Source organism: Meridianimarinicoccus zhengii (assembly GCF_003254465.1).
GTDB lineage: Bacteria > Pseudomonadota > Alphaproteobacteria > Rhodobacterales > Rhodobacteraceae > Meridianimarinicoccus > Meridianimarinicoccus zhengii.
The window spans coordinates 1-44,666 of the sequence record NZ_QDFI01000033.1; the positions used below are offsets into that span (position 1 = coordinate 1).

Sequence of the window (44,666 nt, forward strand, 5' to 3'; positions counted from 1 at the left end):
TCGGCCCGCGCCCGAAGGTGTCGGCGCCACCGCCTGGCGCCGGCGCCGCTGCGGGCGCCGCCGCTTCCGGCCTGGACATCGATGCCGCAACCGCCGTCCGCCCATTCCCGGCCGGGGCGGGCCCGGCAGGCGCGTCAGGCCCGAGCATCACGGTCTCTGCCGAGTTTACGATCCCGCCCGCCGCATTCTGCGTCACGAGCCATAGAACCCGCGGCTCGGCACTCGCATCGAGGGTCAGGAAGGCCACGAACTGGCCGGACCCGTCGCTCGTCGTCTCTGCCATCGTCACACCGTCCACGACCAGCCCGACCGGCGCCCCCGGAAAGGCACGTCCGGCGACGATCACCCGCCCGTCGGCATCGTTGCGCACGAGATCGAAGCGCGGCGCGCGCGGGTCGGGTTCCGGCGCCGGTGTGGCGGTTGGGGTGGCTGTCTCCGGCGACGGGGCGGACAGGTCGGGGGCCTGCTGCACCCGCGCCACGGGATCGAGCCGCAGCATCGGCAGCACCACCGCCCCGGCCCCGAGCGCGCCGAGGCACAGCGCGACACCGACCCAGAGCGGGAGGCGGCGGCGGATGTCTGGCGGCGGATCGGACTGCATCGGGCGCGGTTCCTCGGGCAAGCCCGGCGCGATGGCCCAGCGGCTTGCAATTCTGCCTTTATAGCAAAGGGCTTACCTCTGGTCAAAGGCCGAGCGTGCGGGCCTCTTGCCGCAGGCGCCGCGCGTGGCGCAACCCGTCATGGCTGTAGATCGCCAGCCCCAGCCAGATCACCGGAAAGGCCAGCGCGTGCCAGACCGTGACCGGCTCGGCGAAGACGAGCGTGGCGCACAGGAATTGCAGCGTGGGGTTCATGTACTGGATCAGGCCAAGTGTCGGCAGAACGACCCGCTGCGCCGCATACGAAAACAGCCACAAGGGCACCGCCGTCACCGGCCCTGCCATCACGAGCAGCACGGTCGAGAACAGGTCGGCGGCGAAGACCGCGCCGGGCCGCCCTGTCATGTCGGTCCAGCCGCCACCGTGGACAAGTGCCAGCCAGACCAATGCCGCCGGCGCCAGCAATGCGACCTCTGCCGCAACGGAAGCCACGGGATCGGTTCTCAACCGCCGCTTCAGCGCGCCATACATGGCGAAAGTCACCGCAAGAAACAGCGATATAACCGGCAGCACGCCCAGACCCAAGGTCAGCACGGTAACGGCCGTCGCGGCCAGCGCCACGGCGACGCCCTGCAACGGGCGCAGCCGGTCCCCGAAGAAGGCGACGCCGAAAAGCACCGCGACCAGCGGAAAGATGTAATAGCCCAAGGACGCCTCGAGCGCCCTGCCAACCTGCACCGAATGGATGAAGGCAAACCAGTTGGTCGAGATCACGAGGGCGGCCAAAAGCGTCATGACGGCCGCACCGGGCTTGGCCAGGCCGTCGCGGATACGACCCAGATGCCCCCGCACCGCGAGGATCACTGAAAGTGCCGCCAGCGACCAGATCGTGCGATGGGCCAGCACCTCGAGCGGGGGCACATGGGCGATGAGCTTGAAGAACAGCGGCGACAGGCCCCAGATCGTGCAGGCGCCGACCATGGCGAGCACGCCCTTGATGCCTTCGGTCATGGTGACGTTCCCAATTGTGTGCGCGCAGGTCAGACCAGAACCGCGCCGCCGCCGCAAGCCCTGCGCAGCGATGCCCTTGGCAAGGGCCGCCGGCACCGGCTAGGACGCGGCATGGAGCAGATATCGCAGTCCCCGCACGATCCGGAATTCGTGGCCGATCCCTATGCGTTCTACGATCGCGCCCGCGCCCTGGGGCCCGCGGTGTGGTGGACCGATTACGGGATGCCGGCGCTGACCACCCATGCGGAGGTTCTGGCCACCCTGCGCGACCGGCGGTTCGGCCGCGTGCCGCCGGGGGGGCTGCCGCCCTTCCCGCCCAACACCGCGCATTTCGCGCGGCTGGAACGCCTATCGCTCCTCAGCCTCGAAGGCGACACCCACGCGCGGCTCAGGGGGCACGTCCTGCGGGCCTTCACGGGGCGGCGGGTGGTGGGGCTTACCCCGGACATCGCCGATCTGTGTCACGGATTGATCGACCGCTTCCCCGACACGCCGTTCGACCTGATTGCGGCCTATGCCGAACAGGTGCCGATCGTGGTGATCGCGCGGCTTCTTGGCGTCCCGGAGACCCTTGGCGCGGACCTGCGCGCATGGTCGCAGGCCATGGTCGCCATGTATCGCCCCGGTATCGGACGGGCCGAACATGCCGCCGCCGACGCGGCCGCGCGCGATTTCGCGGCATGGCTCGGGCAGGTGATGGACGACCGGCGCAAGCGCCCCGGCACCGACCTGCTGTCCGCGCTCCTTGCGGCGGAGGACGATGGCGCGATCAGCCGCGACGAGAGCCTCGCCACCTGCGTGCTACTGCTCAATGCGGGGCACGAAGCGACGGTCCACGCGCTCGGCAATGCCGTGGTGCGGTTGCTGCGCGACGGCGACGCCCCGGCGCGCTGCACGCAGGGCCGTATCGCCGCGACGGTCGACGAATGCCTGCGCATCGACCCGCCCCTGCACCTGTTCACCCGCTATGCGCTGGAACCCGTCACGATCGCGGGCCACGCGCTCGCACCGGGCGAAGAGATCGCCTGCCTGCTCGGTGCGGCGAACCGCGATCCGGCAGCCTATGACGCGCCGCACGCGTTCCGGCCCGACCGCCCTGGCCCGATGTCGGCCAGCTTCGGCGCGGGGGTTCATTTCTGTCTTGGGGCACAGCTCGCCCGCCTGGAATTGCAAGTGGCGCTGACCACTCTCTTCGCCCGCTGCCCGGACCTGCGCCTGACCGAACCGCCCGCCATCGCTCCCATCTACCATTTCCACGGGCACGCCCGAATCATGGTCAGCGCGCGGGCGGAATCGGCAGCGCCGTCGTCGCCTTGATCCGTTCCATCGACAGCAGCGCGGTAACGTTGAAGATCCGCACCTCGGATATGAGCGCCTGGTAGAAATCGTCATAGGCCCGCGCATTGGGCACCTGCACCTTCAGGATATAGTCGATCTCCCCCGCCAGTCTGTGCGCTTCGAGCACCTCGGGGCGCGCGCGCAGGGTTTCGAGGAACTTGCGCTGCCAGTCGGTCTCGTGTTCCGACGTGCGGATCAGCACGAAGAAACACGCCTCCAGCCCCAGCGCCTCGGGGTCGAGGATCACGGTCGTCTGGCCGATCACGCCGGCCTCGCGCATCTTGCGAATCCGGTTCCAGACTGGGGTCTTCGACGACCCCACCTTGCCCGCGATCTCGTCGAGCGTCTGGCTTGCATCCGCCTGCAGTTCACCAAGGATTTTCCGGTCAAGCTCGTCCAGTCGCACCGTCATTCCACACGCCTTCCAGTTTCGGGGCCAGTATTCGCTGCACGCCGGAAATCGGAACGTACGTCCTTTTCAACGCGGGCAGCTAGGCCAATACCGGGAAGTTATTCTATATGTAAGCCGAAGCCCAGCCCTTGCGGAGTCTCGAGCCATGCAACATTTCCCGATCTTCGTCGCCGTCGCGGGCCGCCGTGTCGTCGTGTCGGGCGGTGGCGACGCGGCACTGGCCAAGCTGCGGCTTCTGATGCGGACGGAAGCGCACCTGACCGTGCTGTCCGCCGACCCGGCGCCCGAAATCGAAGGCTGGGCCGCCGAGGGGCGCCTTCGCCTGATCCGCCGCGCCGCGGAGCCCGGCGATGCGCTTTGCGCCGTGCTGGCCTACGGCGCCAACGAGGACGCGGCCGAGGATGCGCGTGTCGCGGCCCTCGCCCGCGCGGACGGCGCGATGGTCAACATCGTCGACAACCTGGACGACAGCCAGTTCATCACCCCCGCCATCGTGGACCGCGACCCGGTGACTGTGGCCATCGGCACCGAGGGTGCGGCCCCGGTGCTGGCCCGCCGCATCAAGGCCGATCTGGAGGCCGCGCTGCCCATCGGGCTCGGAACGCTCGCACGCATTGGCAAGGGCTTCCGGCGCGCCGCCGACGCGCTGCCCATGGGGCGCAAGCGCCGCGCATTCTGGTCGGACTTCTATTTCGGTGAAGGCCCCCGCGCGCTGGAACAGGCGGGTGCCCCTGGCGTACAGCGGCTGCTGGACCGGCTGCTGGCGCGGCACCTCGATGCGGCCCCGGAACCGGGGCGCGTGGTCTTCGTGGGCGCGGGTCCGGGTGATCCGGAGCTTCTGACGCTGAAGGCACGCCGCGCGCTCGATACCGCCGATGTGGTGATCCACGACCGGCTCGTGCCCGCCGCGATCCTCGAACTCGCGCGGCGCGAGGCGACGATCATCGACGCGGGCAAGGAAGGGTTCGGCCCGTCCACCCCGCAGGACCGCATCAACGCGCTGATGGTCGATCACGCCCGGCAAGGCGCCCATGTGGTGCGGCTGAAATCGGGCGACCCGGCGGTGTTCGGGCGACTCGACGAGGAGACCGAGGCCGTGGCGGCCGCGGGCATCGACTGGTCCGTGGTGCCCGGCATCACCGCGGCGTCGGCCGCCGCCGCGAGCCTGGGGACAAGCCTGACCCGGCGCGGGCGCAATTCCGACCTGCGCGTGCTGACCGGCCATGACGTGGCGGGCTTCACCGAACACGACTGGCAGGCGCTGGCCCGCCCCGGCAGTGTCGCCGCGATCTACATGGCCAAGCGGGGCGCGCGTTTCCTGCAAGGGCGGCTGATGATGCACGGCGCCGATCCGGCGACGCCCGTGACCGTGGTGGAAAACGCGGCACGCCCGGACGAACGCATCGTCACCGCGCGGTTGGGCAGCCTGTCCGACGACATCGCCCGCGCCGCGCTGACCGGGCCTGCCGTGCTGCTTTACGGCCTCGCCCCCCACGCGGCCGCCGCCGCCCTGCCCCAACCGACAGCCAAGGAGCTTGCCCTGTGAGCCGCCGTTTCACCCCGAAGATCGTGACCGCCAACGACCTGCACAAGGGCGATGTCGTCTATCTGACTGCCGACGACCGCTGGTCGCGCCACCACTTTGAGGCCGAACTGATCGAGGACGAGGCCATCGCCGATATCCGCCGGATCGAGGCCAGCCGGCAGACCGGCACCGTGGTCGGCGTCTACCTCGCCGATGCGCGCCCCGGCCCGCGCGGCCCCGAACCCGTGCATTTCCGCGAAGTGTTCCGCGCCCACGGCCCGTCCAACTATCCCCATGGCAAGCAGACGGAAACCGCAGCGCCCCGGCCCTGAGCCGGGGCCTCCCCCGCGCCTGCCCCCGAAAGGACCCCTCGCATGTATACCTATACCGAGTTCGATGACGCCTTCGTGCGCAACCGCGTGGCCCAGTTCCGCGCGCAGGTGGAACGCCGCCTCGACGGGTCGCTGACCGAGGACGAGTTCAAGCCGCTGCGCCTGATGAACGGGCTGTACCTGCAACTGCATGCCTACATGCTGCGGGTGGCGATCCCGTATGGCACGCTGAACAGCCGCCAGATGCGGCAGCTCGCCCTGATCGCGGACCGCTGGGACAAGGGCTATGGCCATTTCACCACGCGCCAGAACATCCAGTTCAACTGGCCGGTGCTGGCGGATGTGCCCGACATGCTCGACGCGCTCGCCGATGTGGGGATGCACGCGATCCAGACCTCCGGCAACACGATCCGCAACGTGACCGCCGACCATTTCGCAGGCGCCGCCGCGGATGAAATCGCCGATCCCCGCCCGGTGGCGGAACTGATCCGGCAGTGGTCCACGGACCATCCGGAATTCCAGTTCCTGCCACGCAAGTTCAAGATCGCCGTCACCGGCAGCCCCAACGACCGCGCCGTGACCCGCGCGCATGATATCGGGCTGCGCATGGTGCGCGACGCCAGCGGCGCGCCGGGCTTCGAGGTGATCGTGGGCGGCGGGCTTGGCCGCACGCCGATGATTGGCAAGGTGATCCGCGATTTCCTGCCGCGCGCAGACCTTCTGCCCTATCTCGAAGCGATCGTGGCGACCTACAACCTGCTGGGGCGGCGCGACAACAAGTACAAGGCACGCATCAAGATCACGGTGCACGAGAACGGTCTTGACGCTTTCCGCGACGCGGTCGAGGCGCGGTTCGCAGAATTGCGCCCCGCGTTCAGCGGTATCGACCAGGAAGTGCTGGCCGGAATCGAAGCGCAATTCGCCCCGCCCGCGTTCCGGCAGGCCGACACCGCGATCTTTGACGCCCGCTACGCCACGGACCCGGTGTTCCGGTCCTGGGCCGACACGAACCTGACCGCGCACCGTGACGCGGGGCACGCCATCGTGACCATTTCGCTGAAGACACCCGGCCAGACGCCGGGCGATGCCACTTCCGACCAAATGCGCGTCATGGCCGACCTGGCCGAACGGTTCGGCCATGACGAGTTGCGCATCAGCCACGAACAGAACGTCATCCTGCCTTACGTGCATCGCGCCGACCTGCCGGCCGTCTTCGACGCGCTCCGCGCGGCGGGGCTGGCGGCGGCCAATATGGGGCTGGTGTCCGACATCATCGCCTGCCCCGGCATGGATTACTGCGCGCTGGCGACGGCACGGTCGATCCCGGTGGCACAAGCCATCGCGACCCGGTTCGAGGAGCTGAAGCTCGAACACGAGATCGGGCCGCTGAAGATCAAGATTTCCGGCTGCATCAACGCCTGCGGGCATCACCATGTGGGCCATATCGGGATCCTCGGCCTCGATCGTGCGGGGGTGGAGAACTACCAGATCACGCTGGGCGGCGACGGCACCGAGGACGCGGCCCTTGGCGACAGGACCGGGCCGGGCTTTGCCTATGACGAGATCGTGCCCGCCATCGAACGGATCGTCGGCGCCTACCTGGACCACCGCGACAGCCCCGCCGAGACGTTCCTTATGGCCTATCGCCGGCTCGGGCTCGGGCCGTTCAAGGCCGCACTTTACGGCAGCGGCGAAGGGGCGCGTGATCGTGCCGCGTGACCTGTCCCCCATCGCGGAACGCGCGGCGGCGCTGAACACGCGCTACCGCCACCATTCGGCCACCGCCGTGCTGGAACGCGCGCTGTCCGATCCAGCGGTGGGGCGCATTGCGATGGTGTCGTCCTTCGGGGCGGAATCCGTGGCGCTGCTGCACATGGTGGCGGTCATCGATCCCGCGACCCCGGTGCTGTTCATCGATACTCAGATGCTGTTTCCGGAAACGCTGACCTACCAGCGGCAGGTCGCCGAACGGCTCGGCCTGCGCGACCTGCGCCGGATCACGTCCCGCGCGCTGGACGTGGCGATCGAGGATCGGGACGGCACGCTGCACACGCGCGACACCGATGCCTGTTGCGACCTGCGCAAGACGCGCCCCCTTGAGCGCGCGCTGCACGGGTTCGACGCGTGGATCACAGGGCGAAAGCGGTACCAGTCCGGCACCCGCGCCGCGCTGGATTTCTTCGAAACCGACGGGGCGCACCGGCTCAAGATCAACCCGCTGGCCCATTGGGACCCTGCGGATGTGCAGGACTACATGGTCAATAACCGTTTGCCCCGGCACCCGCTGGTGGCACGCGGATACCCGTCCATCGGCTGCGCGCCCTGCACGTCACCGGTGGCGGCGGGGGAAGATCCGCGCGCCGGGCGATGGCGCGGACAGGCCAAGGAGGAATGCGGCATCCATATCGTGGACGGCCGGATCGTCCGCGGCCCCATCAGGGAAGGAAAGGTGGCATGACCGACAGCACAGGACACAGCGTGATCGTCCGGGACTCTGGCTTTCTGGCCGAGGATTGGGACGGCGACATCGCGCCGCTCGATGCCGTAGTAGCGGGCAATGCCACGGCGCTCGATCTGCCGGCGGATGCCGACCCGGCGGTTCTGGCCCCGTATCTAGACCGGATCGCGCTGATCCGGGTGGGCTTCGGCAGCTTCGCCGACGGGCGCGGTTTCACGCTGGCCGCAAGGCTGCGGCGGATGGGATACACGGGCCGCCTGCGCGCGGCGGGGCATGTCATCGCCGACCAGTATGCAATGGCGCGTCGATCCGGGTTCGACGAGGTGGAGATCTCCGCAGACGTGGCCGCGCGCCAGCCCGAGGACCAGTGGCGCGCCCGCGCGGATTGGCGCGCGCACGACTATCAGTCGCGGCTGCGCGCCTGATTGCAGGCTGGGACCCATCCCGAATTCACGATATGAAAGGCGGTGCGGCGCTGACCGTGCCGAGTACTGACAGATGAACGAACGGACCAAAGTGACCGACGCCACACCGATCAAGACCCTGCCCGACGCCCAGACCGTGACCGAGGTACAGCACTATACCGACCGGCTGTTCCGGTTCCGCTGCACGCGCCCGCCGACGCTGCGCTTCCGGTCGGGCGAGTTCGTGATGATCGGCCTGATGGGCGACCCGGACCCGAAGACCGGCAAGCAGAAACCGCTCTTGCGCGCCTACTCCATCGCCTCGCCGTCGTGGGACGACGAGCTGGAATTCTACTCGATCAAGGTGCAGGATGGGCCGCTGACCTCGAAGCTGCAGCACATCGCGCCTGGCGACCAGATCATCCTGCGCCCCAAGCCCGTTGGCACGCTGGTGCATGACGCACTGCTGCCCGGCAAGCGGCTGTGGCTGTTTTCCACCGGCACGGGATTCGCGCCCTTCGCGTCGCTCCTGCGCGATCCGCAGACCTATGAGGATTACGAGCAGGTCATCGTCACGCATACCTGCCGCGACGTGGCGGAGCTGACGTATTCGCGCGACCTGATCGCCCATCTGCACGAGGACGCGATGATGCAGGAACTGCTGGGCGACGGGCTGGCCAAGCTGACCTATGTCCCGACCACGACGCGCGAAACGTCGGCGAAGATGGGCCGCATCACCACGCTGCTGGAGGACGGAACGCTCCTGCGCGAGCTTGGCATCGACAGCATCGGCCCCGAGACTGACCGCGCGATGGTCTGTGGGTCGATGGGTCTGAACCACGATCTGAAGCGTATCCTCGAAGGGTTCGGTCTGCGCGAGGGCGCGAATTCCGACCCGGCAGAATACGTGGTCGAAAAGGCGTTCGTGGGCTGATCCGGCGCCGCGGAAAATCAGCGGAGAAATCACCGAATCAGGCCCCATGGCCTGATTTTGTGGTATTGTCTCATGCCACACCCGATTGCCAATCATGGGTCGGTCGGGTTAAGTATCGCCACCCTGACGCAATTATCGAAGGAAGCTTGCAATAGCCCGCCGACCGCACAACGCCCCGCCCCCCCGTGATACGGGACCCCGCGTGAACGAAAAGATCCGCGTGCCGGAAATCCGCCTGATCGGCGCCGAGGGGGAAAATATCGGCCTCACGACACCCGCACGCGGCATGGAACTGGCCGAACGCGCCGGTCTCGATCTCGTGGAAATCTCGCCGAACGCGACCCCGCCGGTCTGCAAGATCATGGATTTCGGCAAGTTCAAGTACGAAACCCAGAAGCGCGAAAGCGAGGCCCGCAAGAAGCAGAAGATCATCGAGGTCAAGGAGGTCAAGTTCCGCCCGAACACCGACACCCATGACTACGATGTGAAGATGCGCAACGTCTTCAAGTTCCTGGAAAACGGGGACAAGGTGAAGGTCACGCTGCGCTTCCGCGGACGGGAAATGGCGCACCAGAACCTTGGGCGCGAGCTGCTGGAGAAGGTTGCCGAGGACGTAAAGGAAATCGGCAAGGTCGAGAACATGCCGAAGATGGAAGGCCGCCAGATGGTCATGATGATCGGCCCGTCCGCCCGGTAGTCCGGCCCATCCTGCACGCGATCACAAGGCCCGGTCAGACCGGGCCTTTTTCGCGCGCGGGCACAAGCCCGCCGATCTCTTCCAGGAACGCCACGATCTCGGGCACGCCGCGGCCCTGCCGCAACCCGGCCATCACGAAGGGCCGCGCACCGCGTGCCGCCCGCGCGTCGCTTTCCAGCAGGTCCACCGACACGCCGACATGTGGGGCAAGGTCAGTCTTGTTGATGATCAGAAGGTCCGACCGGGTCACGCCCGGCCCCTTCTTGCGCGGGATGTCTTGCCCCGCCGCCGTGTCGATCACATAGAGCGTCACGTCGGCGAGTTCCGGACTGAAGGTCGCGGCCAGATTGTCGCCGCCGGATTCGATTAGCACGAGGTCGAGATCTGGAAACGTCTCCGTCAGCTCGGCAAGAGCCGCAAGGTTGATCGACGCGTCCTCGCGGATGGCCGTATGCGGGCAGCCGCCGGTTTCCACCCCGCGGATGCGCGAAGCGGGCAGGACCTGCGCGCGCACCAGCGCATCGGCATCCTCGCGCGTATAGATGTCGTTGGTGATGACGGCCATGGAATAGCGCCCCGCCATCGCCCGGCAAAGCTGTTCGGTCAGCGTGGTCTTTCCCGCGCCGACCGGCCCGCCAATGCCTACCCGCAAGGGTCCGTTGCCTGCCATGGCATCCTCCTGTCCGTGGGGCGGCGTCACGACTGGAAAAGCCGCACGTCTTGCGTTTCGTGCAGCATCGCTGCGAGATCTGCGCCGAGTGCACCGCTGGCAAGGTCATCCTCGGTCGCCACGACGGCGTCGGCGGCGATACTGGCGATGGTCGCGGCCAGCTCGGCCAGCACGCCCTGAGCCGCCGTCTGGCCCAGCGGCACGACGCGGGTGGCAATGCTGGTGAGGTTGCTGGCAAAGGCCTGCAGGTACAAGCCCGCGATCGTTTCGGTCGAGAGAGACAACCGCCGGGCCTGAACCCCGACCACCACCGGCAACGCCGCAGGGTCCAGCGCCGTCCCAAGAATCGCGTTCGTCGTCACGGCAAAGGCGCGCCCCTGCGCCCATGTCTCGTTCCAACGCTCCCGCGATGGTGCCATCGCCTGCGCGAGCGCGGCAAGATCGTCGGCATCGCCGCCGCGATGGGCCAGCGCCAGCAGGATCGCATCCGACCGCCCTGCCCCGTGCAGCAGCACCGCGCGCAGCCAGCCGTCGAAGCCGGCCGCGCTGTCCACGTCGCCCGCCGCCACCGCCTGCTCAAGCCCATGGGAATAAGCGTAGCCCCCCAACGGAAAGGCGGGGGACAGCCATTGCGACAGTGCCAGAAGATCGCGCGCGGCGGCCATCCGGTCAGTGGTCATGGGTGTGGCCGTGGTCATGCCCGAAGGTGCGCCCATGGCCATAGGCGCCGCCCTCGGGCGCGAACGGCGCCAGCACCGGCACCACCTGCCCCCCGAGACGCGCCAGCATGTCGGCCAGCACCGGGTCCGCACGGATCAGCAGCCGGTCCGATTCGATCCGGCAGGGCGTGTGGCGGTTGCCGATATGCCACGCGAGCCGGGCGAGATCGCCGCGCACTTCCAGCAGCGGTTCATCCGCCGCGCGCACCGTCACGTGGCGGCCATCGGACAGGTGCAGCACCTCGCCCTCCGCCAGTGCACGGGCTTGCGGCAGGTCGATCCGGAAAGCCAACCCGCCATCGCCGACAAGCCGCTTGCGGCGCAGGAACCGCGCTTCGTAGTCCAGTGTCAGCGTATCGTCCGGGATGCCGTCGCCCGGCGGCGCGATGCCGGTCACGACGGGCAGGCCCGTGGGTTTATCGGGTACTTTCATGGCCGCAGGTTTACCCGGTGGTGCCGCACGCGCAAGGGCCACGCGCTGTCAGAGCGGGATGATCCCCAAATCCTGCCCCTTCACGGTCAGCGCGATCTCACCGTTGCACAGGCGCAGGGCATCCTGCCCGAAAACTTCGGCCCGCCAGCCCCGCAGCGCGGGCAGGTCGCGTTCCCCCGCCGCGATCAGGTCGAGGTCCGCTGCACTCGCCACCAGTTTCTGCGCCACGCCCGCCGTTTCCGATTTCGCCTTCAGAAGCACACGCAGCAGGTCGGCCAGCGCCGGGTTCACGTCGAGTTTTTCGCGGCTGCGGTCGGGACGTGGTGCATCGTCCGGGTTCATGGCGCAGCCTTCGGCCACCGCCTTCAGGATCCCGTCGGCGATGTCGCCCTTGCGCGCGTCGCGCAGAAGCAGCCGCAGCTTGCCGAGATCGCCGTGGTCGGCCGGCCGGGCCGACGCGACCTCGATCAGCGCATCATCCTTGCAGACGCGGCTGCGCGGCACGTTACGCGCCTGGGCATACGCCTCGCGGAACTCGGCAAGCTTGGCCATCACCGCCATGAAGCGCGCCGAACTGGTGCGCGTCTTGATCCGTTTCCACGCGTCTTCGGGACGGATGACATAGGTGTCCGGGTTGGTCAGCACCTCGATCTCTTCCTCGACCCATTTGCGCCGCCCCTGTTTGTCGAGGCTCGCGGCAAGGAATTCGTAGATCTGGCGCAGGTATGTCACATCGGCCAACGCATACGTCTTTTGTGCGTCGGAAAGCGGGCGCCGCGACCAGTCGGTGAAGCGCGAGGACTTGTCCAGCGGCGCGCGCGCGATCCGTTTCACCAGCGTCTCGTATCCCACCTGTTCGCCAAATCCGCAGACCATCGCCGCGACCTGCGTGTCGAAGAGCGGTTCGGGGAAGCACTTGCCATCGAAATAGAAGATCTCGAGATCCTGCCGCGCGGCGTGGAAAACCTTGACCACCGACGTGTCGCGAAACAGAGCATAAAGCGGTTCGAGCGACAGCCCCTCGGCCAGCGGATCGACCAGCACCGCGCTGTCATCGCTGTCTTCGGGGATCGCCATCTGCAGAAGGCACAGCTTGGAGTAATATGTCCGCTCGCGCAGGAACTCCGTGTCGATGGTGACGTAAGGGTGTGCGCGCGCGCGGTCGCAGAAAGCCGCCAGCGCGTCGGTCGTGGTGAGGGTGATGATGCTCAATTCCGAAATCTTTCCGCTTGCGATTGGGTCAGGTATGACGCCCGCGCGGTGAATACAAGCCGCGCATAGGCTGCTGGCATGCCGCGTTCAGGCGGCAGCGATTGTCACGGGTTCGCGCATGCCTTCGGCGAAGCGGCGCAACACCAGCGGATACAGCGCGTGTTCATACGGCAGCAGCCGCGCGGCCAGCAGGCCAGGCGTGTCGCCCGGCAGGACCGGGATGCGCGCCTGGCCGAGGATCGGCCCTCCATCCAGCTCTGCCGTGACTTCGTGCACCGTGCAGCCATGTTCCCGGTCTCCCGCCGCGAGTGCCCGTGCGTGGGTATCGAGCCCGCGATATTTCGGCAGGAGCGAGGGATGGATATTCAGCATCCGCCCCGCCCAGCGGTCGGTGAACGCCGGTGTCAGGACCCGCATGAAACCCGCAAGGCACAGAATGTCAGGCCGGGCAGCATCCAGAGCCGCGTTCAGCGCCGCCTCGAATCCCGGCCGGTCGCCCTTGTGCGCACGGTGATCCACCACGGCCGTGGGAATTCCCATGCGATCCGCACGGGCCAGCCCCCCGGCCTTCGGATCGTTGGACAGCACCAGCACTGGCCGCCCCGGGTGGTCGCCCGCCATGGACCGGACTAACGCCACCATGTTCGACCCGCCACCGGAGATCAAGATGGCAACCCGGCTGGTCACGCAAGCGTCCCGCTGTAATCCACGCCAGCGCCCGCGGTCACATGGCCCAGCCTGTGCACGGTCTCGCCCGCGCCGGACAGCAGGGCGGCCAGCGCATCAGCCCGGTCGGGAGCCACGACCAGCACCATGCCGATACCCGCGTTGAAGGTCTTGAGCATCTCCGCCGGGGCGATCCCGCCGGTTTCGGCCAGCCAGCGGAACACCGGCGGCAACCGCCATGCCCCCAGATCGATGGCCGCGCCGCACCCATCGGGCAGGATGCGCGGCAAGTTCTCTGTCAGCCCGCCCCCGGTGACATGCGCCAGCCCATGCACGCCGCCCGCCCGGATCGCCGCCAGTGCGGGCCTGACGTAAAGCCGCGTCGGCATCAGAAGCGCCGCGCCCAGCGTCATCGCCGAACCGGCAAAGGGCGCAGGCACGTCCCAACCCAGACCCGAGACGTCCACCACGCGGCGCACCAGCGAATAACCGTTGGAATGCACCCCGTCGGATGCAAGGCCCAGCAACACGTCGCCCACGGCCACGCCGGCGGGCAACGCCTGCCCCCGTTCCATCGCCCCCACGGCGAACCCGGCAAGGTCGAAATCCCCGGCCTGATACATGCCCGGCATTTCCGCCGTCTCGCCGCCGATCAGCGCGCAACCCGACAGTCTGCACCCTTCGGCGATGCCTTCGACGATCCGCGCGGCGCTGTCGGTGTCCAGCTTGCCCGTGGCGAAATAGTCCAGGAAGAACAGCGGCTCTGCCCCCTGGCAGATCAGGTCGTTCACGCACATCGCAACAAGATCGATCCCGATCGTGTCCAACTGGCCGGTGTCGATGGCGATGCGCAGTTTGGTGCCCACGCCGTCCGTGGCGGCCACGAGGATCGGATCGTTGTATCCGGCGGCCTTCAGATCGAACAGCGCGCCGAACCCCCCCAGCCCCGACATCACGCCGGGCCGCGCCGTGGCAGCCGCGGCGGGCTTGATGCGGTCCACCAAGGCGTTGCCAGCGTCGATATTCACTCCGGCCTGCGCATAGGTCAGCCCGTTCTTGCCGTCGCTCATGCAGTTCACCCCGCCGCTGTTCCGTGGCCGAAGGCCGTAGCGCAGCAACCGCGAAAAGAAAAGCGTCAAGACCGGGGTCCCGCCGATCTTGACCTGCCGGACCGGTCTGCTAACGCTCTGGATGGTAGGGGCCTGTAGCTCAATGGTCAGAGCAGAGCGCTCATAACGCTTTGGTTGCAGGTTCGAGTCCTGCCGGGCCTACCACCAACACTGAACATGCAAGGGAAATCAGACCCTTTGTCCCGCGCCGGTGTGACGTGGGACAGGTTGCCGACGCGGGCCGCGGCCAAGGGGGTGCGGTGTGACGCGCGCTACCCCTCAAGACATCATCTCCAATGCCTGGATCGAGCGCGCCCACGCCAACGCCACGTTCGGAAGCCAGCCCAAGCGTGACGTCGTGAAAGCGGGCGTCCTGAAATACGCGACGGCCTACTCCAAGGGCGCGACTGCTCGGGCGATCCTGCGAAGCACCGGCTTGTCATCCGTTGCAAGGGCATCACGGACAATGCGGAACCGACCAAGAAAGGAAAGGAGTACCTGCGGGCAATGGTCGGGACAGTGCCGGGCGGCTTCCGCTCGCTGGTTCTGATCATGACGGGGCTTGACTGTGCCCCCGCCCGCGCCGCCGCCAACGAGGTGCGGCCATGACCCGCGCCATACTGCTTGGCGTGCCGCTGGATGGCGACGTGATTGACGGCGTGGCCCGCGAGATCGCCGCACAGGCCGCAGACCGCATCGAGAGCATGTACCCCGACGTTGCCCGCGCTGTCGCGTGAAACTCGTGCAAGCGCAGCCTGCAAGGTGTGATCCGCAACGGCATGGCCGAGGCTGGTGAAGCCGCGAAAAGCGGGACGCTGGACCAGTGGATTTCCCGCCATCGTCAGAGCCGCAACAAACGGCGCGCCATGCGCATGGCAGGTGGGTGGGGGTACCGCAGGTCCGCCTGACCGGCGTCATGTCCCGGGGATACGCGCGACACCATCCGCGCAACGGCTCTTCGTGATCGTCCCCACGAACGGCACCCGGCGCCTGCGCAGGTTGCGACGGCAGCACAGTCTCCACCGGTCGAGGCAGGCCGTCGGTGGATGCCGGCCACTGCGCTGCGGGGACCGTTGGGCGGCACGTTTCACATGATCGCGTTGCGACGCACTGGGCGGCGTCACCGCGATGGCAGCAGCGACTTGGCAAGCCAATCGCGCTTCGTGATCTCTTCATCGATCACGTCATGAATCATGCGTGTCACTTCGCGGCAGGCGCGGGACCGCTTGTGCGCCGTCGACACGGCGGTGTTCACGACGCGCGAAATCGTCGGCCGAACCACGCGCGCGCCCACCAGGCCGAAGGCCGCCCCGTCACGCAGCGCGGCGGACGACATGACCGTAACGCCGTAGCCATGCGACACGAGCCGCATGATCTCTCCGAAGGCGTCGATTTCCACCACCGCGTTGATGCGCACGCCTTGCTGGCGCGCCAGCGTTTCGATGAGCGCGCGCAAGCCGTGTTCCGGCCCGGGCAGGACAACTCCGAGTTCGTGCAATGCGGGAAACGGCACGTTGCCCTCCGCATCGCACAGGGGCGCGAGGATCGCTTCGCTCTGCGCGACGAGCAGCAGATCCTCGCGCGCCACGTGGGTGATGTCGATCCCGGCCGGGGCGTTGGTGCCGAAGGTCACGCCGAGATCGAGGACATCATCCTTCAGCCACTGGACGATGTAGCCGGACATGCTTTCGACGATCCGCACCTTCACGTTCGGCAACTGCGACATGCACTTGTCGAGGATCGGCGCCGCAAGCCGCGACGTGAGCGATGTCGGGAGGCCCAGCCGGACGAGCCCGACCGGGTTGCTGCGGTGGAACTGCATTTCCGCTTCGGCGTCTTCGAACTGGCGCACGATGATGCGGGCGTGCCGCAAGAGGTCCCTGCCCTCGTCGGTGATCGTCACACCCTTGTTGCTGCGCAGGAAAAGCGCGACCCCGAAATGGTCCTCCAGCGCCCTGATCCGCACGCTGAGCGATGGCTGGGACATGTTCTCGGCCTCGGCCGCACGGCCCAGCGACCCGTGCTCCGAGATCGCGATGAGACACTTCAGGTCCTTCAGGTCCACGGCAAACACCTTCCACGCGCACCCGCCCCCTGCACGCGTGGCGCGGATCGGCTAGCGCGTCTGCCGCGCCGCGATCGCATCACGCTGGGACAGAACGGCGCGCGCCTGTTCCACCACCGGCAGATCAACCATTTTCCCTTCGAATGCAAACGCCCCGTGCCCCTCTGCGATGGACTGCTCGAACGCGGCGACGAGCGCTTCGGCCCGCTCGATTTCCGCGACGCCCGGAGAGAATTCGGTGTTCAGGATCGGCACCTGCGCCGGGTGGATCGCGAAGGCACCGACGAAGCCCAGTTCGCGGGCCTCGCGGATCTTCTCGCGGAAATCGTCGAGATCGGAAAAATCCGCCAGCGACCCGACGAAGCCCAGCGGTGCGCAGCCCGCCGCCCGCGCCGCCTGGAGTGTCTGAAGGTTCGCCAGCCGCAGCGCCGCCGGTGTCGGGCGCATGCCCATGGACACGGCAAGATCCTCCGCCCCCACGATGACCCCGCACACGCGCGGATCGGCGGCGGCGATGGCCTGCACGTTGTTCAGCCCCTCGGCCGTTTCGATCATCGCCACGAAGCGCGTGCTACCGGGTGTCATACCCCGTTCGCGTTCCAGTTCATCGACCACCTCGGCCACGGACCGGACATGCTGGGCGTGCGGCACCTTCGGCAGGGTCAGGGCTAGGACCGCCGGGCAGACCGCCGCCTCGATATCCGGCAGGGCCATCCGCCAGGGCCGGTTGATCCGCACGATCACGTCGCAGCCGCGCGCTGCGAGGGTGTCTGCGACCTGCGCCACGCGGGCGCGGGCGGCGTCCTTCTGGTCGGGCGGAATGGCGTCTTCGAGATCGAGCTGGATCACGTCGGCCCCCCGGCCGGGCGCACCGTCGATGAAGCGGTCGTTCAGGACCGGGACGAAGAGAAAGGACCGCCATGGCGGAACACGGGTTGCATCCGGCGTCATGCGCGGCCCTCCGACTTGCGCTGCGCCAGTTCGACGCGAATCTCGTCCGTATGTTCCCCCAGCCGCGGGGCGGGGCGCCGGAACGTGCCGGGGGTCGCGGACATGCGCGGCACGATATTGTGCATCTTGGCGGTGCCCATCTCGTCGTCGGGCAGGTCGATCAGCGCCATCCTGCCGGTGACATAGGGATGGTCCACCAGATCGGCGACGGAGCAGACGGGTCCGACCGTCACGCCACGGCTTTCGAACAGGTCGAGATTGTCTACCTGGCTGCGCTGCGCGATGAAGGCCCCGATGATCTCGTCCAGCGCATCGCGATTGGCGACCCGCGCGTCGTTCGTGGCGAACCGGGGGTCGTCCTTCAGGTCCGGGCGTCCGATCGTGTCGAAGATCTTCATCGCCATCGACTGCATCGATCCCGACATGGCCACATAGGCCCCGTCCGCGCAGGCATAGACGTTCCGCGGGGCGGTGTGGCTGGACTGGTTGCCGCTGCGCATCGACGGGGCACCGGTCAGTTCGTACTGCATGGCTTCGGCGCCGATCAGCGACAGGATAGGCTCGAACAGCGAAAGGTCGATCACCTGTCCCCCTGCCCCGTTGCGTTCGGCGGCGCGCAGGGCCGTAAGCACGGAAGCGGCGCCGTAGAGCCCCGCGACCGTGTCGGCCATCGCCAGCGGCGGCAAGGTCGGCGGCTTGTCGGCATGACCGTTCAGATACGCCCAGCCCGACATCGCCTCGACCAGCGTGCCGAAGCCCGGCTTGTGCCGGTACGGGCCTGTCTGTCCCCAGCCCGAAATACGCAGGACGATCAGATCGGGATTGCGTTCCAGCAGCGTATCCGGGCCGAGGCCCCATTCCTCCAGCTTGCCGGGCAGGAAATTCTCGACCAGCACATGCGCCGTTTCGACCAGCGCCAGCAACTCGGCCTTGCCCGCGTCGGTGCCGATATCCAGCGCGAAGCTGCGCTTGTTGCGGGAATAGGCCTTCCAGTAGACCTCCTTGCCCATGCAGCGCCAGTTGCGCAGGTCGTCGCCCTTGCCGGGGCGTTCGATCTTGATGACATCCGCGCCGTAATCGGCCAGCACATGGGTGGCCATGTTGCCCGCGACGAGCCGGGACATGTCGATGACGCGGACATCCTTGAGCGGCCCGTCGGTGGTCGGATCGAATTCCAGCATCTCGACTCCTCAGTTCGAAAACGTGATGACGGGCTTGATTTCTTCCTGCCGGCGCATCCGCTCCAGCGCGACGTTCACGTCATCAAGCGCATAGCGGCCCGTCAGGATCCTCGAGATCGGCAATTGCGCCTGGTGCTGCGCGGCGAACTGCAACGCCTGCCAGTAGCTTTTCGCATCGCCGGAAAAAGCGCCGATCACGTTGATGTTCTTCTTGACGATGGTGGACGGCTTGATTGTCACCTCGCCCTCGCCAAGCTGCCCGACGATGCAATAACGTGCCCCCTTGCGCGCGATATCGAGACCCTCGTTGAACGCGGGCGGATACCCCGTGAATTCCATCACGATGTCGGCGCCGCGCCCGTCCGTCAGCCTGCGGACCTCGTCCAGCCGTTCCGCGGGCGTGGTGCGGTCGATGGAGATGACGTGGTCGGCCCCCAGTTCCCCCGCCAGATCGAGCCGCCCGTCCGGCGCGCCGATCGCGACGACACTGCGCGCACCGCGCACCCGCGCCACCGCGATGGCCAGAAGCCCGAGCGGCCCGACCCCCTGGATCACGACCGTCTCGTGCGCGTCGATCTCGCCAAGGTTGTTGAACGCGTTCATCACCGACCGGAAGGCGCAGGAACACAGGCTCGCGGTTTCCTCGTGCACGTTGTCGGGGACCTTGATGCGCCCGGACTCGGGCAGCACGTAGCCGTATTCTGAAAACCCGCCGAGAAGGTAGGGATACTCGGCCATGGTTTCGTACATGTAGGCGCGGCGGTTGTCGCAAAGCGTCGGGGTCCGCGCGACGGTGCAGTAGAAACAATGACCGCAAGCGGTGTGGGTCCACAGCAGCCGGTCGCCCGTCTTCAGGTGCTGCCCGATGCTGTCGCGGTTGGCGCCTTCGCCGAACGCCACGATGCGGCCCGTCATCTCGTGCCCGATGATCACCGGCAGGTTCACCTTCAGCGCCAGCGACCCGGCGGCCAGATGCACGTCCGTCCCGCAGATCGAACAGGCGTCCGTCTTCACGAGGATGGCGCCGGGTTCGATCCGGTCCGGGATCGGCACGTCCTCGATGACAAGCGGTGCGCCGAATTCGCGCAGCACGGCGGCACGGGAAACCGATGGTTGTTTGGTCATGGGTCTTTCCAGTTCAAAGGAAGGCTTGGTACCAGAGCGACAGCGCGGGCACGAAGACCAGCACCATCACGACGGCGATGGCGGCAGCGAGGAACCATCCGAAATATCGCAGCATCTCGAACAGCTGGACGTTGTTCGTGCGCGCAGCGACGAACAGATTTGCGGCAAGAGGCGGCGTGATCAGGCCGATCTCGATATTGGTCACGACGATGATCGCGAAATGGACCCGATCGATGCCGAACTCCATCGCCGCGGGGGCGAGCAATGGCCCCATCAGCAGCACGGCCGCATTGGTTTCCATGAACATCCCGACCACGAACAACAACGCGCAGACGCTGAGCAGGAACAGGACCGGCGAGTCGAACACGCCGACCATGAAGGCCGCCATGTCCTGCGGAACCTGGTTGAGCACGAGCGCACGGTTGAGAATCCCGGTCATCGCGATGATGAGCATGATGGCGGCCGCGGGGACCGCCACGACACCCAGCGCCCCGTAAATGTCGCGCAAGGTCATCGTGCGCAGCAACAGGACCGCGCCCACGGCATACAGGCACGCGACGGCAGCGGCCTCCGTCGGGGTGAAGATGCCGCCGTAGATCCCGCCGAGGACGATCACCGGCATGAGCAGCGCGGTGACGGCTTGGGTGCGCCCGCTGCGCAACGCCAGCACGGGGGCCGCGCCGTGCTGCGCGGCCGGAGCGACCGCCGCATCCGGCGCCGCGGCCTCTCGCCCACCGGGCAGGATTCGTGCCGAAAGGGCGAAATGCGTGGCGGCGAAGGCGAGCGTCATCAGAAGGCCCGGCACGATGGTCGCCAGGAACAGGTCCGAGATCGACACCCCGACCGTGGCACCGTAGACGATCAGCGGGATCGACGGCGGGATCAGCACGCCAAGCAGCCCGGACGCCGCGTTCAGCGACGCGACATACCCGCCGGGATAACCCCGTCGGCGCATCTCGCCGCCAAGGGTCGATCCGATGGCGGCCACGGTCGCCACCGAGGACCCGGTGATCGCCCCCATGATCGCGCTGGCCACGATCATGATGTAGCCGAAGGCCGCCCGCACGCGCCCAAGAAGCCGGTCGGCACTGCGCGCGATGGCGTTTGTAAGCTGCCCCCGGTTCATCAGATCGCCCACGAGCATGAACAGCGGGATCGCGATGAGCGCGAAGCTGGACACGCTGTCGTAGGGGATCCCAACAAGGCTGTCCGGCCAGACCCGCAGCCGGTCGGCATTGAGAAACACGATCAGCGCACAGGCCACCGCGATGGGCGTGCCGAGAACGAGTAACGCGAGAAGGCCGATGACGACGACGCTCATGCCGTGAGCTCCACATCCATGTCCTGCCGCGGGTCGCTGTCATGGCCCAAAAGCGTACGGACAAGATCGAAGCCCGCATGCAGGCACATCAGCGCCATGCCGATCACGAGAAAGAGGACGGGGATCCAGACCGGCGTGCCGAGATCGATCAGCGTCTCGCCGCTGTCGCGCATGTAGCGGAACAGACCGTAGGACAGCACCGTGAAATAGGCGGAAAAGCACAGCGTCGCGAAGGTCGCCACCCCGTGCACCACGCGCCGGAGCCACGGGACCGGCACGAGGTCGATGACATCGATGGAGATATGCCGCCTGAGCGCAGTGCATCTTGCTGCCCCCACGAAGGTGAGCGGCGACATGGCGACCATGGCGATCTCTCCGAAGTTCGGCAGGTTCAGGTCGAAGAACCGGACGACGACACCGGCGAGGATGCCCAGCACGGCCGCAAGAAGCGCAAGCGCCGTCACGTGCCGCTCGACGGCGCCCAGCCGCCTCTCGATCCCGTTCATCGCGCGCACGAGAACGGGCAATTGCCTGTCATACCCCGTCGCCATACCGGCTGCGCCCCCCGTTCATGTCGTGCCACGGCATTCCGGGCAAAGGTCGAAACCCACGCCCGGAAGCCGACGTTTGCGAAGCCAACTTACGTGGCCCGCATGGGTGCAGCTTACTGGCCGACTTCGGCGCGCAGGGCTTCGATCCGCTCGGCGCCGTAAACGTCTTCGAGCTCGCTCCAGAGCGACCGGCCGACCTCGACGAAGCGGGCCATTTCCGCATCGGACAAGGTCACGACCGCGGTCCCGCCTTCTTCGATATTCGCCAGGAACTCGCCGTTCAGCGCGCGGTTGTCCTTGATCTGCTGGGCCGTCGCCTCGTCGCTGCACTGCTGGATCGCGGTCTTCTGCGCCTCGGGCAGCCCGTCCCAGAACCGCTGGCCCGCCGTGACCGCACCCATCGCATAGACATGGTTCGTCAGCGTCATGTGGGGCTGTGCCTCGAACAGCCGCGAGTTGTAGGTGATCGACGCGCCGTTGTCCTGCCCGTCGACGGTGCCCTGCTGGAGCGCCACGAACAGTTCCGGGAAGGGCATCGTCACGGTCTGCGCGCCCGTGGCGTCGAAGAACCCGCGGATCGACGCCGAACCGGGCACCCGCAGCTTCAGGCCCTGCATGTCGTCAAGCGTTTCGACCGGGCGGACCGAGTTCGTGACCGCGCGAAATTCCAGTTCGAAGAACCCGAAGGCATGCATGCCGCGGTCGGCCATCGTTTCGCGCAGGGTCGTCTGAAGGATGCCGTCGGGATTGTAGAACACCTTGTCGGCTTCTTCGAAGCTGCTGACGATATATGGCAGATAGTGAATATCCATCAGCGGATCGAGACCCGTCAGCGACCCGGGGTTGAGGAACGCGAATTCCAGCCCGCCGCGGGACAGGTCACGCCCCAGTGCCTCGTCGCCGCCAAGCTGGCTGTTGGGGAAAACTGTGATCTCGATGGCGCCGTCGGTGCGCTCACCGACGCAGGTCGCGAAATTCTCGCTCGCACGATCCACGGGGCTGCCGATGGCGAAGACGTGGCCGAGACGCGCGCGCACCTCCTGCGCCTGTGCGGGTACGGCCGCCAGTACGGCGCCGAGTGCAAGGATCGACACCGACGTGTTGCGAATGATGGTCATGGACTTCCTCCCTTGAGTGCCGCGGCATTTCTCCGCGGTCGATTGACCCGTCCCGCACCGGGGACGGGGCCGTCAGGCCGATGGCTCAGCCGTGATTGAAGACGACGGTCTTGGCCACGGTGAACTCGCGCAGGGCTTCGAACCCTTTTTCACGCCCGTGGCCGCTTTTCTTGAAACCGCCGAAAGGCAGCTCTATCCCGCCTCCGGCACCGTAGCCGTTGACATAGACCTGCCCCGCCCGGATCGCCTTGGCGAGGCGCATCTGCCGCGCGCCCGAGTCGGTCCAGACCCCGGCGATCAGGCCATAATCGGTGCCGTTCGCAAGTGCGATGGCGTCCGCTTCGTCATCGAAGGGGATAGCCACCAGAACGGGCCCGAAGACCTCCTCTCGGGCAAGCTCGTGGTCGCGCGGCACCAGGCGGAACAGCGTGGGCGGCACGAAGAAGCCGCCGTCATGACCGTCGTCGTCGATCGTCCCCTCGGCCGCGGCCTCGATGCCATCTGCGCGGGCACGGTCGAGAAACCCGAGAACACGCTCCTGCTGGACCTTCGAGATGACGGGGCCGCAATTCACGTCCTTCCAGTGGGGACCGGCACGCAAGGTCTTGAACCGCTTGGTCAGGGCCTTGAGAAAATCGTCATAGATCGCGCGTTCGACCAGCACCCGGCTGCCCGCGGAACAGGTCTGCCCGGTGTTCTGCACGATGGCGCCGACAATTGATTCGATCGCCTTGTCCTGGTCGGCATCGGCGAACACGATCTGCGGCGACTTCCCGCCCAGTTCCAGAACGCAAGGCACATGGTTGCGCGCAGCGGCGGTCTGGATCAGCACGCCGACCTCGGGCGAGCCGGTGAACGAGATCAGGTCGATGTCGGGATGGGAACTGAGCGCGGCACCCGCCTCTTCGCCAAGGCCGGTGACAAGGTTGAGCACGCCCGCGGGAAAGCCGACCTCCTCGGCCAGTTCGGTAAGCCGGACGCAGGACAGGCAGGCTTCCTCGGCGGGTTTCAGCACGGCGGTGTTTCCCGCCGCAAGCGTCGGCGCAATCGTGCGTCCGAACATCTGCGCGGGATAGTTCCACGGGATGATATGGCCGGTGACGCCGCGCGGCTCGCGCAGGATCATCACCTGGTAGCCGTTGAGGAACGGGATGGTTTCGCCGTGCAGCTTGTCGGCAGCACCGCCGTAGAATTCGAAATAGCGCGCGGCGGCCCGCACATCGTTGCGCGCCAGCGTCAGCACCTTGCCCGTGTCGCGCGCCTCCAGTTCGGTCAACTCGTCCTCGTGTTCGAGGATCTTCTGGCCCAGCCGGCTCAGCAGCCGGCCACGGTCCACGGCGGCCGTCTGGCCCCACGCGCCCTCGAACGCGAACCGCGCGGCGCGCACGGCGGCGTCGATATCCTTGGGTGTTCCGCGCGCGATGCTGCCGATCACCTCGCCCGTGGACGGCGCCAGCATCTCGATCGTTCCCGCGCCTTCGGGAGTCTTCCAGACGCCGCCGATAAAGACCTTAGTGTTCTGCATTCTGTTCCTCCCGCGACTTTCGTGCAGAAGGTCGAACATCCGACGTGCATCCACAATAACGATGTCTTTGCTGTCGCCATAGCTTCTGCCTATGACAGGCGCGCATCAGACTCCTCGCGCACACGGCGCTGCGAGCCAAGGCACCACGCAGGCGCTGGCTCGGCGAACGCCTAGCCTGCGGATCGATGACAGTCGGCGCGCACGGACAACGCAGCCCACGCATGACGGTCCGGCAGTGCCGGCCACCGATCCGACATGTCAGGGAAGTTCCGGTGTCAAGCCGACGACAGCCTCGGCACAGAAAGGACGACGCGATCCCGCCCCGTCGCCCATGCGCGCATGTCTGCGCGGCAGTCCGTCCCCGCCGCCCGATCAGAGCGAGAAGCCGCCATCGGCTGTCAGTTCCGTCCCGGTCATGAATCCGACCCGGTCGCTCGCCACAAACAGCACCAGCTGCGCGATTTCCTCTGGCGTGCCCATGCGTCCGATGGGCTGGCGGTTGTTGAACACCTCCAGCGCGCGGGTCTCGCCGCCCAGTGCCTCGCTGCGCGTGGCGATCCGTTCACGGAGTGCGGCGGTGTCGATGGTCCCAGGGCAGACCGCGTTGCACCGAATGCCGTCCTTGATGAAATCGAGCGCGACCGACTTGGTCATGCCGATGATCGCGGCCTTGCTGGTCGCATAGGCCAGCCGGTCCGGCGCCGTGGCGATGGACGAGATCACCGAAGCGATATTCACGATCGACAAGGGCCGACCCGCGGCAAGCGCCTCGCGCACCGCAGCGCGGGTAACGAGGAAAGTACCCGTCACGTTGACATCGAGAGCGGACCTGAAATCCGCGGTGCTGCAATCGGCGATGGACCCACCGGGCACGATACCGGCGCAATTGACCAGGATGTCCACCGGACCGTGTTGGGCGAAATGTGCCTGCACCGCCGTCTCGTCGGTGATGTCCACGATATGCGCGGTGCTGCGCAGCTTGTCGGCGGCAGGTTGATCGATATCGAGCAGCCGGACTGATGCGCCGGCGGCGTGCAGGGCGCCCGCGCAGGCCGCGCCAATTCCGTTCGCGGCACCTGTGACAAGGGCAGTCGCGCCTTCCAGATCGGTCAATTCCTGTCTCCATCGAGTGTTGGTGTGGGCCGCGGTTTCGCCGCAGCGTCGTCGGCCAGCCAGTCGTCGACACGGGCGACGAAGCTGTCGGGGCGGGATGCCGGGAAGAAATGCCCCCCGTCGGGCAGCATGTGCAATGCGCTGCCGGGCAACGCGGCGTGCAGCGCCCTTTGGCGGGACGGCGGCACGATCCGGTCGTCCTGCGCACCGATCACAAGCGTGGGGGCGCGAATCCGGTCCGCCAAATCCGTGCCATCGAAAGCCAGAAGCGCATCGATCCGCGCAAGGGTCGTGGAGGTTGCCGTGGCTGTCTGCGGCGGCAGGGCCAGATCGTCGGCGCCGATGTCCCCCGGATCGCGCGTCAGCAACGCGGTCAGACCAGCCGCCAGGCCCGGCGCCTGCCGCAGCAATGCCGCCCGATAGCCGAATAGCGCGACCATGTAAGGATCGGCGGTCTGCCACGTCCCGCTGAGCACGAGCTTCGCGACAAGGTCGGGCCGGGTGGCTGCCAGCATCTGTGCGATGGCGCCGCCCGTGGAATGACCGATGACGGTCACGGCACGATCACCGAAGACCGACCGGCTGACAGCGGCCGCATCCCGTGCAAGGCTCGCGATGGTCACCGCGTCATCCTGCGGCGGGTAAGCCCCGCAGCCGGGCTGGTCATAGCTGGCCACCCGGAAGCGCGCCGCAAGACGGGTCTGCACCGGGTCCCAGAAGCCCGCCGTCCCGCTAAGCCCAGACACCAGCAGCACTGGCGGCGCCGACCGCTGTCCCGCGATCCGCACCCGACCGGACCCGGCCTGCGTCACGTCATCGTCAACCATACCGACCTGCCACTTCCTCGCATTGGGACGGGCAAGGATCACCCCTGCCCGTCCGCGCGTCTCACATCGCGCCGCCGGACAGGCGGTCCACCATGTCCATGCCGCCGGGGATATCCTCGATCAGGCCGGGCCATGCCGTGCGAGCCTGCTCGATGAAGGGCGCAAGATCGGGTTCATGGATCGCGATGCCCTGCTCGGTCATGGTCTCGACCGCCGCTTCGGTCGCGTCGTCATGGGCCGCGATGCCGTCGGCCAGCGCCTCCGCCGCGGCATCACGCACGATGGCCAACTGTTCGTCGGTCAGCTTGTTGGACAGCATCGCCGACCCCAGCATCAGCGACGGCAACTGGTGGATGCGGGTGAACGTGTAGTCGGTGATGACTTCGGCGAACCCGTCGCCCACGGTCTGGTCGGGGGCCAGTTCGGCGGCATCGACGATGCCGTTCTGCAAGGCAAGGAACAGTTCGCCATAGGCGAGCGGGGTGGCCTGCGCCCCGAGCGCTTCGTAGGTCTGAACCCAGCCGGGTGCCTGGATCACGCGGATCTTCGTGCCATCGAAGTCTTCCACGGTCGTGATCGGCGATGTCGACGGGGTCGAGCGTTCATAGATCGCGCCCCAGCCCAGCCCGAGTATCCCGTAATTCTCGAAGACCTCCAGAAGCGCCTGCCCTTCAGCACCGGCGAGCGCATCATAGGCCTCGGCCTTCGAGGTGAAGAGATACGGAAGGGAGAAGACCTTCATCTCGGGGATCGTGTTTTCGAGAGAGGCGGTGGAAATGAATGCAAGATCCACCGTCCCGGTGCGAAGCCCCTGCGTCAGCTTCAATTCGCCACCAAGCGCGCCCTGGTTGAACACGTTTATGACGACCTCGCCATCGGTCCGCTCCGCGACCAGTTCCGCCAGTCTTTCGGACGCGATCTGGTAGCTCGAGGTGTCCCCGAGGACGTGGGCAATGTTGAGTTCCGTCTGTGCGGCGGCCGTGCCGGCCGCAAGGGCGAGTGCCGCGCTGGCCGCGGCCTGGTTCAGCATTTTCATGGTTTTCCCTGTCGTTTCTGGTTCAAAGGACCAGCGGCAGATAGGTGATCGCCGCCAGGTTGATCAGCAAAACCGCGAGGAAGATCAGCAGCGGTTTCACTATTTCCTCGACCCGGATGCCCGCGACCGAGCAGGTCACGAACAGGTTCACCCCGACCGGGGGTGTCACCATGCCCACCGCAAGATTGGTGATCATGACGATCCCGAAATGGACGGGGTTGATACCGAGCGTCAGCGCCACGGGCGCAAGCACGGGGCCGAGAATGATGATGGCGGCGAATGTTTCCATGAACATTCCCACCACGAGCAGAAGAAGATTGGCGAGCAGAAGGAAGACGACCGGGTCGTCCGAGATCGACAGCATGAGCGCCGCGACCTTCTGCGGTGCCTGGAACAGCGCCAGCGCATAGGCGAGCACCGCCGCGAAGCCCACGATGGCAAGGATCACCGCCGAGGACAGCGCCGCTGAGGACAGGATCTGCGGCAGGTCGCGCCACGCGATGGTGCGGTAGACGAACTTGCCCACGACGAAGGCGAAGACCACGGCGACCACCGCCGCTTCCGTCGCGGTGAAGACACCGAGGTAAATACCGCCAAGGATGATGACGGGCATGCACAGCGACAGCATGGCGCGGCGGAAGGTGCGCCAGACCTCGCGCCGCCACGGGCCGAAGGAAAACGGCACGGCATCTCCGTAGTCGTGCAGCCATGTCAGGACCGTGATGGTGAGGATGAGCGAGATGCCGATCATCAGCCCCGGCACGATCCCGGCAAGGAACAGGTCGGTGATCGACACACCTGTGACCACGCCGTAGATGATCATCGGGACCGACGGGGGCAGGATCACGCCCAGTTCAGCCGAGGACGCGATGATCGCCGCGCCGAAGGGCCGGGGGTAGCGTGCCTTTTCCATCTTGGGGATCAGCGTCGATCCGATGGCTGCCGCCGTGGCCGAGGACGAGCCCGACACGGTCGAGAAGAACATCGTCGACAGGACGGCCGCGGCACCCAGCCCGCCCCGGAACCAGTTCACCAGCGCATGGGCGAAGGCCACCAGACGGTCGGCGATGCTGGCGCGGTCCATCAACGTGCCCGCAAGGATGAAGAACGGCAGCGCCATGAGCGCGAAACTGTCCAGCGCCTCGAACACGGTCTGCGGCACGACGATCAGCGACATGCCGCGATCCATCAGCGCGGGGATCGGGGCAAGGCCCAGCCCGATGGCGATCGGCACGCTGGCGCCGAACAAGAGCAGCAGAAGGATCAGCGTGATGCCCATGGTCAGTCCTCCCGCCGGTCGGGAAGGCTCGTGGTGCGGATGTCCGCGCCGTGCAGCCATGTATCGGTGACAAGGGCGACGATGTTCGCGCAGCCGAGAACGGCACCGACCGGCAGCGCCCAGTAGACCCAGGTCTTGGGCAGCGACAGCGCGGGGGACCGTTCGATGCGCCCGAATTCCACGAAGTCGAGGCCGAAATGACAGATCGTCAGCAGGAAACCGAAGGACACGGCCAGCGCGGCATAGCGCAAGACCTGGCCCAGCCGGTCACCGACACCGTCCACGATGAAGGTCAGCGACAGCAGCAGCCCGCGCCGGAACCCGACGCCGAGTCCGATGAACACGATCCAGATCATCGCGTAGCGGGCGGTTTCTTCGGTCCAGGGTGCCGAAACCGACAGCCCGAAATTGGTGAAGACGAACCGCACCAGCACCTGCGTGAAGGTGGCGATGGTCATCCAGAGCAGAAGAAGACCCAGAACACCCTTGGCGACGATGTTCACACCGTCGATGGCGGTCACGTAGAGACCCGCAACACCCCGCATCATGATGCTACCCCGGCGCGCCAGTCCCGCAGGCCGACCAGCGCGTCGTCACGCCACGCGCGCCTTGCGGCGATATCCTCCAGCGGCACCCGCGCCGTGGCATGCGCCTGCAAGGCGTCCAGCGTATCCGGTGGCAGCCTGTCGGCCAAAGTCTCTCCGTCGGCGCAGAACCCGTCGAACATCGGGGCATAGCGCGCGAAATAATCGGCGATACCGCCCGGCGCGTTCAGATGGACACCGGCGAACGGGCCCATGATCGCCCATCGCATGCCGAAGCTGTCGCGCATCAGGGCATCCACGCCCTCGGCGCTGACGATGCCGTCTCGTACGAGGCCGATCATTTCCATGAGCATGGCCGCCTGAAGCCGGTTGAGCACGAAACCCCGCACCTCGCGGTTCAGGCGCACGGGAGTCTGCCCGATGGCACACAGAATATCCTCTGCCCTTGCGACACTGTCAGGCGCAGTGAAGGGGGCCGGCACGATCTCGACAGCCGGCAGGGCATGGGGCGGCGACGCGGGATGCGCCACGAGGAACCGGGCCCGGCCCGCAAGATCGGGCACGAGGTCGGACATGCACAGCGCCGAGGTCGAACTGGCAACCACCGTCTCTGCCGGAAGGATCGCGTCCAGCGTTTCGAACAGCGCCCGCTTGGCCGCCGCGTCCTCGACGATCGACTCCTGCACGTAGACACAGCAGGCGAGACTCTCTATCCGGTCCGCATGGGTCAACCGCCCGGCATCCCACGCCTCGGCCACCGCTTCGCGCAGCGCGGCGAGATCGGCGGAAGGGTCATGGACCACGACCGGATGACCGGCGCGCAGGAATGCCCGCGCCCAGGATGCCCCGATGATGCCGCAGCCGACGATGCCGATGGGTTGGCGCTGGTTGCTCATGCGCAGCTCACTGGATCGGGGAGAATGCAGTCGGGCGCAGGAAGCGATTCTGCTGCTGGTCCAGAAGCGGCAACACCATGTCGAGATATGTGGACCAGCGCGGATCGGCCATCATCGCATCGCGCCGGGCAAGCCGGTCATCCATGCTGTCGAAGGCCCAAAGGGCGACGACCCGGTTCAACTCACCCACATCGCTGATGAAGTAGCCAAGGAACTCGCCCAGCAGCTCCTTCTGGATCGGCAGGCCGTGTTCCTCGTAGATGCGCACGAACTCTGCGGCCTTGCCGGGTTTCGTGCGATAATCGCGTTCCTCGATGATACGCATGGTCACTTCCTTTCCGGCAGCGGGGGTGCGGCGAAGACGGTTTCCGCCTCGATCTGGGCGACGTTCTCAGGGCGCGGGAACGGCTCCGGCGCGGGATCGCCCGGCTTCCTTTGCCGCCCGATCCGTTCGAAGAACCGTTCGATTCCCGCGGGCATCAGCAACCACAGGAACGTCAGCGGCACGTCGCGGTCGTTGATGAAAGAGTGGCGGCGGTTGCGTCCCAGAAACACGATCGTACCCGGCGCGGCCTGCGCGACCGTTTCGCCATCGTCGATCTCGATCCGGCCCGCGCCTTCGAGGAAATAGATCACCTCTTCGTGGCGGTCATGGGCATGGGTGCGCACATGACATCCGTGCGGCGCCACCGTCTGCGTTCCGATCGAGAACGGATGCTCGGCGCCGACCTCGGCGCTGTTCAGAAGGCAGCGCACGAAGCCGTTCGCCGGCACCGGCTGCCAGAAGCTCTGGCCATCCTCCAGTGCGCGTACCAGCGTGGCGCCCTGGTCGGCTGTCTTGCCCGGAATAGCGGCATCGGTCATGCGATGTCTCCTGTTGATCTTTCCGGCGCCGGTCCGGCCGTGTTGGCGGGCCGCGAAAGCCCCATCAGCAGGCCATCCGCGATGGCGCGACGCAGCCCACCGGCGCGATGGGTCACGTGGTCGAACATCAGGTCGGCGGCGCGATCCGCGTCCCGTGCGGTAATCGCGGACAGGATCGCGGCGTGTTCCTCAAAGGTCCGTTTGCGGTCCTCCCCGTGCAGGTCGGCCCAGCGGACGAAATGAATCCGCGAATTGATGCCGCGCACGGATGCGAGGATCGCCGAGTTGCCCGAAAGGGCTGCCAGGCGTTCATGGAACATCGCATCCTGCCGCACGAGATCGTCGGGATTGGAACCCGGGTAGTTCCGCAGCACGGTGGCCCAATGATCGGCGAGGCTCTCGATGTCGAAATCGTTCGCGCGCGCCACCACGAACCGCACGGCGGCCACTTCCACGATTCCGCGCATCTCGAACAGGTCTTCGATCTCCTTCACGTCCACCTGCCGAATGAAGAACCCGCGATTGGGCCGGAACTCCACGAGGTCTTCTGCAAGGAGCCGGTTGATCGCCTCGCGCAGCGGCGTGCGCCCCACATCGAGAACCTCGGTCAGGTGCATTTCGTTGAGACGCTCACCCGGCCGCAATTCGAACTCGATGATCATCGAGCGCAAGCGCTCATGGACCGACGCGACCGTGTTTCCGGCGCGTTTGGGGCCGCCCGTAGTCGCCGTGATCGGTTGTGTTCCGCGTGCCATTCGCCTCACCGCGATTGCCTACCAAAGTCAATTTAGTGTATTCGACAATCGCATCTACACAAGTATCAACTTGCGCCGGCGTCACACTGATCACGCAAGGATTTGAAATTGTTTTCTAAATCACATGCCTTCCTAGACAGGGCTGCGGCAGGCATCTTGCGGAGCGCCGCAGAAACCCGAGAATCGGCGGGCCTGAGCGCACGTACCCCAAGGGAGGAACCAACATGAACTTCGCCATCATCGGCCAAGGCGCGATCGCGCAGTACGTGATGCGCAGGCTCGTGGAGCGCGGGCATCGCGTCGGGGCACTTGTGCTTCGACCGGAACGTGCGGCACACATGAAAAGGGCTTCCCCGGACGACCCCGTACCCGTCACCGCCGCGCGGGATCTGCCACCCGGCATCGCGCATGTGATCGACTGCGCGGGCCATTCCGGGCTGGCGGCACATGGGCCGGACATGCTGCGCGCGGGCTACGACATGACGACCGTGTCGCTTGGCGCGCTGGCGGAACAGGCGCTGGCGGACAGGCTGGCGCAGGCCGCCATCGAGGGAAATTCGCGGCTGCATCTTGCGAGCGGCGCCATCGGTGCGCTGGACTGCCTGTCGGCCGCGCGCATCGGCAGCCTTGCCGCCGTGCGCTATGTCGGGCGGAAACCGCCGCGGGGCTGGCTCGGGTCGCCCGCGGACGACAGCCTTGACCTGCTGTCGATGGGCGAGACGCCGCAGACCCATTTCAAGGGCTCCGCGCGCGAGGCGGCGACCCGCTACCCCAAGAATGCGAATGTCGCGGCGGCCGTCGCGCTTGCCGGTCTGGGCTTCGACGCCACGGAGGTCGAGTTGATCGCCGATCCGACCGTTTCGCGAAACATCCACGAAATCCATGCGGAGGGGGATTTCGGCAGCTTCCAGTTCCGGATCGAAGGCAACGCCCTGCCCGACAACCCGCGCAGTTCGGCATTGGCGGCCATGAGCGCCGTGCAGACAGCGGAACGCGCCGCGGCGCCGATCGTCATCTGAGGCTGCGCGACCCCGGAACGGTTCCAGCGCCCGGGTGCAGGATACGCGGGTGCGAGACCTGTCCCGGGGCCGTCAAAAAGCGCGCCGGATCAGGCGGGATCGGCCGTCCCGTCGCCGGAGGGAAGATCCGTCGCGGGCGCGCGCGGCGCCAGCGCCTCCGGGTTGCGCAGCCAGATGTCGCGCTGCGCGAACGGGATCTCGATCCCTTCTTCGGTAAAGCGGCGGGCGACCTCATGGTTCAGGTCGGATTTCACGCCGAGCAGGAAGTTCACGTCACGAATGATCGCGCGGATCTCGAAATCCAGCGAATCCGCGCCGAAGCCCGCGAAGATGACTGCAGGCGGCGGCGAGATCATCACCATCGGATGGGCGTTGGCGATCTCGGTCAGGATCTTTTCGACCTTGCGGGTGTCGGTCCCGTACGACACGCCTACCGTGACGATCACCCGGCCCATGGCGCTGCCGCGCGTCCAGTTGGTGACGACCCCGGACACGAGATCGGCGTTGGGCACGATCACGCTGGTACGGTCGAAGGTTTCGATCTTGGTGGCCCGCACCGAGATCGACTTGACGATGCCCATGATCCCGCCGACCTCGATCCAGTCGCCTTCGGCCACCGGGCGTTCGATCAGCAGGATGATGCCCGACACGAAGTTCTGCACGATGGTCTGAAGGCCGAACCCGATGCCGACCGCAAGCGCGCTGGCGAAGATGGCGAAGGCCGACAGGTTGATCCCAGCCGTGGTGATCGCGATGATCGCTGCAAGGAAGATGCCGATATATCCAACACCCGATACGATCGCGGTGCGCGCGCCGATATCCATCTTCGTCTTGGGCAGGATCGTGTTGCGCAAGCCGCCCTGGACCAGCCGCGTGACCATGTAGCCGATCAGGAATATCAGTAGGAAGGTCAGGAACTCGGTCGGCGAGATCCGCACCTCGCCAAGCTGGAAGCCGCCGCGCAGCGTGCTCCACAACTCGGTCAGGTCCGTGACCCGCGCGCCCCACATGAGCGCGAGCGCGGGCAGCGATGCGAGGATCAGCAACACGCCGAACAGGGTCGGGATCAGCCCCTCGGCAGGTTCTTCGTCGGACGCGTCCTTGACGGCGGCCTGCCGGGACAGCGCCCCGTAGAAATCCCCGAACGCGCGCTGCACCAGTGCCAGGAAACCGAACAGCAGGAACGTGCCCGCGGCGGGATAGATGACCCGCCCGGCCAGTTCGACATAGCCGGCCAGCCCCACGATGACGGACAGTACCGACGCCAGCATTCCGATCACCGCGAGAACCGTAACCACGGCGTCGGCGAAGGCGCGTTCGCTCTGGCCCTCTGCATGGCCCACGGACCGGCGGTAGAAACGCGAGATGCGGAACAGCGCATAGGCCGTCAGCAGGCTCAGGATATACCCGAGATAGGCGATGGTCAGCGCATCGAGTTGCAGGCGCTGGTCCAGAACGGTCAGCCCCTGAAAGAGCGAGAGCGTCAGCACCAGCAGGTAGGACATGCGCCGTGCCTTGCCGAGATATACCTGTGCAAGCCGAAGCGGGCTTTCGCTGCCCTGTTCGCGCGGGAAAAGCTGGTTGACCAGCCATGTCCCGGCGATCATTGCGAAGCCGAAGGCGACGACAGCCAGAAGCACGCTCGATCCCGTCGGCCCAAAAATGCCCGTGAGCTGCAGGGCCGCGACAAGCAGGGTCAACCCGATCCACGGCAGCGCCAGTTCGGCGATCACGATCACGAGCCGCAACAGCTTGCGTGGGATGGGGGCTTTCACGGCGTTCACCCTGCGGGCGATGCCGGCGGCCCAGGCCCGGCTGCGGAACACCATAAGCACGCCAAGGATCAGCGACAGCGCGGCGGACGGCAGGTTACCGATGATCTCGGTCCGGGTGTCGGCATTGCCGAGCCGCGACAGCACCTCCTCGGGCACGCGCAGGACGGTGCGACGGATTTCGTCCAGCGGCTCTTCCCAGTTCAGAGGGTTCACCGGCAGCGGCGAGCGTTCGAGAATCTGGCGGGTCTGGCGCGCGCGCAACTGCCCGTCGATCTCGCGCACAAGCGCATCGGCTTCCACGAATGCCTCGGATGCGCGCACGGCGGGGGCGCGCTGCGCGGCGATTTCGGCCGTCAGGGTGGCGCGTCGTTCGGCCACTTCTTCCGGTTCGGTCTCCCCCTCGGCCGGGGCCGGCCCGAGACTGTCGAGTTGCCGCTGAAGCCGGTCGATCTGGCCGCGGTTGGCATTCTCGGCGGCCAGGAACCGGTCGCGGTAGTCGGCCACCTGCGCGCGCAGCCGTTCCAGCGTGGCGTCATTGGCAAGGTCCTGCGCCAGCACCCGGTCCACCCGGCTGACCATGGACGACCATTCGTCGAACAGCCCGGGTTCGAGCGCCTGCCCCGGCGCCATTGCGGGCGCGAGCGACAGGCCGAGGATCAGCGCCAGAAGACGCAGGCGGAACAGGCATGAATGAAGCATGATGGATCAGTCTTCGAAAACGGTGGGAATATCGGGCGCAGCCCGGTCGAGCCAGTGCGGCACGGGAAGCCCCTTTTCGCGCAGGAAAGCCGGATTGTAGAGCTTGGATTGATAGCGTGTGCCGTAATCACACAGGATCGTGACGATCGTGTGCCCCGGCCCCATCTCGCGCGCCATGCGCACAGCGCCGGCGATGTTCACCCCCGTCGATCCGCCCATGCACAGACCTTCCTGCGACAGCAGGTCGAACACGATGGGCAGCGCCTCGGCGTCGGGCACGCGATACGCCATGTCCGGGGTGAAGCCTTCGAGGTTCGCCGTGATCCGGCCCTGCCCGATGCCTTCGGTGATGGACGTGCCTTCGGATTTCAGCTCGCCTTCGGTGTAGAAACTGTAGAGCGCGGCCCCCTCGGGGTCCGCAAGGCCGATCTTCACGCCCTTCGGTTGCAGTGCCGCCGCGACCCCGGCGATGGTGCCACCCGATCCCACAGCGCAGACGAAGCCGTCCACCTTGCCGCCGGTCTGGTCCCAGATCTCCGGCCCGGTGGTTTCCACATGGGCCTGTCGGTTGGCCGTGTTGTCGAACTGGTTGGCCCAGATCGCGCCGTGCTCGGCGGTTTTCGCCAGCGTCTCGGCCAGCCGCCCGGAATAGCGCACGTAGTTGTTGGGGTTGCGATACGGCGCCGCGGGCACCTGCACGAGATCCGCACCCGCCAGCCGGATCATGTCCTTCTTTTCCTGGCTCTGGGTTTCCGGGATCACGATCACCGTCTTGAACCCCATGGACGCGCCCACGAGCGCAAGCCCGATGCCCGTGTTGCCCGCCGTGCCTTCGACGATGGTGCCGCCCGGTTCGAGCGCCCCGCGCGCCACCGCGTCCCGGATGATGTAGAGCGCCGCCCGATCCTTGACCGACTGGCCGGGATTCATGAATTCCGCCTTGCCGAGGATCTCGCAGCCCGTCGCGTCGCTCAGACGGTTGAGCCGGATCAGCGGCGTGTTCCCGACGGCCGCGGCAAGATCGGCATGGATGGTCATGGGCGGGTCCTCCGGTGGGTATTGCGCTTCTCTAGGCAGGCGCGGCGCGGGTTTCAACCGGACTGACGCAGGCGATCCGCGTTCAACGCCAGCCAGAAGGCCGTCAGGTGCAGCGGCCCGACCGGCGCCTGCCCGTCCGCGATCAGATCCATCAGCCGCGCGCGGGGCATGACATGGCCGCGGATATCCTCGGCCTCGGACGCCAGCCCGCCCTGCCCTGCGGCACCGTCGGGCAGATCGGCGATGCCGACATAACTGACGAGATACTCCGAGAACGCGCCCGTGGTCGGGTAGTATTCGCCGACCTTGTGCAGCGCGGTCAAGGTCAGCCCCGCCTCTTCGACGGTTTCCCGCCGGGCGGCGTCCGCGGGCGTCTCGCCGGGGTCGATCCGGCCCGCCACCGGTTCGATCAGCCATGGCTGCGGGTCGGCCCGCGCGAGAGGTGCGGCGCGCATCTGTTCGATCACGAGCACGCGGTCGCGCACCGGATCCCAGGGCAGCACGGTCACCGCATCGGTCCCGACAAAGACGGCACGTTCCAGCGGCCCGCTGTCGGTGCCATCAAACCGGTCATGGCTGTAGATCATGTCCTCGACCGTGAAGAACTTGGCATAGGGCCGGTCCACTGCGGACAGGCGTACATGCCGCGCGTCGAGCCCCGACAGCGATCGACGTGCCGTGCCCTGACCGCGCACGCGCGACGCGGCGCGCGACCAGATCATCGGCAGGCGTGCGCGCACCGTCGCGCTGTCCTGCCGTCCCATGACGGACATGATCTCGGGCACTGCTTCGCGCCAGATCGCCCGCCACGTGTCGTCGAGCGGCCCGTCGAACACACGTCCGGCTAGCGGCCCGGCCGGCGCCGCGCACACCTGCACCGGGCCAGGTTCGCCAACGGCGCGGGCCGTGCCCGGCCGGGGTTGCGCATCGTGCACCGCAAGCCAGAACAACAACCGGTCCCGCGCCGCCGACGGGGCCGTGGGGATGGTCACCAGCAGCCCCGAGCGGTCGCCCGCGACACGGGTTCCCGCCCCGCTCGCATGGTCGACGGGCGCGCCACAGACCTGCGCCACAAGGTCGGCGTCGTCAAAGGGCGGCATCACGAAAAAACTGGTGTCGCTCATGGTCACTCCGGGTCGCGGTCGCGCGCACCCTGTCAGACCGCGCGCAGGCAGGCCAGCGCGAACGGCCCCTTCGCCTCACGCGGGGGCGCGCACCGTGATCTGCGTGACATCGCAGACGCCCGTCCGGAAGGCCGCCGCGCAGGAAGTCAGATAGTAATCCCACATGCGGCGGAACCGGTCGTCGAAGCCCATCGCCGCGATCTCGTCCCAGCGTGCGTTGAAACTCTCGGCCCAGCGGCGCAGGGTCTGGCTGTAGCTGTCGCCGAATTCGAACGACCCCTCGACCCGCAGGCCCGCTTTCTCGATCTCGCGCCGCAAGACGCCGGGACCTGGCAGGATGCCGCCCGGAAAGATGTATTTCTGGATGAAATCGACCTGCTTGCGATATGATTCGAAACGGGAATCCTCGACAAGGATCACCTGGAGCGTCGCCGCCCGCCCCGGTTTCAGCCGCGCGCGCAGGCTGTCGAAGTAGACCGGCCAGTATTTCTCGCCCACCGCTTCGAACATCTCGATCGACGCGATCCCGTCATAGACGCCCCGCTCGTCCCGGTAGTCCTGCATCTTGATCGTGACCCGGTCCGACAGCCCCGCCGCCTGCATCCGTGCCTGCGCGTAATCGTGCTGCTCGCGGCTGATGGTCAGTCCCGTCACCTGAAGGCCCCGTTCGCGCGCGGCGTATTCGGCGAACCCGCCCCAGCCGCAGCCGATCTCCAGCACGTGATCGCCGGGGCGTGCGCCCATCCTGTCCACCATGCCCGCGTATTTCGATGTCTGGGCAGCCTCCAGGCTTTCCTGGCCCGTGTCGAAGATGGCCGAGGAATAGGTCATCGTGTCGTCCAGCCACAGCCGGTAGAAATCGTTGCCGAGATCGTAGTGGTGCGCGATGTTCCGCCGCGCCTGCTTCTTGCTGTTCGACTGCAACCAGAACCGGATGCGTTCGAAGGCGCGCACCAGCCCCAGACCGGGGAACCCGTCGAGCATCGCGTCGTTGCGGTCGTGGATCAGGTCCATGAACGCCTGAAGGTCCGGCGTGGACCACCAGCCATCCATGTAGGCTTCGGAAAACCCCAGATCGCCGTCGCGCAAGAGCCGTGCGAAAAGATCGGCGTTGCGCACGGTCAGGGCGGCGACCGGCCCCGGTTCGGGTCCTTCGGCCCGGAACATGCGCCCGTCGGGCAGCGTCACGTCCAGACGGCCATGCCGGATCTGCGCGGCCTGCCCGAACACGGCGGCGAAGTATCGGGGCAGGCCGGTCTGGCCGTCGGTCGTCGTCAGGATGTTCATCTGCGCTATTTGCCTGTCTTGGGTCGGTCCTGCATGTCACGCAGCCCGGCCGGATTTGGTTTCATATTCAAAAAGTACGGGCCGCGTAGGCGTCAAGGGCGCGCGTGCGCCCGTGCTCGGGCGTCACGACCGGATCGGGATAGGGTGCACCGGGCTCGAGCCCCCAGCTTCGCGGCACGGCGTCGAAATAGGACAGCGCCAACGGGTCGGGGTTGCGCTTGCCCTCGGCGATCCAGCGGTCGGCATAGGCGCGGTTGCGGTCGAACTTGTCAAGCTGCGTGACCGGGTTGAACACTCGGAAATAGGGGGCCGCGTCCGCGCCGCTGCCGGCGACCCATTGCCAACCCATCGCGTTCGACGCCGGGTCCCAGTCGCGCAGGGTATCGGCGAACCATGCCTGCCCGATGCGCCAGTGGGTCATCAGGTGCTTGCACAGGTAGGATCCGACGATCATCCGTCCCCGGTTGTGCATGCAACCGGTCACGTACAGTTCGCGCATCGCGGCGTCCACGAAACGGATACCGGTGCGCCCCTGTCGCCATGCCGTGACATGCGGGTGGTCGGCGTCTTCGTTCCACGGAAACGCGTCCCAGTCGGGTTTCCAGTTGCTGTCCGTGATATGCGGCGTGTGCCATGCAAGGTGATGGGCGAATTCGCGCCACACCAGTTCCTTCAGGAAGGTCTCCGCCCCGGGCTTGCCCTGCCGCATCGCTTCCAGCCCCGCATGCCAGCAGGTGCGCGCGCTGATTTCGCCCAGCGTCAGGTTTTCGCCCAGCCCGGAGGTGCCGGTTACGGCGGGCAGGTCGCGGTCCGTGTCATATGCCGCGACGCGGTGGGCCATGAACGCGCCCAGCCGCCCTTGAGCCGCGGCTTCGCCCACGGTAAGATGCGAGCGCACGACATCGGCCCCACGTTTCATGGGCGCCGAAAGATCCCAGTCCTCCAGCCGGTCGGACACGGGCCAGGCATCCGGCGCGGGGATACGCGACGGCGCTGTCAGCGGGGCATCGATCTCGGAATCTTTCACCGCTTTCCAGTAGGGCGTGTAGACCCGGTAGAAGCCCCCGGTCTTCGTCTCGACGGCCCAGGGATCGAATAGAAGGTGGCCGCGGATGCGCGTGACCTCGATGTTCTCGGCGGTCAGCGCGTCATGCACCGCGCGGTCGCGGGCACGGGCATCTGGATCGGCAAGGTAGCCGAAGACGACCCGACGGGCACCGGTTTCCGCCACCAGTGCGCGCAAGGTCTCTGCCGCCTTGCCCCGGCGCAGGATCAGGCGGCTGCCACGATCCGCAAGCGCATCGGTCAGCGCGCCCGCGCCCAGCCCCATGCGCCACCGCGGCAGCGCGCCGTAGCCGTCATGCAGCTCGTCCAACAGGAACACGGGTATGACCGGCCCACCGGACGCGACCGCTGCGTCCAGCGCGGGGTTGTCCGACAGGCGCATGTCGCGCCGCACCCACCAGATCACCGGGGCCTTATCGCCCATGCCGTCCCTGCCCTGCCCGTTCGTTCATCTTCATGGCCGGGACATAGCCCGCGCGCCCCCCGGTCAAGGCGACGGCCCGTACCGGCCTCAAGCGCGCAGGTCCACCACGACCCGGCCCCGCACCTGCCCCTTGAGGATCTCGGCGCCCAGCCGTGGCAGATCCTCCAGCTTCGCGGGAACGATCATTGCCTCCAGCTTGTCCAGCGGCAGATCGTTCGCCAGTCGCGCCCAAGCCCGTTCACGCTGCGGCAGCGGGCGCATCACGCTGTCGATCCCCAGCAGGTTCACGCCGCGCAGCAGGAAGGGGATCACGGTCGCGGGCAGCGACGATCCGCCAGCAAGACCGACCGCCGCTACGGAGCCATCGTATTTCATCTGGCCGAGGACACGCGCCAGCATCGGCCCGCCCACGGCATCGATGCACCCGGCCCATGTTTCGGATTCGAGCGGGCGCTTGACCGTTTCCGCCAGTTCGGCACGCGGCACGATCTGGCTGGCGCCGAGATCGCGCAAGTAACCCTCCTGTTCGGGCCGGCCTGTGACGGCGGCGACCTCGTAACCCAGTTTCGACAGGATCGCGGTCGCCACCGACCCGACGCCGCCCGCAGCCCCGGTGACCAGCACCGGGCCCTGCCCCGGTTGCAGCCCGTGATCCTCCAGCGCCAGAACGGCCAGCATCGCGGTATAGCCCGCGGTCCCGATCGCCATGGCCGCGCGCGTGTCGATCGCGTCGGGCAGATGCACCAGCATTCCGCCATCGACGCGCGCCTTTTCGGAATAGCCGCCCCAGCGCGCCTCGCCCACGCGCCAGCCGTTCAGCACCACGCGATCACCCACCGCGATGCGCGGATCGTCCGATGCGGCCACGGTGCCCGCGAAATCGATCCCCGGCACGTGCGGCCAGTTCCGCACAAGCCCGCCGCCCAAACCAAGGCAAAGCCCGTCCTTGTAGTTCAGCGTCGAATACTCGACCGCGACGGTCACGTTGCCGTCGGGCAAGCGGTCTTCGCTCACCTGCTGCACCGTCGCTTTCGTGTTGCCGTCGGGGTCCTTGTCCACGACCAGTGCACGGAACATGCGCGCCTCCCTTTTTCCTTGCGGTATCCGATCCCTGCCCGCGTGGCGGGCGGCGTCCCTCCTGCTTGGCGGATTCCGCCGCGCTTGGGAACCCCGCAGGCCTGAGGCTGCTGCGCGCCCCCGCAGAATTCTTGATGCCCGCCGCGTCCGCGCCTAGCGTGCGTGCAACATGAAGGAGGACATCATGACCCGAATTGCCCGACTCTGCGGCCGCACGGCCCTGGGCGCGGCGCTGGCCGCCGCACCCGCGTTCGCCGCCGATCCCGATCTTCTGATCCTCGACTGGTCGGGATACGAGGAAGACCCGTATTGGGCGCAATACGCCGAACACCACGGCACCAGCCCTACCTACAGCTTCTTCGGCGACGAGTCCGAGGCGTTCCAGAAGCTGCGCTCAGGCTTCCGCGCGGACGTGGCCCATCCCTGCCCGCAATCCGTGGCCAAGTGGCGCGCCGCCGGGCTGATCGAACCGTGGGACATTGACCGCATCCCCAGCTACGCGAACGTGGCCGAAGCCTATCGTACCGACCCGGTCTTCACGGCCGATGGCGACGTGTGGTTCATTCCCGCCGATCTCGGCGCGACCGCCATCGCGTGGAATACGGCCGAGGTCGATCCGGCGGCGGTGGACAGCTTGCAGGTCTTCACCGATCCGGCCTTCGCCGGGCGCATTTCGCTGCCAGACAATGCCGATGACGCCTTTGCGCTTGGGCTGCTCGCCACCGGTGTCACCGACTGGACGACCATGACCGAGGCCGACCTGGACGCGGCCGCCGAATGGCTGCGGCAGGTGCATCCGAACGTGCGGACCTACTGGACGGATGGCGCGGAACTGGCGCAGCTGATGGCGACGGGCGAGGTGCTGATCGCGTGGTCCTGGAACGAGACCCCCGTGCAGTTGTCCGCCGACGGCCATCCGATCGCGTTCCAGAGGGATGCCGCCGAGGGATCGTCGATGTGGTTCTGTGGCTACGTGAACCTTGTGGATGGGCCGGGATCCGAGGACAAGGCGCATGACTTCATGGAAAGCTTCCTGCAGCCCGAAGTCGCCGAATACATCGTTAACGAATGGGGTTATGGTCACGGAAACGCCGCCGCGATGAACGCGATCCCGGCCGACACGCTGGACGCGGTGGGGCTTGGCACGACCACCACACCCGTGTTGCAACAGGTTCCCATGGATATCCGGATGCGTGAACGGATGATTGCCGTGTTCGAGCGGATCAAGACCGGTTTCTGAGCCATTAGCGGAAGGCGGCGGCTCGGATGCGTAGCGGCCGCCACCCAGAAACATGCAAAATGCGTCGCAGGCCGTTGACTGGACATGGTTTTTCGCAGCCATGCACGCGGGACCGCCCCCTCGGACCACCGCGGCGATGATTGAGCATCATGCCGCAAACAGTTGAAATCTAACCTATCCCGATCAGGATACCAGCCGCGAGCACGAGGCTCCCGCCCAGCACCACCTGCAACGCGGCGCGCAGGAACGGCGTATCCATGTAGACTTTCTGGATCCAGGCGATCGCCCAAAGTTCCACGAACACGACGATCACCGCGATCACCGTGGCCACCCAGAAAGCCGGAATCAAATACGGCAACGCGTGGCCGAGCCCACCGACCGTGGTCATCACGCCCGACGACAGCCCGCGTTTCCACGCGGCCCCGCGCCCCGACAACTCCCCGTCATCGGACGCAGCCTCGGTGAAACCCATCGAGATCCCGGCACCCACAGACGCGGCCAGCCCCACCTGGAACGTGGTCCACGTGTCTTGCGTGGCGAAGGCCGTGGCGAAGATCGGCGCCAGCGTCGACACGGACCCGTCCATCAGCCCGGCCAGTCCCGGCTGCACCCAGGTCAGCACGAATTGCCGCTTCGCGCGGGCGTCTTCGTCCGCGCGCGCATCTTCGGTCAGGTGCGTTTCGGTCAGGTCGCGGGCGCGAGTCTCGTGACCCGCCTCGGCGGCAGCAAGATCGTTGAGCAGTGCGCGGGTATCGGCATCGGATGCGCGCTGTGCCGCCTTGATGTAGAAGGTGTGCGCGTCTCGCTCCATCTGTCCGGCAAGTCCGCGGATGTCGTCCAGCGACAGGGCCTCGGCCAGCCAGACGGGCTTGCGGCTGTAATACTCGGCCACATGCTCGCGTCGGATCAGTGGAATCACGTCGCCAAAGCGCGTCTTGTGAAGCGCGATCAGCCGCTGGGCGTGGCCCTCTTCCTCGCGGGCCATGCCGTCGAAGACCGCGGCACTGGCGGGAAAGTCGTCCCGCAGGTGCCCCGCGAACCCGCGATATATCCGGCTGTCGTCTTCCTCTGACGATATGGCAAGGGCGAGAACCTCCTGCTCGGACAAGTCGGCGAAGCGGCGGCGAGTGGAGAACGGGCGCATGTGGGACCTCGGCCTTGATAGTTTGGAACGATTCTAAACATTCAAAGGACGCGATGCAAGCGTCGCTGCGTGCCGGCCCCCCGCGCCAGCGGCCGCATCTCGAAACGCTTGAAATCGCGGCGCGCGCACCGTATATCTGCTTTGTCTTCAGGGACTATGGCGATAAACGCGCTCGTAATAAGCGGCTCGGACCCGGGGGCGGTACCCGGCGGCTCCACCAAAACTTCGTCATTTGCGGAGAATGGGGCCGAAACAGGATCGACGGACGTCTAAAGGGGTTGCTTTCGCTCGGTGAGGTACCACCGTTATCGGTCCGAAAAGTACAATTGCAAATGACAATCGTGCTCCGGTTGCAGTTGCTGCGTAAGCAGTAGCGAGACCGAAACCTAAGCCCTTGCGCCTAGCAGCGTGAGGCGGGGTCCGCAGGCACCTGGCAACAGAAGCCTGCACTTTTCTTAGGGCACCTCAAAGCATTGTTTTACCATCGTTTTTGTTTCCATTTTTGGCGGCTTTGTGATCTCGTCCCCCGTTGCGTACCTGAACCTGCCGAAGAACCGCCTGCCCGCTCGCCTTTCGGTCCGCGTGCCTGCGGAAGTGTTCGACCATTTCCATGGAGATGCCGAGCATATCGGTATCTGCAAACCACTGTATCTTGCGCGGCGCAGCCGGATGGCCGCATTGGCCCGCAGACCGTGCGAGACCGCGCCAAGAAGAATCGGTGCTGTTGGCTTCCACTGAGATTTGACCCGGATAGCGCGTAATTTCCACTGAGATTTGACCCATGTGACCCTTCCCCAAGCGAAGAGCGAGGGGGTGAAAGGAGTGATAGACATGGGACTACTGAACGTTACCCGGAAGCTACTCCTGCGTCAGGGTTTGCCGATCCGGGAGATCGAGCGGGTAGTGCCCCGGTAGCGTCCGAGCACGTGGTGTAATTTCGGCACCGTCGACGGTGTGATCCCTGGTGGCCATCGAGGTGCATGGTCGAGGTGGAGTTTGGCGACTTCAACCACGGACCACACGGAGACCCCGATGACCAAGACTAGAGCGTGTCGCGTTTAATCGGTTCCGTATCCGGCGGCCTTGAAGAAGTTGTTGCACTC

44 protein-coding genes, 1 tRNA gene, 1 other RNA gene and 1 pseudogene are annotated in these 44,666 nt (G+C 66.7%); 13 read left to right on the forward strand and 34 right to left on the reverse strand.

The features are described from left to right. A pseudogene (locus DDE13_RS11865) lies at positions 1 to 601 on the reverse strand (hypothetical protein); the annotation flags it as partial. Positions 602 to 683: 82 nt separating this feature from the next. Next, on the reverse strand, positions 684 to 1,610 hold the full coding sequence (rarD, locus tag DDE13_RS11870) for an EamA family transporter RarD (protein WP_111404433.1): 927 nt from the start codon (positions 1,608 to 1,610) through the stop codon (positions 684 to 686). 111 nt (positions 1,611 to 1,721) lie between these two features. Here rarD and DDE13_RS11875 point away from each other — a divergent pair, with 111 nt between their 5' ends. After that, on the forward strand, positions 1,722 to 2,927 hold the full coding sequence (locus DDE13_RS11875) for a cytochrome P450 (protein ID WP_111404435.1): 1,206 nt from the start codon (positions 1,722 to 1,724) through the stop codon (positions 2,925 to 2,927). Here the strand turns inward: DDE13_RS11875 and DDE13_RS11880 are convergent. Continuing rightward, the gene (locus DDE13_RS11880; protein WP_111404437.1) at positions 2,887 to 3,360 is read right to left on the reverse strand and encodes an Lrp/AsnC family transcriptional regulator; all 474 of its coding nucleotides are present in this window, start codon (positions 3,358 to 3,360) and stop codon (positions 2,887 to 2,889) included. The two genes, DDE13_RS11875 and DDE13_RS11880, sit on opposite strands and share 41 nt — an antisense overlap. A 145-nt stretch (positions 3,361 to 3,505) precedes the next feature. On the opposite strand from DDE13_RS11880, the gene cysG reads away from it, so the two are divergent. The 7 genes from cysG to infC all read left to right on the forward strand — a co-directional run bounded on the left by cysG (position 3,506) and on the right by infC (position 9,710). Then, positions 3,506 to 4,906: a siroheme synthase CysG gene (cysG, locus tag DDE13_RS11885; protein WP_111404439.1), complete on the forward strand. Its 1,401-nt coding sequence runs from the start codon at positions 3,506 to 3,508 to the stop codon at positions 4,904 to 4,906. Continuing rightward, positions 4,903 to 5,217, forward strand: a complete 315-nt coding sequence (locus tag DDE13_RS11890; protein ID WP_111404441.1) for a DUF2849 domain-containing protein — start codon at positions 4,903 to 4,905, stop codon at positions 5,215 to 5,217. The genes cysG and DDE13_RS11890 overlap by 4 nt, the downstream gene beginning before the upstream one ends. Before the next feature lie 42 nt (positions 5,218 to 5,259). After that, entirely contained in the window at positions 5,260 to 6,936 is a 1,677-nt protein-coding gene (locus DDE13_RS11895) for a nitrite/sulfite reductase (RefSeq protein ID WP_111404443.1), read from the forward strand. Beyond that, a complete protein-coding gene (locus tag DDE13_RS11900) occupies positions 6,926 to 7,675 on the forward strand; it encodes a phosphoadenylyl-sulfate reductase (RefSeq protein WP_162630968.1) in 750 nt (249 codons plus the stop codon). Before DDE13_RS11895 ends, DDE13_RS11900 begins: the two co-directional genes overlap by 11 nt. Beyond that, complete coding sequence (locus DDE13_RS11905) at positions 7,672 to 8,100, forward strand: DUF934 domain-containing protein (RefSeq protein WP_111404447.1); 429 nt, start codon at positions 7,672 to 7,674, stop codon at positions 8,098 to 8,100. The genes DDE13_RS11900 and DDE13_RS11905 overlap by 4 nt, the downstream gene beginning before the upstream one ends. A 73-nt stretch (positions 8,101 to 8,173) precedes the next feature. Further along, positions 8,174 to 9,013, forward strand: a complete 840-nt coding sequence (locus DDE13_RS11910; protein ID WP_111404449.1) for a ferredoxin--NADP reductase — start codon at positions 8,174 to 8,176, stop codon at positions 9,011 to 9,013. Between the two features lie 202 nt (positions 9,014 to 9,215). Then, positions 9,216 to 9,710 carry a translation initiation factor IF-3 gene (gene infC, locus DDE13_RS11915; RefSeq protein ID WP_235868681.1) on the forward strand — a complete coding sequence of 165 codons (495 nt, stop codon included), beginning with the start codon at positions 9,216 to 9,218 and terminating at the stop codon, positions 9,708 to 9,710. 34 nt (positions 9,711 to 9,744) lie between these two features. Here the strand turns inward: infC and ureG are convergent, their stop codons facing one another. The 6 genes from ureG to purM form a co-directional block, all read right to left on the reverse strand. Continuing rightward, positions 9,745 to 10,380 (reverse strand): urease accessory protein UreG, encoded by a 636-nt coding sequence (gene ureG / locus DDE13_RS11920; RefSeq protein WP_111404451.1) that lies wholly within the window; start codon positions 10,378 to 10,380, stop codon positions 9,745 to 9,747. A 26-nt stretch (positions 10,381 to 10,406) separates the two neighbouring features. After that, the gene (locus DDE13_RS11925) at positions 10,407 to 11,045 is read right to left on the reverse strand and encodes an urease accessory protein UreF (RefSeq protein WP_111404453.1); all 639 of its coding nucleotides are present in this window, start codon (positions 11,043 to 11,045) and stop codon (positions 10,407 to 10,409) included. A gap of 4 nt (positions 11,046 to 11,049) precedes the next feature. Then, positions 11,050 to 11,532, reverse strand: coding sequence for an urease accessory protein UreE (locus DDE13_RS11930; protein WP_111404455.1), 483 nt, complete (start codon positions 11,530 to 11,532; stop codon positions 11,050 to 11,052). Positions 11,533 to 11,580: 48 nt separating this feature from the next. Further along, positions 11,581 to 12,738, reverse strand: coding sequence for a ribonuclease D (rnd, locus tag DDE13_RS11935; protein WP_111404516.1), 1,158 nt, complete (start codon positions 12,736 to 12,738; stop codon positions 11,581 to 11,583). A 93-nt stretch (positions 12,739 to 12,831) separates the two neighbouring features. Next, entirely contained in the window at positions 12,832 to 13,431 is a 600-nt protein-coding gene (gene purN / locus DDE13_RS11940) for a phosphoribosylglycinamide formyltransferase (RefSeq protein ID WP_111404457.1), read from the reverse strand. Next, positions 13,428 to 14,480, reverse strand: coding sequence for a phosphoribosylformylglycinamidine cyclo-ligase (gene purM / locus DDE13_RS11945; RefSeq protein ID WP_111404518.1), 1,053 nt, complete (start codon positions 14,478 to 14,480; stop codon positions 13,428 to 13,430). The genes purN and purM overlap by 4 nt, the downstream gene beginning before the upstream one ends. Before the next feature lie 128 nt (positions 14,481 to 14,608). Here purM and DDE13_RS11950 point away from each other — a divergent pair. After that, positions 14,609 to 14,684 (forward strand) — tRNA-Ile (locus tag DDE13_RS11950). 440 nt (positions 14,685 to 15,124) lie between these two features. Then, positions 15,125 to 15,256 carry a hypothetical protein gene (locus DDE13_RS23580; protein WP_268951242.1) on the forward strand — a complete coding sequence of 44 codons (132 nt, stop codon included), beginning with the start codon at positions 15,125 to 15,127 and terminating at the stop codon, positions 15,254 to 15,256. Between the two features lie 383 nt (positions 15,257 to 15,639). Here the strand turns inward: DDE13_RS23580 and DDE13_RS11955 are convergent, their stop codons facing one another. From DDE13_RS11955 to DDE13_RS12035, 17 genes are all read right to left on the reverse strand, one after another. Continuing rightward, complete coding sequence (locus DDE13_RS11955; RefSeq protein WP_162630967.1) at positions 15,640 to 16,584, reverse strand: LysR family transcriptional regulator; 945 nt, start codon at positions 16,582 to 16,584, stop codon at positions 15,640 to 15,642. A gap of 51 nt (positions 16,585 to 16,635) precedes the next feature. Further along, positions 16,636 to 17,535 carry an HpcH/HpaI aldolase/citrate lyase family protein gene (locus DDE13_RS11960; protein WP_111404461.1) on the reverse strand — a complete coding sequence of 300 codons (900 nt, stop codon included), beginning with the start codon at positions 17,533 to 17,535 and terminating at the stop codon, positions 16,636 to 16,638. Continuing rightward, a complete protein-coding gene (locus tag DDE13_RS11965; protein WP_111404463.1) occupies positions 17,532 to 18,716 on the reverse strand; it encodes a CaiB/BaiF CoA transferase family protein in 1,185 nt (394 codons plus the stop codon). The genes DDE13_RS11960 and DDE13_RS11965 overlap by 4 nt, the downstream gene beginning before the upstream one ends. A gap of 9 nt (positions 18,717 to 18,725) precedes the next feature. Continuing rightward, complete coding sequence (locus DDE13_RS11970) at positions 18,726 to 19,841, reverse strand: zinc-binding dehydrogenase (protein WP_111404465.1); 1,116 nt, start codon at positions 19,839 to 19,841, stop codon at positions 18,726 to 18,728. A gap of 13 nt (positions 19,842 to 19,854) precedes the next feature. Next, entirely contained in the window at positions 19,855 to 21,162 is a 1,308-nt protein-coding gene (locus DDE13_RS11975) for a TRAP transporter large permease (protein WP_111404467.1), read from the reverse strand. Next, positions 21,159 to 21,713 (reverse strand): TRAP transporter small permease, encoded by a 555-nt coding sequence (locus DDE13_RS11980; RefSeq protein ID WP_111404469.1) that lies wholly within the window; start codon positions 21,711 to 21,713, stop codon positions 21,159 to 21,161. The genes DDE13_RS11975 and DDE13_RS11980 overlap by 4 nt, the downstream gene beginning before the upstream one ends. Positions 21,714 to 21,826: 113 nt before the next feature. Beyond that, positions 21,827 to 22,831 (reverse strand): TRAP transporter substrate-binding protein, encoded by a 1,005-nt coding sequence (locus DDE13_RS11985; protein WP_111404471.1) that lies wholly within the window; start codon positions 22,829 to 22,831, stop codon positions 21,827 to 21,829. Between the two features lie 85 nt (positions 22,832 to 22,916). Then, entirely contained in the window at positions 22,917 to 24,356 is a 1,440-nt protein-coding gene (locus tag DDE13_RS11990) for an aldehyde dehydrogenase family protein (protein WP_111404473.1), read from the reverse strand. Between the two features lie 372 nt (positions 24,357 to 24,728). Further along, positions 24,729 to 25,469, reverse strand: coding sequence for an SDR family oxidoreductase (locus DDE13_RS11995; protein ID WP_328587842.1), 741 nt, complete (start codon positions 25,467 to 25,469; stop codon positions 24,729 to 24,731). Further along, a complete protein-coding gene (locus DDE13_RS12000; protein ID WP_111404475.1) occupies positions 25,466 to 26,296 on the reverse strand; it encodes an alpha/beta fold hydrolase in 831 nt (276 codons plus the stop codon). Before DDE13_RS12000 ends, DDE13_RS11995 begins: the two co-directional genes overlap by 4 nt. 61 nt (positions 26,297 to 26,357) lie before the next feature. Further along, the gene (locus tag DDE13_RS12005; RefSeq protein ID WP_235868682.1) at positions 26,358 to 27,332 is read right to left on the reverse strand and encodes a TRAP transporter substrate-binding protein; all 975 of its coding nucleotides are present in this window, start codon (positions 27,330 to 27,332) and stop codon (positions 26,358 to 26,360) included. Between the two features lie 22 nt (positions 27,333 to 27,354). Further along, a complete protein-coding gene (locus DDE13_RS12010; protein WP_111404479.1) occupies positions 27,355 to 28,611 on the reverse strand; it encodes a TRAP transporter large permease in 1,257 nt (418 codons plus the stop codon). A 2-nt stretch (positions 28,612 to 28,613) separates the two neighbouring features. Continuing rightward, positions 28,614 to 29,159: a TRAP transporter small permease gene (locus tag DDE13_RS12015; protein ID WP_111404481.1), complete on the reverse strand. Its 546-nt coding sequence runs from the start codon at positions 29,157 to 29,159 to the stop codon at positions 28,614 to 28,616. After that, positions 29,156 to 30,052 carry a 3-hydroxyacyl-CoA dehydrogenase NAD-binding domain-containing protein gene (locus tag DDE13_RS12020; RefSeq protein WP_111404483.1) on the reverse strand — a complete coding sequence of 299 codons (897 nt, stop codon included), beginning with the start codon at positions 30,050 to 30,052 and terminating at the stop codon, positions 29,156 to 29,158. Before DDE13_RS12020 ends, DDE13_RS12015 begins: the two co-directional genes overlap by 4 nt. A gap of 7 nt (positions 30,053 to 30,059) precedes the next feature. Next, positions 30,060 to 30,377 (reverse strand): NIPSNAP family protein, encoded by a 318-nt coding sequence (locus DDE13_RS12025; RefSeq protein ID WP_111404494.1) that lies wholly within the window; start codon positions 30,375 to 30,377, stop codon positions 30,060 to 30,062. A gap of 2 nt (positions 30,378 to 30,379) precedes the next feature. Further along, positions 30,380 to 30,916, reverse strand: coding sequence for a cupin domain-containing protein (locus DDE13_RS12030; RefSeq protein ID WP_111404496.1), 537 nt, complete (start codon positions 30,914 to 30,916; stop codon positions 30,380 to 30,382). Continuing rightward, positions 30,913 to 31,671: a GntR family transcriptional regulator gene (locus DDE13_RS12035; protein WP_111404498.1), complete on the reverse strand. Its 759-nt coding sequence runs from the start codon at positions 31,669 to 31,671 to the stop codon at positions 30,913 to 30,915. The genes DDE13_RS12030 and DDE13_RS12035 overlap by 4 nt, the downstream gene beginning before the upstream one ends. 224 nt (positions 31,672 to 31,895) lie before the next feature. Here DDE13_RS12035 and DDE13_RS12040 point away from each other — a divergent pair, with 224 nt between their 5' ends. After that, a complete protein-coding gene (locus DDE13_RS12040) occupies positions 31,896 to 32,690 on the forward strand; it encodes an aspartate dehydrogenase (RefSeq protein ID WP_111404500.1) in 795 nt (264 codons plus the stop codon). A gap of 89 nt (positions 32,691 to 32,779) precedes the next feature. On the opposite strand, the gene DDE13_RS12045 is transcribed toward DDE13_RS12040, so the two are convergent. From DDE13_RS12045 to DDE13_RS12070, 6 genes are all read right to left on the reverse strand, one after another. Beyond that, positions 32,780 to 35,164, reverse strand: a complete 2,385-nt coding sequence (locus DDE13_RS12045; protein ID WP_111404502.1) for a DUF3772 domain-containing protein — start codon at positions 35,162 to 35,164, stop codon at positions 32,780 to 32,782. Positions 35,165 to 35,170: 6 nt separating this feature from the next. After that, a complete protein-coding gene (locus DDE13_RS12050; RefSeq protein WP_111404504.1) occupies positions 35,171 to 36,202 on the reverse strand; it encodes a cysteine synthase A in 1,032 nt (343 codons plus the stop codon). Positions 36,203 to 36,255: 53 nt separating this feature from the next. After that, positions 36,256 to 37,326 carry an NUDIX domain-containing protein gene (locus DDE13_RS12055; protein ID WP_111404506.1) on the reverse strand — a complete coding sequence of 357 codons (1,071 nt, stop codon included), beginning with the start codon at positions 37,324 to 37,326 and terminating at the stop codon, positions 36,256 to 36,258. A 75-nt stretch (positions 37,327 to 37,401) separates the two neighbouring features. After that, the gene (locus DDE13_RS12060) at positions 37,402 to 38,613 is read right to left on the reverse strand and encodes an SAM-dependent methyltransferase (protein ID WP_111404508.1); all 1,212 of its coding nucleotides are present in this window, start codon (positions 38,611 to 38,613) and stop codon (positions 37,402 to 37,404) included. Between the two features lie 67 nt (positions 38,614 to 38,680). Beyond that, positions 38,681 to 40,102 (reverse strand): cryptochrome/photolyase family protein, encoded by a 1,422-nt coding sequence (locus DDE13_RS12065; RefSeq protein ID WP_111404510.1) that lies wholly within the window; start codon positions 40,100 to 40,102, stop codon positions 38,681 to 38,683. A gap of 87 nt (positions 40,103 to 40,189) precedes the next feature. Continuing rightward, the gene (locus tag DDE13_RS12070) at positions 40,190 to 41,179 is read right to left on the reverse strand and encodes an MDR family oxidoreductase (RefSeq protein ID WP_111404512.1); all 990 of its coding nucleotides are present in this window, start codon (positions 41,177 to 41,179) and stop codon (positions 40,190 to 40,192) included. A 184-nt stretch (positions 41,180 to 41,363) separates the two neighbouring features. On the opposite strand from DDE13_RS12070, the gene DDE13_RS12075 reads away from it, so the two are divergent. Next, positions 41,364 to 42,419, forward strand: coding sequence for an extracellular solute-binding protein (locus tag DDE13_RS12075; RefSeq protein WP_111404522.1), 1,056 nt, complete (start codon positions 41,364 to 41,366; stop codon positions 42,417 to 42,419). Between the two features lie 169 nt (positions 42,420 to 42,588). Here the strand turns inward: DDE13_RS12075 and mbfA are convergent, their stop codons facing one another. Then, a complete protein-coding gene (gene mbfA, locus DDE13_RS12080) occupies positions 42,589 to 43,563 on the reverse strand; it encodes an iron exporter MbfA (RefSeq protein ID WP_111404514.1) in 975 nt (324 codons plus the stop codon). A 104-nt stretch (positions 43,564 to 43,667) separates the two neighbouring features. Between mbfA and ssrA the strand changes: the two genes are divergently transcribed. Continuing rightward, positions 43,668 to 44,014, forward strand: a transfer-messenger RNA (tmRNA) gene (gene ssrA, locus DDE13_RS12085). Positions 44,015 to 44,028: 14 nt separating this feature from the next. Here the strand turns inward: ssrA and DDE13_RS23215 are convergent. Further along, positions 44,029 to 44,346: a hypothetical protein gene (locus tag DDE13_RS23215; RefSeq protein WP_222626086.1), complete on the reverse strand. Its 318-nt coding sequence runs from the start codon at positions 44,344 to 44,346 to the stop codon at positions 44,029 to 44,031. Positions 44,347 to 44,666 lie beyond the last annotated feature (320 nt).

Excerpts from the sequence above, each read along its gene's own strand:
- DDE13_RS11965 (WP_111404463.1), bottom strand. The coding sequence starts at position 18,716 with ATGCTGGAATTCGATCCGACCACCGACGGGCCGCTCAAGGATGTCCGC.
- DDE13_RS12005 (WP_235868682.1), bottom strand. The coding sequence starts at position 27,332 with ATGAAAATGCTGAACCAGGCCGCGGCCAGCGCGGCACTCGCCCTTGCG.
- DDE13_RS11925 (WP_111404453.1), bottom strand. The coding sequence starts at position 11,045 with ATGGCCGCCGCGCGCGATCTTCTGGCACTGTCGCAATGGCTGTCCCCC.
- DDE13_RS11980 (WP_111404469.1), bottom strand. The coding sequence starts at position 21,713 with ATGGCGACGGGGTATGACAGGCAATTGCCCGTTCTCGTGCGCGCGATG.
- cysG (WP_111404439.1), top strand. The coding sequence starts at position 3,506 with ATGCAACATTTCCCGATCTTCGTCGCCGTCGCGGGCCGCCGTGTCGTC.
- DDE13_RS12010 (WP_111404479.1), bottom strand. The coding sequence starts at position 28,611 with ATGGGCATCACGCTGATCCTTCTGCTGCTCTTGTTCGGCGCCAGCGTG.
- DDE13_RS11970 (WP_111404465.1), bottom strand. The coding sequence starts at position 19,841 with ATGACCAAACAACCATCGGTTTCCCGTGCCGCCGTGCTGCGCGAATTC.
- DDE13_RS11905 (WP_111404447.1), top strand. The coding sequence starts at position 7,672 with ATGACCGACAGCACAGGACACAGCGTGATCGTCCGGGACTCTGGCTTT.
- DDE13_RS12055 (WP_111404506.1), bottom strand. The coding sequence starts at position 37,326 with ATGAGCGACACCAGTTTTTTCGTGATGCCGCCCTTTGACGACGCCGAC.
- DDE13_RS12060 (WP_111404508.1), bottom strand. The coding sequence starts at position 38,613 with ATGAACATCCTGACGACGACCGACGGCCAGACCGGCCTGCCCCGATAC.
- DDE13_RS12035 (WP_111404498.1), bottom strand. The coding sequence starts at position 31,671 with ATGGCACGCGGAACACAACCGATCACGGCGACTACGGGCGGCCCCAAA.
- purM (WP_111404518.1), bottom strand. The coding sequence starts at position 14,480 with ATGAGCGACGGCAAGAACGGGCTGACCTATGCGCAGGCCGGAGTGAAT.
- DDE13_RS12040 (WP_111404500.1), top strand. The coding sequence starts at position 31,896 with ATGAACTTCGCCATCATCGGCCAAGGCGCGATCGCGCAGTACGTGATG.
- mbfA (WP_111404514.1), bottom strand. The coding sequence starts at position 43,563 with ATGCGCCCGTTCTCCACTCGCCGCCGCTTCGCCGACTTGTCCGAGCAG.
- DDE13_RS23215 (WP_222626086.1), bottom strand. The coding sequence starts at position 44,346 with ATGGGTCAAATCTCAGTGGAAATTACGCGCTATCCGGGTCAAATCTCA.
- DDE13_RS12025 (WP_111404494.1), bottom strand. The coding sequence starts at position 30,377 with ATGCGTATCATCGAGGAACGCGATTATCGCACGAAACCCGGCAAGGCC.
- rarD (WP_111404433.1), bottom strand. The coding sequence starts at position 1,610 with ATGACCGAAGGCATCAAGGGCGTGCTCGCCATGGTCGGCGCCTGCACG.
- DDE13_RS11985 (WP_111404471.1), bottom strand. The coding sequence starts at position 22,831 with ATGACCATCATTCGCAACACGTCGGTGTCGATCCTTGCACTCGGCGCC.
- ureG (WP_111404451.1), bottom strand. The coding sequence starts at position 10,380 with ATGGCAGGCAACGGACCCTTGCGGGTAGGCATTGGCGGGCCGGTCGGC.
- DDE13_RS12045 (WP_111404502.1), bottom strand. The coding sequence starts at position 35,164 with ATGCTTCATTCATGCCTGTTCCGCCTGCGTCTTCTGGCGCTGATCCTC.
- DDE13_RS11880 (WP_111404437.1), bottom strand. The coding sequence starts at position 3,360 with ATGACGGTGCGACTGGACGAGCTTGACCGGAAAATCCTTGGTGAACTG.
- DDE13_RS11960 (WP_111404461.1), bottom strand. The coding sequence starts at position 17,535 with ATGACGCCGGATGCAACCCGTGTTCCGCCATGGCGGTCCTTTCTCTTC.
- DDE13_RS11910 (WP_111404449.1), top strand. The coding sequence starts at position 8,174 with ATGAACGAACGGACCAAAGTGACCGACGCCACACCGATCAAGACCCTG.
- DDE13_RS12020 (WP_111404483.1), bottom strand. The coding sequence starts at position 30,052 with ATGAGCAACCAGCGCCAACCCATCGGCATCGTCGGCTGCGGCATCATC.
- DDE13_RS11875 (WP_111404435.1), top strand. The coding sequence starts at position 1,722 with ATGGAGCAGATATCGCAGTCCCCGCACGATCCGGAATTCGTGGCCGAT.
- DDE13_RS12000 (WP_111404475.1), bottom strand. The coding sequence starts at position 26,296 with ATGGTTGACGATGACGTGACGCAGGCCGGGTCCGGTCGGGTGCGGATC.
- DDE13_RS12015 (WP_111404481.1), bottom strand. The coding sequence starts at position 29,159 with ATGATGCGGGGTGTTGCGGGTCTCTACGTGACCGCCATCGACGGTGTG.
- DDE13_RS11975 (WP_111404467.1), bottom strand. The coding sequence starts at position 21,162 with ATGAGCGTCGTCGTCATCGGCCTTCTCGCGTTACTCGTTCTCGGCACG.
- DDE13_RS12030 (WP_111404496.1), bottom strand. The coding sequence starts at position 30,916 with ATGACCGATGCCGCTATTCCGGGCAAGACAGCCGACCAGGGCGCCACG.
- DDE13_RS12065 (WP_111404510.1), bottom strand. The coding sequence starts at position 40,102 with ATGGGCGATAAGGCCCCGGTGATCTGGTGGGTGCGGCGCGACATGCGC.
- DDE13_RS11930 (WP_111404455.1), bottom strand. The coding sequence starts at position 11,532 with ATGAAAGTACCCGATAAACCCACGGGCCTGCCCGTCGTGACCGGCATC.
- DDE13_RS12070 (WP_111404512.1), bottom strand. The coding sequence starts at position 41,179 with ATGTTCCGTGCACTGGTCGTGGACAAGGACCCCGACGGCAACACGAAA.
- DDE13_RS12075 (WP_111404522.1), top strand. The coding sequence starts at position 41,364 with ATGACCCGAATTGCCCGACTCTGCGGCCGCACGGCCCTGGGCGCGGCG.
- DDE13_RS11895 (WP_111404443.1), top strand. The coding sequence starts at position 5,260 with ATGTATACCTATACCGAGTTCGATGACGCCTTCGTGCGCAACCGCGTG.
- DDE13_RS11990 (WP_111404473.1), bottom strand. The coding sequence starts at position 24,356 with ATGCAGAACACTAAGGTCTTTATCGGCGGCGTCTGGAAGACTCCCGAA.
- DDE13_RS12050 (WP_111404504.1), bottom strand. The coding sequence starts at position 36,202 with ATGACCATCCATGCCGATCTTGCCGCGGCCGTCGGGAACACGCCGCTG.
- DDE13_RS23580 (WP_268951242.1), top strand. The coding sequence starts at position 15,125 with ATGACCCGCGCCATACTGCTTGGCGTGCCGCTGGATGGCGACGTGATT.